Annotated in this window: 52 protein-coding genes, 1 pseudogene and 1 other annotated feature (1 of these 54 running past the window's edge); of the genes and pseudogenes, 26 read left to right on the top strand and 27 right to left on the bottom strand. The window is 47.6% G+C overall.

What is annotated here, in order from left to right:
* Together SHD_RS22320 and SHD_RS16815 are read left to right on the top strand one after the other, a co-directional pair.
* A pseudogene (locus tag SHD_RS22320) lies at positions 1-303 on the top strand (transposase); the annotation flags it as partial.
* Positions 304-737: 434 nt separating this feature from the next.
* Positions 738-1,217 (top strand): hypothetical protein, encoded by a 480-nt coding sequence (locus SHD_RS16815; RefSeq protein ID WP_023268229.1) that lies wholly within the window; start codon positions 738-740, stop codon positions 1,215-1,217.
* Between the two features lie 401 nt (positions 1,218-1,618).
* On the opposite strand, the gene SHD_RS16810 is transcribed toward SHD_RS16815, so the two are convergent.
* Positions 1,619-1,933, bottom strand: coding sequence for a hypothetical protein (locus tag SHD_RS16810; RefSeq protein ID WP_039978585.1), 315 nt, complete (start codon positions 1,931-1,933; stop codon positions 1,619-1,621).
* A gap of 380 nt (positions 1,934-2,313) precedes the next feature.
* Here SHD_RS16810 and SHD_RS16805 point away from each other — a divergent pair, with 380 nt between their 5' ends.
* Positions 2,314-2,769, top strand: a complete 456-nt coding sequence (locus tag SHD_RS16805) for a GNAT family N-acetyltransferase (RefSeq protein ID WP_039978584.1) — start codon at positions 2,314-2,316, stop codon at positions 2,767-2,769.
* A 59-nt stretch (positions 2,770-2,828) separates the two neighbouring features.
* Here the strand turns inward: SHD_RS16805 and SHD_RS16800 are convergent, their stop codons facing one another.
* Positions 2,829-4,016 (bottom strand): benzoate/H(+) symporter BenE family transporter, encoded by a 1,188-nt coding sequence (locus tag SHD_RS16800; protein WP_039978616.1) that lies wholly within the window; start codon positions 4,014-4,016, stop codon positions 2,829-2,831.
* A 127-nt stretch (positions 4,017-4,143) separates the two neighbouring features.
* On the opposite strand from SHD_RS16800, the gene SHD_RS16795 reads away from it, so the two are divergent.
* From SHD_RS16795 to SHD_RS16785, 3 genes are all read left to right on the top strand, one after another.
* Positions 4,144-4,719: a helix-turn-helix domain-containing protein gene (locus SHD_RS16795; RefSeq protein ID WP_023268225.1), complete on the top strand. Its 576-nt coding sequence runs from the start codon at positions 4,144-4,146 to the stop codon at positions 4,717-4,719.
* Between the two features lie 94 nt (positions 4,720-4,813).
* Positions 4,814-5,137 (top strand): rhodanese-like domain-containing protein, encoded by a 324-nt coding sequence (locus tag SHD_RS16790; protein WP_023268224.1) that lies wholly within the window; start codon positions 4,814-4,816, stop codon positions 5,135-5,137.
* A gap of 41 nt (positions 5,138-5,178) precedes the next feature.
* Positions 5,179-5,343, top strand: coding sequence for a hypothetical protein (locus SHD_RS16785; RefSeq protein WP_235056983.1), 165 nt, complete (start codon positions 5,179-5,181; stop codon positions 5,341-5,343).
* Positions 5,344-5,403: 60 nt separating this feature from the next.
* On the opposite strand, the gene azoR is transcribed toward SHD_RS16785, so the two are convergent.
* From azoR to SHD_RS16755, 6 genes are all read right to left on the bottom strand, one after another.
* Complete coding sequence (gene azoR, locus SHD_RS16780; RefSeq protein WP_039978582.1) at positions 5,404-6,000, bottom strand: FMN-dependent NADH-azoreductase; 597 nt, start codon at positions 5,998-6,000, stop codon at positions 5,404-5,406.
* Between the two features lie 133 nt (positions 6,001-6,133).
* The gene (locus SHD_RS16775; RefSeq protein WP_039978581.1) at positions 6,134-6,571 is read right to left on the bottom strand and encodes a thioesterase domain-containing protein; all 438 of its coding nucleotides are present in this window, start codon (positions 6,569-6,571) and stop codon (positions 6,134-6,136) included.
* Between the two features lie 39 nt (positions 6,572-6,610).
* Positions 6,611-7,048 (bottom strand): D-aminoacyl-tRNA deacylase, encoded by a 438-nt coding sequence (gene dtd, locus SHD_RS16770; RefSeq protein ID WP_023268221.1) that lies wholly within the window; start codon positions 7,046-7,048, stop codon positions 6,611-6,613.
* A 15-nt stretch (positions 7,049-7,063) separates the two neighbouring features.
* On the bottom strand, positions 7,064-7,666 hold the full coding sequence (locus SHD_RS16765; RefSeq protein WP_023268220.1) for a hypothetical protein: 603 nt from the start codon (positions 7,664-7,666) through the stop codon (positions 7,064-7,066).
* Complete coding sequence (locus SHD_RS16760) at positions 7,663-8,619, bottom strand: alpha/beta fold hydrolase (protein ID WP_023268219.1); 957 nt, start codon at positions 8,617-8,619, stop codon at positions 7,663-7,665. Before SHD_RS16760 ends, SHD_RS16765 begins: the two co-directional genes overlap by 4 nt.
* A 45-nt stretch (positions 8,620-8,664) precedes the next feature.
* Positions 8,665-9,678, bottom strand: coding sequence for a virulence factor BrkB family protein (locus tag SHD_RS16755; protein ID WP_023268218.1), 1,014 nt, complete (start codon positions 9,676-9,678; stop codon positions 8,665-8,667).
* An 81-nt stretch (positions 9,679-9,759) separates the two neighbouring features.
* On the opposite strand from SHD_RS16755, the gene SHD_RS16750 reads away from it, so the two are divergent.
* From SHD_RS16750 to SHD_RS16740, 3 genes are all read left to right on the top strand, one after another.
* A complete protein-coding gene (locus SHD_RS16750; protein ID WP_023268217.1) occupies positions 9,760-9,981 on the top strand; it encodes a hypothetical protein in 222 nt (73 codons plus the stop codon).
* A 29-nt stretch (positions 9,982-10,010) separates the two neighbouring features.
* Positions 10,011-10,664 carry a DUF2959 domain-containing protein gene (locus tag SHD_RS16745; protein WP_023268216.1) on the top strand — a complete coding sequence of 218 codons (654 nt, stop codon included), beginning with the start codon at positions 10,011-10,013 and terminating at the stop codon, positions 10,662-10,664.
* A 312-nt stretch (positions 10,665-10,976) separates the two neighbouring features.
* Complete coding sequence (locus SHD_RS16740) at positions 10,977-12,191, top strand: 4Fe-4S binding protein (RefSeq protein WP_039978615.1); 1,215 nt, start codon at positions 10,977-10,979, stop codon at positions 12,189-12,191.
* An 86-nt stretch (positions 12,192-12,277) separates the two neighbouring features.
* Here the strand turns inward: SHD_RS16740 and katG are convergent, their stop codons facing one another.
* Positions 12,278-14,464, bottom strand: a complete 2,187-nt coding sequence (gene katG, locus SHD_RS16735; protein ID WP_023268214.1) for a catalase/peroxidase HPI — start codon at positions 14,462-14,464, stop codon at positions 12,278-12,280.
* Between the two features lie 355 nt (positions 14,465-14,819).
* On the opposite strand from katG, the gene SHD_RS16730 reads away from it, so the two are divergent.
* Positions 14,820-15,848 (top strand): diguanylate cyclase domain-containing protein, encoded by a 1,029-nt coding sequence (locus SHD_RS16730; protein WP_039978580.1) that lies wholly within the window; start codon positions 14,820-14,822, stop codon positions 15,846-15,848.
* A gap of 82 nt (positions 15,849-15,930) precedes the next feature.
* Here SHD_RS16730 and typA read toward each other — a convergent pair whose 3' ends face one another.
* On the bottom strand, positions 15,931-17,742 hold the full coding sequence (gene typA, locus SHD_RS16725) for a translational GTPase TypA (RefSeq protein WP_039978579.1): 1,812 nt from the start codon (positions 17,740-17,742) through the stop codon (positions 15,931-15,933).
* 965 nt (positions 17,743-18,707) lie between these two features.
* On the opposite strand from typA, the gene glnA reads away from it, so the two are divergent.
* Both glnA and SHD_RS16715 read left to right on the top strand, forming a co-directional pair.
* Positions 18,708-20,117: a glutamate--ammonia ligase gene (gene glnA, locus SHD_RS16720; protein WP_023268211.1), complete on the top strand. Its 1,410-nt coding sequence runs from the start codon at positions 18,708-18,710 to the stop codon at positions 20,115-20,117.
* Positions 20,118-20,526: 409 nt separating this feature from the next.
* Positions 20,527-22,764, top strand: a complete 2,238-nt coding sequence (locus tag SHD_RS16715) for a TonB-dependent receptor (RefSeq protein WP_052031074.1) — start codon at positions 20,527-20,529, stop codon at positions 22,762-22,764.
* 234 nt (positions 22,765-22,998) lie between these two features.
* Here SHD_RS16715 and SHD_RS16710 read toward each other — a convergent pair whose 3' ends face one another.
* From SHD_RS16710 to SHD_RS16690, 5 genes are all read right to left on the bottom strand, one after another.
* The gene (locus tag SHD_RS16710) at positions 22,999-23,742 is read right to left on the bottom strand and encodes a cupin domain-containing protein (RefSeq protein ID WP_023268209.1); all 744 of its coding nucleotides are present in this window, start codon (positions 23,740-23,742) and stop codon (positions 22,999-23,001) included.
* 170 nt (positions 23,743-23,912) lie between these two features.
* On the bottom strand, positions 23,913-24,995 hold the full coding sequence (locus SHD_RS16705; RefSeq protein ID WP_023268208.1) for a hypothetical protein: 1,083 nt from the start codon (positions 24,993-24,995) through the stop codon (positions 23,913-23,915).
* A 111-nt stretch (positions 24,996-25,106) separates the two neighbouring features.
* The gene (locus SHD_RS16700) at positions 25,107-26,240 is read right to left on the bottom strand and encodes a porin family protein (protein WP_039978578.1); all 1,134 of its coding nucleotides are present in this window, start codon (positions 26,238-26,240) and stop codon (positions 25,107-25,109) included.
* Between the two features lie 37 nt (positions 26,241-26,277).
* Positions 26,278-26,649: a cytochrome c3 family protein gene (locus SHD_RS16695; protein ID WP_023268206.1), complete on the bottom strand. Its 372-nt coding sequence runs from the start codon at positions 26,647-26,649 to the stop codon at positions 26,278-26,280.
* A 3-nt stretch (positions 26,650-26,652) separates the two neighbouring features.
* A complete protein-coding gene (locus tag SHD_RS16690; RefSeq protein ID WP_023268205.1) occupies positions 26,653-28,173 on the bottom strand; it encodes a flavocytochrome c in 1,521 nt (506 codons plus the stop codon).
* A gap of 333 nt (positions 28,174-28,506) precedes the next feature.
* Here SHD_RS16690 and SHD_RS16685 point away from each other — a divergent pair, with 333 nt between their 5' ends.
* The 4 genes from SHD_RS16685 to SHD_RS22315 all read left to right on the top strand — a co-directional run bounded on the left by SHD_RS16685 (position 28,507) and on the right by SHD_RS22315 (position 32,030).
* Entirely contained in the window at positions 28,507-29,301 is a 795-nt protein-coding gene (locus SHD_RS16685; RefSeq protein ID WP_023268204.1) for a TetR/AcrR family transcriptional regulator, read from the top strand.
* A gap of 463 nt (positions 29,302-29,764) precedes the next feature.
* The gene (locus tag SHD_RS16680) at positions 29,765-29,929 is read left to right on the top strand and encodes a hypothetical protein (RefSeq protein WP_235056982.1); all 165 of its coding nucleotides are present in this window, start codon (positions 29,765-29,767) and stop codon (positions 29,927-29,929) included.
* Positions 29,930-30,318: 389 nt separating this feature from the next.
* Positions 30,319-31,521 (top strand): dicarboxylate/amino acid:cation symporter, encoded by a 1,203-nt coding sequence (locus SHD_RS16675; protein ID WP_023268203.1) that lies wholly within the window; start codon positions 30,319-30,321, stop codon positions 31,519-31,521.
* A 185-nt stretch (positions 31,522-31,706) separates the two neighbouring features.
* Complete coding sequence (locus SHD_RS22315) at positions 31,707-32,030, top strand: YceK/YidQ family lipoprotein (RefSeq protein WP_039978577.1); 324 nt, start codon at positions 31,707-31,709, stop codon at positions 32,028-32,030.
* A 125-nt stretch (positions 32,031-32,155) separates the two neighbouring features.
* On the opposite strand, the gene SHD_RS16665 is transcribed toward SHD_RS22315, so the two are convergent.
* Both SHD_RS16665 and SHD_RS16660 read right to left on the bottom strand, forming a co-directional pair.
* Positions 32,156-33,277, bottom strand: coding sequence for an aminotransferase class V-fold PLP-dependent enzyme (locus SHD_RS16665; RefSeq protein ID WP_023268201.1), 1,122 nt, complete (start codon positions 33,275-33,277; stop codon positions 32,156-32,158).
* A gap of 4 nt (positions 33,278-33,281) precedes the next feature.
* Positions 33,282-34,460, bottom strand: a complete 1,179-nt coding sequence (locus SHD_RS16660) for a PrnB family protein (protein ID WP_023268200.1) — start codon at positions 34,458-34,460, stop codon at positions 33,282-33,284.
* A gap of 283 nt (positions 34,461-34,743) precedes the next feature.
* Here SHD_RS16660 and SHD_RS16655 point away from each other — a divergent pair, with 283 nt between their 5' ends.
* From SHD_RS16655 to SHD_RS16645, 3 genes are all read left to right on the top strand, one after another.
* Positions 34,744-36,087 (top strand): anaerobic C4-dicarboxylate transporter, encoded by a 1,344-nt coding sequence (locus SHD_RS16655; RefSeq protein ID WP_023268199.1) that lies wholly within the window; start codon positions 34,744-34,746, stop codon positions 36,085-36,087.
* A gap of 445 nt (positions 36,088-36,532) precedes the next feature.
* Positions 36,533-36,868, top strand: coding sequence for a hypothetical protein (locus tag SHD_RS16650; protein ID WP_011623581.1), 336 nt, complete (start codon positions 36,533-36,535; stop codon positions 36,866-36,868).
* 48 nt (positions 36,869-36,916) lie between these two features.
* Positions 36,917-38,221, top strand: coding sequence for a cation:proton antiporter (locus SHD_RS16645; protein ID WP_039978576.1), 1,305 nt, complete (start codon positions 36,917-36,919; stop codon positions 38,219-38,221).
* Positions 38,222-38,323: 102 nt separating this feature from the next.
* On the opposite strand, the gene SHD_RS16640 is transcribed toward SHD_RS16645, so the two are convergent.
* A complete protein-coding gene (locus tag SHD_RS16640) occupies positions 38,324-40,327 on the bottom strand; it encodes a chorismate mutase (RefSeq protein WP_023268197.1) in 2,004 nt (667 codons plus the stop codon).
* 37 nt (positions 40,328-40,364) lie between these two features.
* Positions 40,365-40,483: a sequence feature (Phe leader region), on the bottom strand.
* A 176-nt stretch (positions 40,484-40,659) separates the two neighbouring features.
* The gene (pepA, locus tag SHD_RS16635) at positions 40,660-42,168 is read right to left on the bottom strand and encodes a leucyl aminopeptidase (protein WP_011717858.1); all 1,509 of its coding nucleotides are present in this window, start codon (positions 42,166-42,168) and stop codon (positions 40,660-40,662) included.
* 255 nt (positions 42,169-42,423) lie between these two features.
* Between pepA and lptF the strand changes: the two genes are divergently transcribed.
* Positions 42,424-43,536 (top strand): LPS export ABC transporter permease LptF, encoded by a 1,113-nt coding sequence (gene lptF, locus SHD_RS16630; RefSeq protein ID WP_023268196.1) that lies wholly within the window; start codon positions 42,424-42,426, stop codon positions 43,534-43,536.
* Entirely contained in the window at positions 43,533-44,591 is a 1,059-nt protein-coding gene (gene lptG, locus SHD_RS16625; RefSeq protein ID WP_023268195.1) for an LPS export ABC transporter permease LptG, read from the top strand. The genes lptF and lptG overlap by 4 nt, the downstream gene beginning before the upstream one ends.
* Positions 44,592-44,683: 92 nt before the next feature.
* On the opposite strand, the gene SHD_RS16620 is transcribed toward lptG, so the two are convergent.
* From SHD_RS16620 to SHD_RS16600, 5 genes are all read right to left on the bottom strand, one after another.
* Entirely contained in the window at positions 44,684-45,193 is a 510-nt protein-coding gene (locus tag SHD_RS16620; protein ID WP_023268194.1) for an RDD family protein, read from the bottom strand.
* 39 nt (positions 45,194-45,232) lie between these two features.
* Positions 45,233-45,490 (bottom strand): DUF2960 domain-containing protein, encoded by a 258-nt coding sequence (locus tag SHD_RS16615; protein ID WP_011626864.1) that lies wholly within the window; start codon positions 45,488-45,490, stop codon positions 45,233-45,235.
* Between the two features lie 37 nt (positions 45,491-45,527).
* Complete coding sequence (locus tag SHD_RS16610) at positions 45,528-45,878, bottom strand: DMT family protein (RefSeq protein WP_039978575.1); 351 nt, start codon at positions 45,876-45,878, stop codon at positions 45,528-45,530.
* Positions 45,878-46,372, bottom strand: coding sequence for a GNAT family N-acetyltransferase (locus SHD_RS16605; protein WP_023268193.1), 495 nt, complete (start codon positions 46,370-46,372; stop codon positions 45,878-45,880). Before SHD_RS16605 ends, SHD_RS16610 begins: the two co-directional genes overlap by 1 nt.
* A 117-nt stretch (positions 46,373-46,489) precedes the next feature.
* The gene (locus SHD_RS16600; RefSeq protein ID WP_023268192.1) at positions 46,490-47,995 is read right to left on the bottom strand and encodes a carboxypeptidase M32; all 1,506 of its coding nucleotides are present in this window, start codon (positions 47,993-47,995) and stop codon (positions 46,490-46,492) included.
* A 69-nt stretch (positions 47,996-48,064) separates the two neighbouring features.
* Here SHD_RS16600 and SHD_RS16595 point away from each other — a divergent pair, with 69 nt between their 5' ends.
* The 5 genes from SHD_RS16595 (at position 48,065) to SHD_RS16575 (ending at position 52,215) form a co-directional block, all read left to right on the top strand.
* Positions 48,065-48,631, top strand: a complete 567-nt coding sequence (locus SHD_RS16595; protein WP_039978574.1) for a DsrE family protein — start codon at positions 48,065-48,067, stop codon at positions 48,629-48,631.
* 105 nt (positions 48,632-48,736) lie between these two features.
* Complete coding sequence (locus tag SHD_RS16590; protein WP_023268190.1) at positions 48,737-49,372, top strand: YqiJ family protein; 636 nt, start codon at positions 48,737-48,739, stop codon at positions 49,370-49,372.
* 33 nt (positions 49,373-49,405) lie between these two features.
* Positions 49,406-51,184, top strand: a complete 1,779-nt coding sequence (locus tag SHD_RS16585) for a flotillin family protein (protein ID WP_023268189.1) — start codon at positions 49,406-49,408, stop codon at positions 51,182-51,184.
* Between the two features lie 156 nt (positions 51,185-51,340).
* The gene (locus tag SHD_RS16580; RefSeq protein WP_023268188.1) at positions 51,341-51,901 is read left to right on the top strand and encodes a DJ-1/PfpI family protein; all 561 of its coding nucleotides are present in this window, start codon (positions 51,341-51,343) and stop codon (positions 51,899-51,901) included.
* A 125-nt stretch (positions 51,902-52,026) separates the two neighbouring features.
* Entirely contained in the window at positions 52,027-52,215 is a 189-nt protein-coding gene (locus SHD_RS16575) for a hypothetical protein (protein WP_235056980.1), read from the top strand.
* Positions 52,216-52,311: 96 nt separating this feature from the next.
* Here the strand turns inward: SHD_RS16575 and SHD_RS16570 are convergent, their stop codons facing one another.
* The 3 genes from SHD_RS16570 to SHD_RS16560 form a co-directional block, all read right to left on the bottom strand.
* Complete coding sequence (locus SHD_RS16570; protein WP_023268187.1) at positions 52,312-53,061, bottom strand: substrate-binding periplasmic protein; 750 nt, start codon at positions 53,059-53,061, stop codon at positions 52,312-52,314.
* A 118-nt stretch (positions 53,062-53,179) separates the two neighbouring features.
* Positions 53,180-53,815 carry a DUF2913 family protein gene (locus tag SHD_RS16565; protein WP_023268186.1) on the bottom strand — a complete coding sequence of 212 codons (636 nt, stop codon included), beginning with the start codon at positions 53,813-53,815 and terminating at the stop codon, positions 53,180-53,182.
* 128 nt (positions 53,816-53,943) lie between these two features.
* Positions 53,944-54,078, bottom strand: the end of a protein-coding gene (locus SHD_RS16560) for a peroxiredoxin-like family protein (RefSeq protein ID WP_023268185.1). 513 nt of this gene lie beyond the right edge of the window; the window shows 135 of its 648 coding nt (coding positions 514-648); its start codon lies off the right edge, out of view; its stop codon occupies positions 53,944-53,946.

Genomic DNA, 54,078 nt, shown 5'->3' with positions numbered 1-54,078 from the left:
GGTAACGAGTGCGACAATCAACCCAATGGCATTGCGTTTTCATTAACGGACTACCTTAAATTGGTAGATGATACAGGCCGAATTATTCGCAACGATAAACGTGGATACATCAGTGAAAGTAGCGCCAAGATACTGAACAGATTAAATATCCCCCATGACAATTGGCTCAAGCTGACAACCGAATTTGGCAAGTTATTTCATGGCCCTGTAGGCACATTGCAAGAGCTGACCGATTACTGCGAACACTTAGAAAAGCGACGACGGCATTTTGCTAAATGCTGTCAGCACTTTTACAGTAACTGACAACGGCTTATATCACTTCAAAAGCCCCCATCCAGAACACTTCCCAAGCGCTATGGGACAATTTACCTCGTCTGAAATACCCGATTTTTAAAGGAATTAGCGCAATTTATTGCCTTAGATGCTCTCCCCGCGATTGTTGATTACTCCCACTCAAGTCATTTTAGCTCACACAAGTTGTAGGCAAACCGAAAGTGCATTATGTTGTTGATTTAAAATGGGTGGCTAGATTTATTCTTCAACGAGGTAAACGCGCATGCGCACGAATAAAATAATGAAATGGATACCCCTCCTATACTGAGAAAGTCGGTTTAAAAGGAGACCGCCATGAGTGATATTTATACAATCGGAATTGAGCTACACTCATCTGGGTCGTCCAATAGCTGCGCTATTAGCCACCCCTTAGCCAAACATTATACGTTTAGGGAAGACCGAGCATGAATCACGTAAAGCTATTTTTATTCAGCCTTTGCATCGCTGCCAGTTATTATGCGTTGACAATCTCTGCAATCGGTATTGCTGCGGCGGGAAAAATATTCTGGTGGTTTTACCCTTCAGAAAACTTTCACCTCTACCACATATCACAAAATTTTGTTGGAATCGGTATCGCTGCACTAATTCCTGCTTATGTTGTTTTCTGCTATGAACCTAGGCGGCTTTGGACAAGTGTTACGATTGTGATCCTAAGTTCAATACTATTCCAAGGTAATATTAATTACATGCCATTTGACCCTATGGGGCTAGTGCGTTTTTTCACAACCACATTTATATATGGTGATATTGGTTCAGTCGGTGTAGCACTGGAGATAGTATTAATGCCAATATTGTGGTTGCTGACACTTTATTATGCAAATAGCGGATTGAGAATGTGTACTGGCGAAGGTCTTATTTTCAAAGAGACTTTTATGCAGACATGACCCGCCCTTAGCGAACGCGCTAATGTTTTTATCACTTGTTCATAATAAGATCGGACAGGCATAACTTTTTTCAGTTCCCGAAGATACAGAGGCGGTAGCCTCGCCAATCACCATCCAATTCTGTCCGTCCTATTTTGCCAATGATGCAACTATTTCTGTGCAGTTATTGATTTAACTAAAGGGTCTGAATTAAATGATATCCTATACTCATTTCCCCCTTTAGCATTGTTTGTAACCATTAAATAGTTTACATAACCAGACTTATTCATAGGACTATTATTACTAAGACTAAACTCCTTGTAGAAATTAGCAAAAGCATCTGGCTCTGAAAATACAAAATATCCAAAACAAATTTAATTATCACATGAAACACGGTACTCATTTAAAATAGAACTATATTTTTACTTATTTAAAAACTCACTAATACTGTTTTCAAAAACTATTATTTCAAATGACTTGTCTGGCATTTTCGAGAAAGCATCTATAATTTCGTAAAAGTTAGCTGAAGCCAAAATTGAATTTAGCTTAGTACTATCAACAACATTGTCATCACTAACTATCCCTGTATCATAACCTCCATTAAGCTCCATTTTATGCTCAGTCAAAGAGTGCAAAGAACTATCACTTGCTCGAGGCTCTTTTATATTTGTTGACACATCAAAATTAACATTAGCAGAGTTAAAATCATCGACCAAAACGATATGACTATCTTTCATAAAGGATGTATCGTTAACACTAACTTCATTGTTATTTTCAAAAAAATACAATGTAATAAAAATTTAAACGAGTAGAAAAAACAAAAAGAAAACGCTCTTCCTTAACATAACAATCCCTGTAGTTTTAGTAAAAATTAAAACGCTTAATATAAGACAATAACATAATATGTTTTTGCCTTGCCCTCAAACAAAAGTAAGCACAAGCTTTCTTGCTTGCCTCTCGATAAAACTTAAGGAATGAAGCATCATCCCTTTTAGCAAAGACTCTTGGCCTACCCTTTGCTTAGTCACCGCGGCGTTTTAACCCTAAAAACAACCAAACGCGATAACGCTATGATGGATAAGCGACAACACAGGGAATTTTAATCTTGAGAGCAATGATGAAAATAATACTAGATGATCTAAAAGGGCCTGAAATTGCAGCACTTTTAACTGAACACCTTGAAGATATGCGAGCAACCTCGCCGCCGGAAAGTGTGCACGCATTAGACCTTGACGGCCTGCGCCAACCCAATATTCGCTTTTGGACACTGTGGGATGGCCGAAATCTGGCGGGCTGCGGTGCACTAAAATGGTTAGATGCCGAACACGCCGAGATCAAATCGATGCGTACCGCCGCCACCTACAAACAACAGGGGATTGCTTCTAAGGTATTGCAGCATTTGATCAATGATGCCAAAGCCGCAGGTGTGCAGCGCCTCAGTTTAGAAACTGGCTCAATGGCCTTTTTCCAGCCCGCCCGTAACCTGTATACGAAATTTGGCTTCGAGCTGTGTGGCCCCTTTGCCGATTACGTGCTCGACCCCAATAGCCTATTTATGACCAAAAAACTCTAGGCCTCTGCACTCACATCAATCCACTTACGTGGCGAACCGCAATCTAGACCTAACCACAGCTAAGCTTTTGCTTGTTTAGCTGTGGTTAAGACGCGATGCTTGTGCCAGTAATGCATTAAAAATCCGAGTAATAATCCCCAGAATGCACTGCCGATCCCCAATATACTCACGCCTGAGGCGGTGACGAGAAACGTAATCACAGCCACCTCTCGCTCGTCGTTATCCGCGAGCGCAGCGGTTAGACTGTTACCTATGGTGCCAAGCAGGGCCAATCCTGCAATCGCGAGCACCAGTTCCTTCGGAAATGCGGCGAAGAGCCCCACCACAGTTGCGCCGAGTAGGCCTGTTATCAAATAAAATACTCCGCCCCACACAGCCGCCCAATAACGAGTTGCGGGGTTAGGGTCCGCCTCTTTACCCATACAAATTGCCGCAGTAATCGCCGAGAGATTAAAAGCAAAGCCACCAAAGGGTGCAAACAGTACGCCCATCAGACCCGTCACGGTAATTAATGGCGAGATAGGCGGGCGATAACCATGGCCGTGGAGTGCGGCCACTCCAGGCATATTCTGCGAAGCCATAGTCACTACAAATAAGGGTAGCGCCACTCCCACCACGCTGGCGATAGAAAACGTAGGCGCTATCCATACTGGGGCGGCGAATTGCAGCTCAAGCTTATCGAGTTGCAATAAATCCAATTGATAGCTCATCCCTATCCCCGCAACGAGGGTGAGCAACATAATGTAGCGCGCCGCAAAAGGCTTAAGCACAATAAAGACTAGTAACATCAAGAGGATTAAACTCAGCTGAGTTTGCATGGCTTGAAACAGCCCTAAGCCAAACTGCAATAAAACCCCCGCTAACATGGCCGCCGCCACCGAGGGTGGCATGATACGAATAAGCTTATCCATCCAGCCTGCCAAGCCGCAGAGGGTGATCAACAAAGAGCTAATAAGAAAGGCACCAACGGCCTCGTGGATACTCAATCCCGCAAGGCTGCTGACCATCAGCGCCGCCCCGGGTGTTGACCATGCCGTAAGCACCGGATTTTTATAGTAGAGAGACAGGCCAATACTGGTGAGTCCCATGCCGACACCTAAGGCCCACAGCCATGAACTCATCTGTGCCGATGTCGCGCCCACAGCGTCCGCCGCCTGCAGGATAATCACCGCCGAACTGCTGTAGCCCACCAGCACGGCAATAAAGCCCGCCGATATTTTTGATAGTCCTAAAGCTTCGCGCCACATCATCCCTACACCTACCTTTGCCTTGATCATCCATCGCACCATTACTCGTACGCTATAACGCACAAGATGGACAAGATAGCACTTGTGCGTTATAACGTACAAATAATTTTTTAAGCGTCAGAACCTAATGCAGACCATCAACAGTTATCTTGCCGCGACCCTAAAACAACTGCGCAGCCAAAAGGGTTGGAGCCTAGATAAAGCGGCACTCGAGACAGGCGTAAGCAAGGCCATGATAGGCCAGATTGAGCGCGGCGAATCTAGCCCCACCATTGCTACCCTGTGGAAAATCGCCAGCGGTTTTAATACCTCACTCTCAACCTTTTTGGAGCCAACGCCCGAGAGCCAAGGCGCGGTCTTTCGTAACGCCGATGCATTACGCCAAAAGCCAGCGACCGACGGCATGTTAGTGGCGTCACTATTTCCCTTTGAGCCTCGCTTTGGTTTTGAAATGTTTGAACTTACCCTATTGCCGCACTATGAGCGTCTCTCCGAGCCCCATGAGGCGGGTGTGACCGAGCATGTGATCGTGCTGAGCGGCACTATGGAAGTGTTAGTCGATGGTCAGTGGCAGCCATTACAGCAGGGTGAAGCCGTGCGCTTTGCTGCCGATAAACCCCATGGTTACCGTAACTTAAGCGATCAACCCGTGGTGTTTCATGATCTAATCCACTACCACAGAGCAGCGCCAGCCACCGAGTAACGCCGACAAGCCAAGCGCCAACAGATTGCGGCTTGCGCCCGCCAATCCATTAGAATAAACTTATTGAAAATTTTCTAATCATAGAGGCAAAGCTATGTTTCAATCTTTACTGGCTAAATTATCTGGTAGCAGCAACGGTGAAAAATGTTGGCAATTGATTGATCAAGGTGCGCGCGTTATCGATGTGCGCTCACCGGAGGAGTTTGCCTCGGGTCATTTGCCTCAGGCCATCAACGTGCCACTGCCAACGCTCGACCAATGGTTACATCAGGTTGACAATAAACAGCATCCCTTTGTGCTTTACTGCGGCGCAGGCATTCGTGCCCAAAAGGGCTGCGATATTTTAAGGGCCAATGGTTTTGAATGTGTGGTCAACGGTGGCTCGCTAAAAGATTTAGTCTGTTGCCAGCCAAGCTAAAACCTAAGCCAAGCAGATCAACTATGCGTGAGGAGGTGCGGATGACAACAAAGTGCCCACGCCCAACTAGCGGCGAACAACTGCCTAAGCCCAAAGTGGTTCGCGAAACCCGCTACAGCGTGAGCCGTAACCGTGGCCAAGCAAGTACTAAGGTGCGTTATATCGAAACCAGCGCTATGTCCCTTGGCTGCAAGCTTTGCGAATAATCGCATTCTGCGCAAACAAAAATGCCAGCTTTTAAGCTGGCATTTTTATGCTTTCTACAATTAAACCGCTAACTTATCGATACTGACTTTAGCTTCGCTGATCCCTTTTTGGTTAGCTTCTGGACCCATGTTCAGCGCTTCGCCATAAACCACTTCCACGTCGGTGATACCGATAAAACCGAGGAAAGTTTTTAAGAAAGGTACAATGTGATCCGTTGGACCATCTTTATGAGCACCACCACGGGTGGTGATCAACACGGCGCGTTTACCTTCCACTAAGCCTTTAGGACCGTTTTCGGTATAAGTGAAAGTCACACCTGCACGGGCCACAAAATCAATCCAGTTTTTCAGCTGAGTTGGAATGTTGAAGTTGTACATAGGCGCAGTGATCACGATAGTGTCGTTTGCTTTTAACTCTTCAACTAAGGCGTTAGACAGGTCGAGCATCTCTTGCTGACGTGCGGTTAACTCAGCGCCGCCACGTAGGCCAGAGGCAATTTCACCATCAACCATTGGCAACACATCTTTACCCGCTAAATCGCGAACTGTGATGGTCGCGCCTTGGTCTTCCCATTTACCGATCAGGTGGTCAACTAACAAGGCAGATTGTGAATAACCGCCAAGAATACTGGATTTTAACACTAGGACTTTAGACATAATCTGCTCCGAAAATTGAAATTCTTGAGAGTCTTTCAACTTGCTCTCGACTCTATGGGCTTAGTTTATTAGCCCATAAAAAAGAAAAAAAGCGGATAAAATTTGAGATTAATTTCGATTTTTTAGAAAGGTTTTACATTTTAGGCACACTGACATACAAACCATCGAATTGTGCGCAGAGTTTGTCGTCACAAAAAAGTTGTACTTCGAGTTTGACTTTGGCTTTACGCCCCCGTTGCAGCGGGCTTAAATCCGTTTCAGGCCAACGCACTTTGACCTCGGGCGCACAGGTCACGGGCGCCATGTAACGGATATGGGCATCGGCTAACACTATGTCGCCATCCACCCGTTGAAGCTGCTGTTGCAGCCACACCATGCCCCAGCCAGTGAGGGTCATAAGGGTATAAATACTGCCCGCAAACATAGTGTTGTGCAGGTTGATATTCGGCGCCAGTGGCGCACTCACACGCAGCTCCCCTTCGACAAAGGAAACTGGCGCTATCTGCATAAACTCGCTAACGGGAATGGTGCTGTGCCAGGTTTGGCGCAATTGGTTTAATAATTCATCCATGTTCATATTCTTACTGCCGTTGGCACACTGTCCTGTAGGTTAAACCTGTAAATGGAAGGTAACTGGGCCATCGTTGACTAGCTCGACCTTCATGTCGGCGCCAAATTGTCCCGTTTCTGTGGTCACGCCCTGCGCACGGCAAAAGGCGACAAAGTCTTCATACAGGCCAAGCGCTTGCTCAGGCGTACCCGCCCCCGAAAAGCTCGGACGCAGGCCACGGCCAGTGTCGGCGGCCAAGGTAAATTGCGACACCACTAAAAGCGAGCCACCCGCCTGAGTTAAGTTGAGGTTCATCTTGCCATTTTCATCGGAAAACACTCGATAACTCATCACCTTAGTGGCTAATTTTTCCATCTTCTCGCGGTTATCTTCCCGCTCAACCCCAAGTAAAACTAACAAGCCCTTATCGATTGCACCTATGGTTTGATTGTCCACCACCACGCTGGCGCGGCTCACTCTTTGAATTAACGCGATCACAACTTTTCCTTTAAATTACGACTTAACGAGGGGCATCAAGGGGATAGGACGCAGATACTGCTCCACACCTTCGGGTAATGACTGGGCAATTTCCGCTAAACCGCCATCGGTCCACAGCATAAAGCGGCGAAGTTCCTCGATTTCGACCTTATCAGCAAAGGTCACAGTGCCTTGGATTTGGATCACCGCGCCCTGCTCACGTAGCACGAATTTAGCAAAATTGAGCTTGGCATTCAGCTCACCAATCACCGCGGGTAGTTCAGGATTAGCCTGCAACTGCGGATGCACCGCATAAAAACGGTTCATCAGAATACGGTCAATCCCCGCTGCATTCATGCTGGGTTCGAGCATAAAGTCATTATTGCCAAATTGCACCGCAACCTTATCCGCCCCGACTTTGGTGGCTAAATAGTTGGCATTGAGCAAGGCCTGATACAAGGTATCGGCGGCGGCCTCGTTGGTCATACCCGCCAATTGCACCACTTTAGGTGCCACAGGAGCGCGCACCTCAGAGGACTCGACCACTGAAGATGAGGATTGAGACTCTGGGGTGGAGGATGAGGTGGCCGCGCAGGCAGTTAATCCCAAAATGGCGGCAATGATAACGGCTAATTTCATGCTAGCTCCTGTCGCTTTATCCAAGTCCACATGGCTTGGATCTCGAGTGTGACGGCAAGTGAGAGTATGTCACTATTCAGCGAATGCCCACCATCGACAATGGTATGAATTTGTATCCTAGGGTTGTCGATTTTTGCCAAAAATGCGGCTAATAAACGTGCCGGACAGACAGCATCCTGCGTGCCTTGTAATAGCAGGGTACGCGCTGTGACTTGTGATGTCACCCGCTGTAATATGCTGAACATATTGAAGTAATCATTTTTTGCATAGTGCAACTCAATTTGAGCTAAGGCTAGCAAAGGCGTCGCAAGCCGCTTAGGTAGGCCTGTTAGTATGCCCGCTAAGGTTAATTCCCATTGGATCCAACGGCGGGCAAATTCATGACGTGTTGCTTCATCTTGGGCGTTAAACCCTAGCTGATAGTGCGTAAATAAATCCGCCAATCCAACAGAAGGTGCAGCAAATTCACGGTATGCCTGTGGATATAACTGCGCTGCGCCCAAGGATGCATAGAGCCATTCAAGACCCGCCTTTGAGGGAATAAACACCGCCCACAGCACTTGGGCACTCACTCGATGGGGAAATAACCCACTGTAAATTAAGGCTAAGGTGGCGCCAAATGAGCCCCCCGCGAGGCACCAACGCTCTATGCCTAAATGAATGCGAATCGCCTCAATATCGCTGATAAGTCCATTTAAATGATTATGTTCTAACTCGCCAGCAGGCAGCGATTGCCCCGCACCACGTTGATCTAGCAGTAAAATCCAGTAGTGCTCGGGGTTAAATAAACTCAGTTCACTTGTACTAGCGCCTGCGCCAGGGCCGCCATGCAAATACAGCAGTGGGATCCCCTGCGGATTACCATATTGGGCAAGATGCAACTGCTGCCCATTGCCCATCATCAACCAATCACGGCGGATAAAAGGAGCAAGCTGATGGGCGTCAGTGATCATAGGCGGGATAAGGCTCGTTGAATGTCTTGGTGGATGACAACTTAGCTACGGCTTATCCAGTGTAGTCGATTGCGGCGCGTTTGCGGCAAGTTCACTCGTCGTATCAACCTCTTGGCTTGATTGGGCAGATGGAGTTTCGGGCTCCACGGCCGGTGTATCCTGCGACGCTAAGGGCTCACCATCGAGATTGGTTTCATTAACATCGCTGCTGGACTCATAGTCCAAATACTCAGGCATGGCCGCGGTAATTTCGGCGCCCAGCAGCACTATCATCCAAGATAAATAGACCCAAACGAACAAAATAGGGATGGTCGCCAATGCGCCGTAAATGGCCTCATAACTTGGGAATTTCGTCACATACAAGGCAAAAGCTTTTTTCCCCAACTCGAATAGCAAGGCCGCCACCACTGCACCGAGTAGTGCGTGCCAAAACTTCACCTTCTGATTCGGCACCACCATATAGAGCAGTAAAAACGCAGCCACCGAAAACAGCATAGGCAAACGCTCGATAAAAAGCGGCATAACCCCAGATAAGGTATCGCCCTCAAACAGTTTTAACGACACAACATAGGAGGTAGCTACTAGACTCGCGCCCACCAGCACTGGACCTAAGGTAATCACCATCCAATACATGGAAAAGGCCACGACCACAGAACGTTTTTCCTTAGTTCGCCAGATATTATTCAGCGACTTATCGATGGCAGAGATCAGCATAATCGCCACCACCACGAGAGCCGCGATCCCCACGGCAGTTCCCTTAGAGGCATTGCCAACAAATTCATTGATATAGACTTGTACCGTATCGCCCGCCGCGGGCAAAAAATTCTCGTAAACGAAGGCTTCGATTTGGCCACGGATCCCCTTAAACACAGGGAAAGCCGACAGCATGGACATAGTCACCGCCACCATAGGCACAAGGGATAACAGGGTGACATAGGCCAAGTGGCCGGCGCGAATATTGATTTGATCTTCCACTAAACGCTGACGTAAATGCAGCAGGAAGCGCCAGATCCCGAGGAATAAGACTTGAATTTGTGCCAGATCTATCTTCTTAGTCACGGGTTTCTCTTGATTCTGTTGGTGTAGACTCGTTATCTTCGTACAATAAACACTTAATTTACAAGTCTAAGGAGTGAATTGATGTCACAACAAGGATCTGCGGGCAATGTTATCGCCGCTATCGCTAGTCTATTCTTTCCCGGCCTAGGTCAACTGGTTCAGGGACGAATTTTGGCTGCATTGCTGTTTTTCGTAGTTACAGTGGTTGGCTATGCCCTTTGGTGGTTAATTGTGCCTGCGGTAATAGGTGCTATCTTTCACCTCTGGAGCATTATCGATGCGGCGCGTTTTAAGGCCGACTAACTTCATTTGACTCAGTGACGGAATACCCAATGAAAAGATTGTTTACCTCTGGCCTGATGGCGGCAACGCTATTGCTGACGGGCTGCCAGAGCGCCTATTACGGTGCCATGGAAAAAGTGGGCTACCACAAGCGCGACATCATGGTCGACAGAGTGAAGGCCGCAAAAGAATCCCAAGAGGATGCCCAAAAAGAGTTCAGCTCAGCACTTGAGGAGATGCAAGCCCTGCTCAACCACAATGGTGGCAACCTCGAAAAGGCCTACAACAAGGCCAAAGATGAATACGAGTCAGCCCAAAGTGCCGCCGATGACGTAAGTAATCGCATCAATAAAGTCGAAGATGTCGCCGAGGCGCTATTCGATGAATGGCAAGCCGAAATCAGCGAGATCAGCAAAGCCAGCCTGCGCCGCAACAGTGAAACTAAGCTCAAGGAAACCCGCCGCTCCTACGAGCAACTGATGAAAACCATGCGCCGTGCCGAATCTAAAATGCCGCCCATCCTCACCGCCATGAAAGACAACATGCTGTATTTAAAGCATAACTTGAATGCTCAAGCAATTGGCGCAATTAAAGGGGAATTTGCGAGCCTACAGACGGATATTTCAGGCCTAATCAAAGAGATGAACAAATCGATCAACGAGTCGAGCAAGTTTATCGAGGCCCTTGAGAACGCAAAAGGGTAGACAATTTAGCTTGCTCAAATTGGCCATTAATTGCGCCAAGCCTATCTGAATTAACAGCTTAGCACTGCATTTAACCCTCTCCTCTAAACACTTCGGCAAACTGCGATGGCAGTTTGCTGTTGATTTTATCCTCCCTGCATTCTCAGTTTCGTTTGTGCAAGGCTAAGATTTTTAGCTTTGTGAGCCATGACGCGCTTTAGCCTGACAGCACAATCAATATTGGATCTGCCGCACAATTTCGCTTTAGGCTCAAAAACTTATCCAACGAAAGCCACTCAGATGGAATACGTGTATTCTATTTGCAGTATTAACATGACTTTTATTGAATCTCTTACCCTGATGTTGGCCCTGATGTATATCGCATCCTTAAGTTATTGGAGCGGTAAAAAATGGGGCGCCGTTGCCACCTTACTCTTAAGTGTTGGCGCCGTGGCGATCAGCCTCTACTGGCCTTTGGCGATCGCCCTAGCCATTGCCTTACCGCTGTGCCTGATTGCCAACAAGTTCGCACCTGAGGAATTAAAGGGTGAGATAAAAATCAACACCCTGCGCGAAGGCTGCCAACACCTGCTCGCGCTCTCGCTGTTTATCGTCGCAATCCAATACAGCATCAATGCTATCCAGCTTAAACAAGGAATTATGCCTTGGTTGATGCGCCCCGATGTCGCTGACGCCTTCTTGCCTATCGCGGGTGGCATTGAGCTAAAAGCCATAGTGACGCTCAACCTGTGGGACCAAACGCACCCAGCCGCAGCCGTCATGCTCGCCGCCGTGCTACTCACAGGCTTACTCTGCAAACGCGCCTTTTGTGGTTGGGCCTGCCCATTAGGGCTTGCTGGCGAATACCTCTACGCCTTGCGCAAACGCTTTATCAAAGCAGAACTTGCGCCACCCGCATGGTTAGACTGGCCACTACGTATGCTTAAATACCTATTATTACTTGCGCTTTTTTACATCGTCATCGGTATGCCTAGCGAGTCGATTCCCTATTATCTGCAAGGCAATTACCACAAGATTGCCGACCTTAAGATGGCGCTGTTTTTTGTCACGCCAGGGCTCATTACCTTAGCCTGCTTTGCTCTTATCCTCGCCTTAGCCGCATGGCGTCGCCAGGGATTTTGCCGCTACTTGTGTCCCTATGGCGCCATGCTCGGGATCTTAAGTTTTGCCAGCCCACTCAAGATCCGTCGCGATACTCAGCATTGCCTGATCGAAGCTAAAGGCATGAAATGCGACAAATGTACCCGCGCCTGCCCAGCCAACATCATAGTGCACACCAAAACCACGGTGCGCAGCGACGAATGCCAAGCCTGTATGCGCTGTGTGGCCGCTTGCCCTAAATCGGCGGCGCTCGGTTTTGGCCTAAAGTCGGGCCACAGAGTTAGCCATAAGGGCTTGTTAGTCCTGTTATTATTGGCACTCTTTGCCCTACCGCTGGGCGCCTATTTAGCCGAGTTCTGGCATAGCCAAACACCGGACAGTATCCGCATGGAGCTTATCCAAGTGATTGATCGAGTTGGCCATTAACGATTTGATTTGTTGGTAAGTAGACATAAAAAAAGTGCAGCCCAAGCTGCACCTTTTATGTTCACGCTGAGCTTAAGCGCTAAAGATTAGGCAAGGTCAAATCTATCGGCATTCATCACCTTAGTCCAAGCGGCCACAAAGTCATGTACAAACTTCTCTTTGGCATCATCCTGCGCATATACCTCGGCATAGGAGCGTAAAATCGAGTTAGAGCCAAACACCAGATCGACGCGGGTTGCGGTCCACTTCACCGCACCAGTTTTACGCTCAACTATCTCATAAAGATTGCTACCCGCAGGCTTCCAGTTGTAGGCCATGTCGGTGAGATTGACAAAGAAATCATTGCTTAACACACCCACTTTGTCGGTAAACACACCGTGACGTGTACCTCCATAGTTAGTGCCTAACACCCGCATTCCCCCAATCAACACAGTCATCTCATGGGCGGTTAATCCCATCAATTGAGTGCGATCGAGCATCATCTCCTCGGGCTGAACTACATAATCCTTTTTCTGCCAGTTACGATACGCATCGTGCAAAGGCTCAAGTACGGCAAAGGATTCCACATCTGTCATTTCCTGCGTGGCATCACCACGGCCAGGCATGAAAGGTACTGTGATATTGACTCCCGCTGCGTGGGCGGCCTTTTCAATTGCCGCTGCGCCACCGAGGACAATCAAGTCGGCAATACTGACTTTTTTGCTCAGGCCTGCCTGCAACTCAGTTAATACTTTAAGCACTTTTTGCAACCGCTCCGGTTCGTTGGCCTGCCAATCCTTTTGCGGTGCTAAGCGGATCCGCGCGCCATTGGCGCCACCACGGAAATCCGAGCCACGGAAGGTGCGGGCACTGTCCCACGCGGTTGCCACTAACTCGGATACGCTGAGCCCCGAGGCTAATAATTTAGCCTTAAGTTCGACAATCTCACTGGCATCTAAACGGTAATCGACCGTTGGGATTGGGTCTTGCCAAATCAGCTCTTCACTCGGAACTTCTGGACCTAAATAACGGCTCTTAGGCCCAAGATCACGGTGAGTTAACTTAAACCAAGCACGGGCAAACACCTCGGAGAAATAGGCGGGATCTTGATAAAACTTCTCGGAGATTTTGCGATATTCGGGGTCCATCTTCATCGCCATATCGGCATCGGTCATTATGGGGTTATAGCGAATGGAAGGATCTTCAACATCAACGGGTTTATCTTCTTCCTTAATATTAATCGGTTCCCATTGCCACGCCCCTGCCGGGCTCTTTTTCAGCTCCCAGTCATAACTGAGTAACAATTTGAAATAGCCGTTATCCCATTGGGTCGGATGGGTAGTCCAAGCCCCTTCAATACCGCTAGTAACGGTATTTCGGCCAACCCCTCTACCGTGCTTATTAAGCCAGCCCAACCCTTGCGCTTCAACATCCTCCCCCTCAGGCTCGGGACCAAGATCCTGCGCCTTGCCATTACCGTGGCACTTACCCACAGTGTGGCCACCCGCGGTTAAGGCCACGGTTTCCTCATCATTCATTGCCATTCGCGCAAAGGTGACACGCACATCTTGAGCGGTTCGCAGGGGATCGGGTTTGCCATCGACCCCTTCAGGATTCACATAAATCAGCCCCATCATTACGGCGGCTAAGGGATTTTCAAGGTCACGCGCGCCCGAATAACGGCTGTTAGGATTATCACTTGGCGCAAGCCATTGTTTTTCAGAGCCCCAATAAATGTCCTTCTCTGGGTGCCAAATATCCTCTCGACCGCCGGCGAATCCATAGGTTTTTAAGCCCATAGACTCATAGGCCACATTGCCCGCGAGGATCATTAAATCCGCCCACGAGAGTTTGTTGCCGTATTTTTTCTTGATCGGCCAGAGTAAACGGCGCGCCTTGTCCAAGTTGGCGTTATCAGGCCAGCTATTGAGTGGTGCAAAGCGTTGATTGCCCGTTCCCGCGCCGCCACGGCCATCGGCAACTCTATAGGTCCCGGCTGAGTGCCATGCCATACGGATCATCAGGCCGCCATAGTGTCCCCAATCGGCGGGCCACCAATCTTGGCTGTCGGTCATTAAAGCATTGAGGTCGCGCTTCACCGCGGCGAGATCTAAGCTGTTGAAGGCATCGCGATAGTTAAACTTAGGATCCATAGGATCCGTCTTCTTATCGTGCTGGTGCAAAATATCGAGATTAAGTGCCTTAGGCCACCAGTCCATATTGTTGCTGGCGACCGCTGAATTCGCCCCATGCATCACGGGGCATTTACCTTGGGAGCTTTGCGTCTTGTCCATTGAATATTCCTTTACTTATGGCTAACGAAGGAAATGACACTTTACGGTGTCATTAGGCTAATCTGGTTGAGCGTTTTACCGTTGGCATTAATCCATTCTACATTGCTCCAAAATGACGATTAATGCACTTTTCAATCTGTATGCTAAATGAACAACATTTCAGACTTAAGCAATTAAAGCGAGAAGACAGTAACGAGAACATCAAACCATAGCTCAAAAAGCGGGCACAGATCACACTATTGGTGGTTTTTACATCACTATCTTGATTTTAATCAGAACGGAAGATGGTTTTATCACTAATACTCATCTCAAATAAGAACAATAAAACGCTTATATTCTTACTTGAGGTGAATCTATGCGGCAGAGACGCTTGCAACTTATGCAGTCACTTTTTGATGAATATATTGAGATGTACGCTGCCCGGGATGACAAGCTCACAGCCCGCTTTAGTGATAATTTTAGTGGTTATGCAGGTAGCAGCGATATCCTTGTCACCAGTAAAGATGAATGGATAAAAATAACCCGTCAGGACTTCGCCCAAATCCCCGAACGGATCCGTATTGAGGTGTTAGATTTATCACTACAGGATCTTGCTGAAGATATTATTGTTATTACCGCATTTTTCCATATTCATCTCCCTATTCCAGACTCGATACTCAGCCAAGAAACCGCAAGATTAGTGCTGGTTTTCCAACAAGAAAGCCAAGATTGGAAAATCGTCCATAGTGGCATTTCGATTCCCTACGGCATAGCCAAAAAAGGCGAAATTTATCCAATGACAAGTTTAGAAGAGCGTAATCGAGAGCTCGAGTCCATTATCCAAGCGCGAACCTATGAACTTGCCGAAGCGAACAACAGACTCGAAAAACTCAGCAATACCGATGGGTTAACCAATATTGGCAACCGTAGATTGTTTGATCAAATGCTGCAAAAGGAATGGAGTCGTGGGCAACGCAACAACACGCCACTCTCGCTTATCATGCTAGATATTGACCACTTTAAATTATTTAATGATTTTTATGGCCATCTCGCAGGAGATGACTGTCTCAAGATGCTGGCGAACAGCTTATCTCAATCAGGTCGTCGGGCAGGTGAATTGGTTGCACGCTATGGCGGCGAAGAATTTGTTATTTTACTCCCCAATACGGATCACCAAAGCGCACTCGACACCGCCAAGCACGTACATCAACTTATTCAATCGCTTGCTATACCCCATATTAAAACAGACATAGGAATTGTCACGGTCAGCGTGGGTGTTGCGTGTTTACTCCCCTCAGATAAACATAATGCCTTAGAATTAGTCCACCAAGCAGATACCGCCCTTTACTTGGCGAAGTCCGCAGGTCGTAACTGCATACGCTTAGTACATGAACCCGAAATATAGCCATTAAAAAGCCCCGCTAAGTTGCCTTAGCGGGGCCTTATTCACTGTGTGGTAGTCACTTTACTCGACTACACAACCACCATTAGCCGCGGCTAGCGCGCTTACGGTCGTTTTCAGTTAAGTGTTTCTTACGAACACGGATGCTCTTAGGTGTTACTTCAACTAATTCGTCATCATCGATAAACTCAAGGGCTTGCTCGAGTGTTAAGGTGATTGGCGTAGTCAGTACTTGAGCTTCGTCAGTGCCTGAAGCACGCATGTTAGTCAGCTGCTTACCTTTCAGACAGTTCACGGTCAGGTCGTTAGAACGTGAGTGGATACCCACAACTTGACCTTCGTAAACTTCGGCAGCGTGGCCGATAAACAGACGACCGCGGTCCTGCAAACCGAACAGTGCGAATGTCAGCGCCTTACCAGTCGCGTTAGAGATCAATACGCCGTTAGCGCGTTGACCGATATCGCCACCTTTGTGCGGACCGTAGTGATCGAATGAGTGGTAAATCAAACCAGTACCTGAAGTTGCAGTTAAGAACTCAGTTTGGAAACCGATTAAGCCACGACTTGGGATGATAAAGTCAACGCGCACGCGGCCTTTACCGTCAAGCTGCATGTCTTTCATCTCAGCCTTACGGATACCCAGCTTCTCGATGACTGTACCTTGATGTTCTTCTTCAACGTCAACAGTCAGGGTCTCGTATGGCTCACACAGTTCGCCATCGATGGTTTTTAAGATAACTTCTGGGCGAGAAACCGCTAATTCGTAACCTTCACGACGCATGTTTTCGATCAGGATGGATAAGTGTAATTCACCACGGCCAGATACTGCGAAACGGTCTGGGCTGTCGGTTTCTTCAACACGCAGTGCCACGTTGTGCACTAATTCCTGTTGCAGACGCTCAAGAATGTTACGTGAAGTCACGTACTTACCTTCTTTACCCGCGAAAGGTGAAGTGTTGACTTGGAACGTCATGGTCAGTGTTGGTTCGTCAACTGACAATGGCGGCAGCGCTTCAACATTACCTGCGGCACATACTGTGTCAGAGATTTTCAGCTCGCCTAAACCAGTAATCGCCACGATGTCGCCAGCGTTTGCTACGTCAACTTCGGTACGCTCTAAGCCCATGTAACCTAATACTTGGCCCATTTTACCGTTGCGCACTTTACCGTCAGCACCGATCACACTTACCTGCTGGTTAGTCTTGATGCTACCACGCTTGATGCGACCAACACCGATAACACCCACGTATGAGTTGTAATCGAGTTGAGAAATTTGCATCTGGAATGGACCTTCAGCGTCAGCTGCAGGTGGAGAAACTTTTTCAACGATAGTCTGGAACAGCGGCGTCATATCTGCGCTTACTTCGTCCGGATCTAAAGTCGCAAAACCGTTTAATGCAGAGGCATAAACGATTGGGAAATCTAATTGCTCGTCAGTCGCACCTAAGTTGTCGAACAGGTCGAATACTTGGTCGATAACCCAATCAGGGCGAGCACCAGGACGGTCAATCTTGTTGATAACAACGATTGGCTTTAAGCCTTGGGCGAACGCTTTCTTGGTTACGAAGCGAGTCTGTGGCATTGGACCGTCAACAGCGTCAACCAGCAGTAATACTGAGTCAACCATAGACAGAACACGCTCAACCTCACCACCGAAGTCGGCGTGGCCTGGGGTGTCTACGATGTTAATGCGGTAGTCGTTCCACTTGATGGCAGTATTCTTTGCCAGAATCGTGATCCCACGTTCCTTTTCAAGATCGTTGGAGTCCATCACCCGCTCAGTAGCTTCTCCCCGGGTTGCAAGGGTTCCTGATTGCGACAGCAGCTTGTCAACCAGGGTCGTTTTGCCATGGTCAACGTGCGCAATAATGGCGATGTTACGTAAATTCTCTAGCACGGATAAACCTCTTACCATCAAACAAAAATAGGGATATTTCAATATTCGTTATAGCAATCTACGTTGAGTCGCCATAAAAAAGCGTGACATTCTACTCCAGAGCGGCCCTGCCGCACAGGATTATTTTTGAACACTTATAAAACAATTTATTGAGCACTGTACTCAAAAGGCACTCTTTTGCCTGAGTCAAATAGCCTAAATGCACCGTTAATATGCAGACAATTCGCCAGTTTATCTTGTCATCGACTAAGCTAAGCAGCTGAATTCACTGTTTTTCACTCTGCGCTTCCTTTGCCGCACAGCACAAAGCAGCCATAAGTATAGTCAATCCACGCCATCAAGCCGTAACGTGCCAGATTAAGCCATAAAAATATGCGTGACTGGCATCAGTTAACGGTTTCTGCGGATGACTTTGGCGTCAGTTTCAACAAACTCTATTCCCCATTGCGAACAACGATTTTAATGGATTGATAATTAAGCATTATTCAATATATCCATCCATAACCGCCCCGCGAAAAATAGCTTAGGTTGCCACGGTTTTGTGACATTATTGCGAGCGATTGAAATAGTGAACTTAAGCGATTCTCAAGCATAACTAATGTGCTAGATTCATTGTGCTTTGTTTGGTTCAAGCAAAGTCAAAAAGCCTAGTTCATGAGCTTAATCGGCCGACGAGAATCGGGAGAAATAAGCGTGGCAAGATTGCCACCAAATCCCTTGCACTAAAATGGTATTGTGACGGTGCGCACCAAAATGGATTAATGCACCAAAATGCCACATACAAACGCACCAATATAGTGCAACGCTGAGCAAATTGCTGTGCACTAAAATATATAGCCTTTGATTATCAACATCTTAAATTGTTGGCATAGATATCGCTATATAGCTTGTAAGTTTGGCTCAAGCGCGACTTGAGTTAAAAGATTATAGAAGGGACATCCCTTTACCCTACCGGAGACTTGAGAATGTCAGTTGAATCAGTTTTAAAGCAACTTGAAGAATTAGAAGTTAAGTTTGTTGATTTACGTTTTACCGACACCAAAGGTAAAGAGCAGCACGTATCTATCCCTGCTCATCAGGTAGACGCTGATTTCTTCGAAGACGGCAAAATGTTTGACGGTTCGTCAATCGCTGGCTGGAAAGGCATTAACGAATCAGACATGGTGCTGATGCCAGACCCAACCACGTTTGTATTAGACCCATTCACCGAAGAAACCACAGCACTGATCCGTTGTGACATTCTCGAGCCAGGCACAATGACTGGTTATGATCGCGACCCACGTTCTATCGCGAAAAAAGCGGAAGAATACTTACGCTCTACCGGTATCGCTGACACTGTATTAGTTGGACCAGAACCAGAATTCTTCCTGTTCGACGACGTACGTTTCGGTACTGATATGTCTGGTTGTTTCGTGAAAATCGACGCTAAAGAAGCGGCATGGAACTCAGGCACTAGCTACGAAGGCGGTAACACTGGTCACCGTCCATTCGTGAAAGGCGGTTACTTCCCAGTAGCTCCTGTTGACTCTTCACAAGACTTACGTAGCGCTATGTGTTTAGTGCTCGAAGAAATGGGTCAAGTCGTTGAAGCTCACCACCACGAAGTGGCGACTGCGGGTCAAAACGAAATCGCAACTCGCTTCAACACTCTGACTAAGAAAGCGGACGAAATCCAAATTCTGAAGTACGTAGTACACAACATGGCTCACGCCTACGGTAAGACTGCGACTTTCATGCCTAAGCCAATCGTTGGCGACAACGGTAGCGGTATGCACGTTCACCAATCTTTAGCTAAAGACGGTGTGAACCTGTTCGCTGGCGACAAATACGCTGGTTTAAGTGAAACTGCACTGTACTACATCGGTGGTATCATCAAGCACGCTCGCGCGCTTAACGCTTTCACTAACCCAAGCACTAACTCTTACAAGCGTTTAGTACCACACTTTGAAGCACCAGTGATGTTAGCTTACTCAGCACGTAACCGCTCTGCTTCAATCCGTATTCCAGTGGTACCAAGTCCAAAAGCGCGTCGTATCGAAACTCGCTTCCCAGATCCACATGCAAACCCATACTTAGGTTTCGCAGCGCTGCTGATGGCAGGTATCGACGGTATCCAAAACAAGATCCATCCAGGCGAAGCGATGGATAAAGACTTGTACGATCTGCCAGCGGAAGAAGCGGCTGAAATCCCACAAGTAGCGACTTCATTAGAAAACGCACTTGAGAACCTGCAAGCTGACCACGAGTTCTTAACTCGCGGCGGTGTATTCAGCGAAGATTTCATCCAATCTTACATTGCACTGAAATCTGCAGAAGCTGAGCGTGTAAGCCGTACAACTCACCCATTAGAGTTCGAGATGTACTACAGCCTGTAATGGCTAACGGCATCGATTAGCTGCACAACATCTAGCAGCCCCGACAGTCTTCTGTCGGGGCTTTTTTTGTCTCTAATCTCCTGCGGATTTTATGCCTACCCGACATAGCTCTACCCACCATCAACACACATAAATCCTGACCTCTCGTTGTTATCTGTCCATTTGTTGTCGCCTAGTGATTTTGGAGGCGTAAAAAAGTAAAGGCTTTGTAAATTCAATTAAGAACGATTCTCGATTACAACTATAATAATGCGTCTTTTTTGGAGCCAAACACGGAATACTCTCCATTCATATTCAGTTAGCGCATTGAATTCAAACCATTAAAAATGCTTTCTGGGTCGCGAGAAAATGTCACCACAGTCTGTCCTTTTGGCTTCTCATGTACCTGTTGTTTTTGATGGAGAATGCTATGCCTAAGTCTATGGGGCCGATGAGCCTAGTCGCCGCCGCAGTTATCTGCCAACTGGGGCTTATTAATATGGCGACAGCCGCTGAAAACGAGATGGAGCGTATGGTGGTCTCCGCCACCCGCTCACCGACCCAAATCAGCGATCTCTCCAGCACTGTGTGGATCATTGATGAAGCCAGCATTCGCGAGCAAACCGATAGCGGCAAAGGGATTAAGGAAATGCTCGCCACCTTGGTGCCGTCGATGGATGTGTCCAGCCAAGGACGCACCAACTTTGGCCAGAATATTCGCGGTCGCGCCATGGTGGTATTAATCGATGGCGTGTCGATGAACACCTCCCGCAGCATTAGCCGTCAGCTCGACAGTATCGATCCATTCAATATTGCCCGCATCGAGGTGCTGGCTGGCGCGTCGGCTATCTATGGTGGTGGCGCACTGGGCGGTGCCATTAATATCGTCACTAAAAAAGCGGCTGACAGCAGTGATACCTTCGAGGCCGAAGCAGGATTTAAGTCCGGCTTTAATAGCAGTGATGATTTAGATTATCGCACAGCGCTAGCGGTTACCGGGGGCAGTGATTCGCTTAAGGGACGCTTTAGTGCCGCTTGGCAGGAAAACGGCCAGTGGTTTGATGGCAGTAGCAATCCTGTAATGCTGGACATCTCCCAAACCGGAATGCAGTACACCCAAGGTTATGATTTGATGGCGAATATGGATTGGCAGCTTGCCAATGACGCAAATCTGAGCGCCATGGCGCAATACTATCGCAATGGTTCAGACGAAGAACATGGCCTGTATATGGGTGAGAACTTCTCCGGTGTCACGGGCGATGCCTCAGTGCTGGAAACCCGTAAAGGATTGGACGCTGACCGCAGCCCCGCCACCGAGCGTACTTTACTGAATCTGTCCTACTCCCAGGATGAGTTTCTGGGTCAAACCCTGTATTTACAAGGCTTTTATCGCAAAGAGAATCTGGATTTCCACCCGTTCCCCTACGTCAATGAAACCAGCGGCGTCTACAACTTCTCAGCATCGGCCCAAAACACCAGCATCTATGGTTTGAAGGCGGTCGTAGAATCCAAACCCGTCGATAGCCTCACACTCACTTGGGGACTGGATTGGGATAAAGAAAGTTTTGATTCGAACCAAATGAGCTTCGACCTCGATGCCGCCAACCAACACGGCGGCTTAGTGATGCGCGAGCTGTTCACTACCGGGCGTTATGTCGACTTTTCGGTCGAGTCTATTGCGGCATTTATCCAAAGCAGTTGGGAAATGAATAGTTTCTTGGTGCTAAACGCAGGCTACCGTTATCAACACATGGAAAACAGTGTTAATGATTTTATCGGTTATAACCAACAGGTAGCGATTGCCTCTGGCAAGGCCAAGGGAGCCGACGCCATTAAAGGCGGCAGCACCGACTATAACATAGGCTTAGTCAACCTTGGCTTGGTGGCCAAGTTGAGCCAAGACCAACAACTCTGGCTTGCCTATTCCCAAGGTTTTGAACTGCCAGACCTGTCGAAATACTATGGTCGCGGCACCTACAAGGCCGATGCCGACGGTTACTTAAAGCTGCAAAATAGCATCAATATCAATGATACCCGCCTTGACGGGATCAAGACCGACTCCATGGAGCTGGGATGGCGTTATCTTGCAGAGCGTTGGCAGGCGCAAGCCAGCGTCTACTATGCAGTGTCTGACAAGGTCATTGAGGTCAACAGCAAAGATCTGACCATCAATGTCAAAGACCAAGATAAACGCAGCTATGGCCTAGAGGCACAGCTTAACTTTGATATCACCTCGGACTGGCAAGTCGGCACCAACCTGCATTTGGTGCGCAGTGAAGTGAAGGATGAGAATAATTGGGTCGATGAAACCGTCACTTACGCCTCACCCTCTAAGGCCACCGCCTTTATTGGCTGGCGCGGCGAGACACAGAAGATACGTTTACAGGCAGAGCACAGTTTTAGCGCCGAGTCCGACTATCGCTTCAAAACCAATGATGGCCTAGCGAGTGAGCTTGATAGCTACACGACACTGGATTTACTGGGCTCTATCGATTTACCCGTCGGTACCCTGAGCTACGGCATCGAAAACCTGCTCGATAAAGACTACAGCACCCTATGGGGCCAACGAGCGGTGTACTTCTACAGCCCGACCTACGGTCCTGAGTCTATGTTCGACTACCATGGCCGTGGCCGCACCTTTGCCCTCAATTATCAACTGAGTTGGTGATAACAGGCTAAAAGGAATCACTTGTGTCAGCCTTCCATTAGGTAGGGTTGACCAAGTGTTACAAACCCAAAAAAACGGTCCTACAGTGGACCGTTTTTTTATTCTGATAAATCAATCAGGCTTTAGATATAAATACCACAATAGCCAGCTAACAACGATTGAACAATAACACCTACAAAACAATTAGTTAAATCAATTTCGAACTTTATCGGTGTTTAGTTTCAATAACCCTAACTAGTTTTTGAAAAATTGTTCGTTGGTACCGTATGGGCCTAGGTTTAAATCGCGTTTACGGATCGCATCTACGCGGTCAAAGGCTTCTTCGGCTACGCGTAGGTTTTTAACATCTTTACGCCAGTAGTATTTAAATCCATCAAAGTGCGCGTTGTTCGGATACCAGTAAAACACACCTAAACCTTCTTTATTGAGGATTGGGGTGTTGTGGATATGGGCACCAGGAATATAGAAGTATTGACCTTTGGCCAGTGTTTCAAATTTATTGTTTGCCAGTGTTTTACTGGTGCCGTTGACCACGTAGTAACACTCTGGTTGGCCGTGGAAATGTGGCTCATGGTCTGATTTCAAGCCATTGGTGATACCAATTACGACAGGGCTATCTGATAGCTCTTTCCAGATATAACCCACAGGTGAGTTTTTTGGATCGCAGTTTTTGGCTTCGAGCACGTTACCGTGGTCATCCAAGGTTTTACAAAAACGTTGGTCAGCGGCAATGCTGTCATTGGGTTTGATGGTGTTAAAGTCGATTTTGCCAGCTTCCCAATCGGCAATATAAGCCTCGATTTCAGGGTTGCGGCACTGCTCTGGCATAGAGTTTTGCGGCACATAGGGTGTGCTGTCGTACGGCACTGGCGTCATTTGTTGATACGGCAGTTGCGCATGGTTACATTGTGGGCCTTGAGCCATAACCGCTGTTGAAGTCAGTGCGGCTAATCCGAAAAGCATTTTTAATTTCATCATTCCAATCCTATTTCTACATCGCTTAATGGCGATATTCTGTTAGTTATGTTGTTACGTGACTAACAATAAAATGATTGGTTGATGGTAAAGGTGAATTGGATCACGGCATGTTTTGAGTGGCAAACTTATTCGTGACTTTACTCGCGAATAATCTTACCGTCTGAGCCGCTTTACAGCTGCAATTGTATGCTTAACTGCGCGTAGTTGGACTTTCCCTTCTGCGCATTGGGATGAGCAGAGCTGTTGTTATCCTCAATTTGATAGCGGCCCACTTCAATACCTAGGGTGAGTGCTTGAGTCAAGTTGGTAAACAAATTCACACCAACGTGGCTGCGATCCGTTTGTTCTCTCTCTGTGCTGGTGTGCCCAAAAAATACGCTCGAACGGGTGTAGTCAGTCCAAAAATGTCGATAGGCAAACATAGCCGATGCAGAAGTCTCTAATTCTCCCTCAATAATATCGCGCGCAGCATCGGTGCCGACATAACGACCTAGGTGGCCGTAATGCAATTGCAGACGCAGATCATCTTGGCCAAAGGTAAAGAGTTTGGCGGCAAGGGAGAGCCCGCCAGCCCATTGCGATATGCCCGCTGGATCTAAATAACGCACTAAGCCAGAGAGAGACACATTGCCCCATTCGCCGGATTGGTTGTAGCGGGCAATCATGTCTGGGATGTAATCATGACTGGTATCAATCCAGTCAGGTTTGGCTGCTGTAGCCTTGGTTATCCCATCCGTTTCGGCTTGGGTGCCATAGGTGTAGGGATTTTCGAGCGCGAATTGCCATTGTTCGGTGCTATAGCGGATAAGTGCTTGTCTTACCATGGCTTGTCCAACTAATGGCCCGCCTAAATCGGCAGTTTCGGCAAAGGTACTGGTATTGACTAAGGTTGACCAAGTTTGTCCGGCGGTGATGCCTTGATAACTGATATAGGCATGCCTAAGCCGTGGACTGTAGGAGTTGGAGATAATCGGATTCCCTTGGCTGGAGCCGACAAAATCGATTTCGGCAAAGGCTTTGGCTTCATCGGTGTTGAGCGACAGGTTAAAGCGGCTTTCTTGGGCGCCAAATTGGGTGCGTTTGCTGTGTTCGACAACCTTGCCTCCGCCAGTCCAACTGTCTTGAAAGGCCAGCGTGCCTTCAACAAAGCGGGTGTTGGCCTTAATAAATCCGCCTAACTGTACATCGGCAGCATACAGGGAGGATGAACAGATAAAATAAACGGCAAGTGTAGGTAAAGATTGTAGTTTCATCGTTCACTCTATGGGGAAAACGTAAAAAAAAGCCCTAACGAATAGGGCCAAAAAGCTATAGCAGTCTAAAACGGCAGGGAGGGAGGATGGACGTCCTAAACTGCGCAAATATTAGAAATAGTAACCAAAGTTGATGTTGATACGTTTATCCCAATCGTTACCGACTTCTGGTAGGCCAACGTGGTCGTTATTGGCGGTTGAGAAGGTCATGTTTTTACCCATGACAAAGTCAATCATGGTGTACGTTGGGCCAGCTGAAATAGCCATACCGGTGACGTTTTGCATGCTGTTGTCGTAGCTATCGTCATCAACATCAGGCGTCATTAAACCAAAGTCGTTATAAAACTTAATGCTGCCCCAATCCGTGTTAACGGTTTTGGCTATGTTGATGTTATAGGCTTGGCCTTTTGAGGCGATTTCATATTGCCAGCTCACCACCGATACGCCAATTTTGTTGTCGTCGATAGCATCTGCAGCATTGTATTCATACTGCATGGCTTGCATTTGTAGGTTCCAGCCGTTGTAGCTGCTGTCTAAATGCAGGGCTACAGCATAGCGGTCGCCATTATTGCCGGTTTTGCTGTTATAGATTTGGCCGACCTGTACTGAGCCACCAAAGGTGGTTGCGCCACCTTCGTATTCAGCGGTGTAGGTTTGGCGCACGTTGAGTTGGTTGGTTTCTTCGTTATTGTATTCCGTGCCGTTGATGGTGCCGGTATACAAGTCAGTTGAATAACGCTTGTTTTCAGTTGGGCCATATTCGGCATTTTTATAAAACGCTAAATCGGTGTGCCAGCCGTTTTTCTCATAGGTCGCTTTTAAGCCGATGTCGTGGTCATCTTCAAAGCCTAAATAGTAAGGCAGACCAAACCACCAACTGTTAGAGATAAACTCGCGGTTACCAAAGGGCACTTTGTTGATACCAAATTGCAGTTGCCAGTCTGGGTCAATGTTGTAGTAGCCATAACCATACTTGATGTAGTTAGTGCCTGAGGTAAAACGGTATTCCGCCGCTAAACCGAAATCGCCTTTTTTTCCATCGAATTTAATTGCCGCCATGTCGAAGTTAAAGTCGCCACCTTTATCCTTCGATTTTTCATCATAATCACGATAGCCATAGTTAACGCGCACTGCGCCGCCAATATTGATGCCATCTTCTTGCTCTGCGGCAAAGGCGTTAGTTTGAGATAGTGCGATAGCGGTTGCCACCATGGACAACATAAACCGGGTGGATTTTTTCATCATCATTACCTTTTTAAGCTTTTGTATTATAAAAATTAAATTACATTTCTTTGAACCAAGTACGGTGACACTCTGCGCACACTGGTGCCTTTTTCTCATGCTCGCCGTGACAGGCTAAGCAGCTGGCACCTTGGTTGTAGTGCAGCGATTTGTGTGGATGAGCTTCAGGGATGGCAAGTTTGGACTCATCAACCGGAATACTGGTGATTTCGCCATGACATTCAACGCAGGCCGCATCGGTCGCATTTTGTTTACCCGAGCCTTGGTGGCATCCTTTACAGCCATCTTGATAGATAAACTCGTGGTTGCTGCGACCTTGGGTGCTGCCTTTCATCTTGACGAGGTCTCCGGCATTGGCTGCGCCAGTGAACAGGGTTGCAACAACCAGTGTGAGTAGTAATGTTTTCATCATGATTTAGGCCTGCATGTCAGATTTGATGGTTTCAGCAACAATAATCCCCATCGTTAAGCACTCCAGACAAGCTGTTGAACTTAAACGGGTTCCACCGTGAGTGCCGCCAGTTGCTTCGCCAACGGCATAGAGATTTTTCATCGGAGCTAGGGTTTGACTATGCAGCACTCTCGCGCCTAAATCGGTTTTTAAACCGCCCATGCAGTAGTGCACCTTGGGCCAAATCCGCGACACAATAAACGGTGGTTTAAGCTCGACTGCCGTATCCATCATGCGGCCAAACAAGGGGTCAATGCGCTGTGGCACTTGCTTGTTGTACTCGGCAACGGTTTGTTTGAGCGGTGCAAGTGGAATATTGAATTGCTTGGCTAATTGCTCAAGGCTATCGACTTTCCAAGCGATTTGGTCACGTACCGCGCGAGTGACTTCTTCTGCACCAATATGATCGTCATGGTTAAAAAACACCACAGGATAGGCGGGTGAGCCATCAGGATGACGGTTTTTCATAATGGCGTCGGAGCAGGTTTTTCTATCGGCGCGTTCGTTCATAAAACGCTTACCGTCTAACACATTGACTGAAATCCCTTTATGAAAACCAATCGAGAGCAGAGCATTTGACCAGCCAAAGCCGCCTTCATCGGGCGAGCCCCAGTGACCTGTTTGAATAAAGCTCATATGAACCGGGAAAGCACCGTGGGCCATAGCCGTTAGTGTGACTTCGCCCGTTGCGCCTAGGGCATTGGTACAATCTAAGGTTTTATCTAACGCAGGGTCGACCAGTTCACGTAGTACTAAGTTACGTGAGAAACCACCGTGGGCAAGGATAACGGCCTTATTGGCTTTGATGTAGATTGTTTTACCGGTTTTGAGATCTGGGAAACGATAATTTTGGCGTACTTTCAAGCCAACAATCTCTTGGCCATCCATGATGAAGTCTTCAACATAATGCTGCAGACGGTACTCAACGCCTTCTTTTTTACCAGCTTCATAGAGTTTTGTGGTGATATCGCCACCGACGCCATGCAGAGTACGGATAGCTCGCGCTTTATTGTGGCCTCCCACTTGTTGATTAAAGCCCTCACGGAATTTAACCCCAGTATCAATACACAGCTGATAAGCATCCAGGGCACGATTAGCGATTTGTCGTAGCATGTCGGTATTTTGCATACCGCGGCCGGAGATAATTTGATCTTTCACTAGCTCTTCGGGTGAATCATCGTTGATGCCTTGAGCTAATTGGATTGGGTTTTTAGGGATAGCTAACCAGCCCCCGTTGATCGCTGAGTTGCCACCGATCACCTGCATTTTTTCTAATACCAGTATCGAGCCTAAACCTTGACGCTTAGCATTTAGTGCGGATGACAGACCCGCAAAACCTGACCCCACGACAATAACATCACGAGTTTCATCCCATTTAATATTTGAGGCGCATTCAGTGGCTGATACTGCACTTGGCAATGCCGCTGCGATACCGCCTACCGCAGCGCCAGCACCTAGCTTTAAAAAACTTCTTCTATCATGCATTTTGTTAACCCTCTATGTCTGTTGCAAGCAAGATAGAGGTTATGAACGACGCCTAAGGAGAAGTGAGTCACGACTTTTTTTCAGTGACAATTTTATTCGTGAGTCATCTCGTGAATATCTTTTCTTTGAGTGAGATTGGCGATGAAGGATTAAATGAACACAATTTAATTTATGACAAATTACTGTTGATTAAATGTGTGTTTGAGGTAAATCACAAAGGTTGAAATTTAAGGCTTCTATGATGTGAGCTCAATCCCGATTAGCTGCTTATTGGCTATGCCTCGTATTTGCAAGCAATCCATAATGCACTTTTAGGTATATTGGAATAAATAAATGAAATGCCCCACTGACTCACTATCTATTTTGCGTTGTAATCAAATATTGGATGCAGCTGAAAAGCTGATTGAGTCACAAGGTGTTGTGTCTTTTAAATTTTCTCAGCTTGCGCATGAGGTTGGATGCTCTACAGGAACTTTATATAAGTTTTTTGAACGCAAAGAAGATGTGTTGGTTTGCTTATTCTTAAGAAGTGCCACATCAAATCACTTACCCATTTTTATCCATAATAATCCAGAGTTAACTGCACAAGAGAAAGTACTCTTACCCATTTTATTTACCTTTGAAACCATTAAGCGTAGTAGTAGCTTTTTTACACTGCGTTCGGTGTCAGTGAATACCATGGTTTGGAAACTCGCGAGTGATGAAAAAGTGGAGCGGTTTAAAAAACGCATTAATGCCTTCTGGGGTTGGTTTACAGACGCATTAAATTTAGCAGTTGAAAATGGTGAATTAGTAGCAACCCCATTAGAAATACAAGAGCTAGTTCAAGGAATTACCTTTTACCTAACAGGATCTTTGACACAATTTGAAAGTCAGCTCATAGCCCCAGAGTATTTATCTAATCGCCGTGACACCTGTTATCGACATTTAGCAAACCTAATGGAAAGATATAAATGGAAAAAGCCATTAACCCTCGCGCTTTTTGATTCGCTGGAGTCGAGAACAGTTAAGTTTTTTGACCAGCACTATCGTGACCATATGACCTGTGCGGCTTGTAGTGCACTATCGAATAAAAGTACTCGTGAATTATCAAAATGTACACGCAACAGCTTAACCTTCGACATATGAAAACAACTAACACGAATATTAACAGATTATTTAAACAGCGTAATTCATAAAAATACAAGCAAATTTATCTCGTATTAAAAATATTACAAAAAGCTATTCATTTAAAACTTGGCAACATGATATTTATTAAAAACCAACTGAAAAAGCAGCGAACGAATAATTATTGAACATTTCAAAATTTCGCGATTAGATTTAATACACTAAATTCAATCAGCAATATCTCTTAACCAATCCCAATCACGCTAAAAAACCTATGAACTCTAGGATCCACTATGGTTATTTATAGGCTTTGGCTTGTTACAAAAATGAAAATAAAAAGTGAACAAAATATAGAAAGCACCTTGTTTAGCACTTTCTATCGTACTGTGTATAATGCTCTCTAATCATTAAAAATGAATAATGAATACAATCCTATACTGCATTGATAAACAGTAATTATCTGCAACGACCAAGGCGCGAACCCGTGGTCGTGACTTTGTCGCAATCTTTCTTGGTGACTTTCTTCTCGGCGCTGCTTGCTACCGTCGAATCGGTATCTGTGTCACTGACCGATGCGCAGCCACTCAAGCCTAGTACGGCAACGGGTAACAGTATCGCAATCCATTTTTTAGCATTTTATTCATCCTGATTAACGGGTAATTTTGGCCTTGGGTATTTGTATTCAACCCAGAGAGCGTAAGCTAATCAATAAAGTCATGTGACACAACGCTACAGGCGAGCCAACCAAGGTAAATAATCCTTTCTACTGACGAGCACTCGCCATTTGGCTAATCTTTCTAAACAGAAACTATCGTGTTAACAAGAGCCGCATCGTCCGAAATTAGATGAAAAAAAACTCTAGTACGCTTGTCACCCATTACCCCAAAACCAAGCCCAGAAACAGTTTATTTCCAATCCCTTCTTGCACTTATTTATATGACTCGCTAGCTTGAGCATGTCCATGCTGCATGATTGATCCCTTTCATTTGGGCGTTCTTAATGACACACCAAAACAAAAATAATAATAGGCGCTTAGCTATGTGGCAAAAACTCAAACCCTATCAAGACTCTATTGTGCTGCTCAGCGCATTATTACTTGGCGGCATGATCGGCATCTATTGGCCATCCTTGGCACTCAAGCTCAAGCCCCTAGGGCAAATCTTTTTAAATCTGTTGTTTATGATTATCGTGCCCTTGGTGGCGATCAGCGTGACCTCATCGATAGCCCGGATGACGGACTTAAAAAAGCTCGGGGCAATTCTAGTGTCGATTATGGGCGTCTCGATTATGATGGCGATTATTCCCGCCGTCGGCATCACCTTGCTAGCATTGATGTTTGATCCAGCCCAAGGCGTGACCCTCGATCTTAATCAAACCGTTAGCGACACCTCAGGGAAGATGGATTTTGTGGCGCTGCTGACCACTAATGACTTTTCTGGATTACTCTCCAAATCCAATATCTTGGCGCTTATCATCATGTCGGTGATTGCCGGAATCGCCATAGGTCAATCGGGGGAAGATGGCCGTAAAGTCTCGGCACTGCTCGACAGTTTTAATACCGTGATCATGAAGATTGTCAGCATTATTATGCTGGCGGCCCCCGTCGGCCTTGGTGCTTACTTTGCCTCCACCATGGCGAGTCAAGATCCACAGCTTGTGGTGACCTTTGCCCGCGCCGTGGGATTATTTTTAGTAGCCTGTTTTATATACCTTACTGTCGGCTCCACCTTTTATGCCTGGCTTGGCGGTGGCATGCACGGGATTAGACAATTTTGGCGCCACGCCCTCGAACCCGCAGTGACCGCATTAGGCACCACTTCCTCCCTCGCGACCCTGCCCGTCACCTTAAAGGCGGCGCTGAAGATGGGGATAAAACCCGAAATCGCCGATATCAGCCTGCCGCTGCTGGTGAATTTGAATAAGGGCGGCGCGTCCATTATCACCGCCTTGAAGATTGTATTTATTTACTCTCTGCTCGGTTTAGATTTCACGGTCGATGTGTTTATGGTGACCATACTCATCTCTGTCCTGTCCGCCTTCATCATCGGCGGCGTGCCGGGCGGCGCCTTCCTCGGGGAGATTTTTATTGTCACCACCTTAGGGTTACCGATGGAAACCATCCCCATTCTGGTGGTGATAGGCGCCATTACCGACGCGCCTTCCACCGTTATTAACGTCGTCCACGATCTAAATGCCAGCCAGATTGTTGAACGCCTCAACCGAAAACGAATTGAGTCATAGAATGGAAATTGCCGAATAATTGACAGCGAAAATCATCTGATTAGAATGCCAAACCATTGAAACAGAGCACATTAGTGCCGAGTAAAATCCGTTATGCTGCCACATAAGTAGTACGCTTAGTCGATCAAGCAAATCGATCAAATCTAAGCGATGCGGTTTTTTTAAACATAAACAATGGAGTGGTTATGCGTTGGTTGGCTTGGTTAGTTGTATGCGGGTCTCTCACCGGATGCGCCGCGGTAACGTCAAGAATGGGAGCAGATTCAACTTGGGGTCACTCTTTTTCGAGTGTGCAGACTGCTGTCGATAATGGCGAGGAGTGTGTAGTGATATACGCGATATCCGCTCCGCCATTGCTGCTATTTACTATCCCCCTGACACTGGTGGATATGGGCAGCTCACTGGTAGTCGATGCTGTGATGCTACCCGTCGATTTGGCGATCACCCCAAGCAATCCTGAGCTTCGCACCCCGCGTTCTATGTTCTGCCACTATACCTACAGCATTTAAACCCATAAATTACCTTAGCCCCAACCAGTGAGGCTAAGGGTTAATGCTATATCGGCATTTGGGATAACTAGGTCACCTTAGCGCACCCCATTCATAGCCGCTTGGAGCAAGCCCAGTAAGATCCGTTAACGATGGGCTTTTATCACCTCCAGCAACTTCGCGATATCGGCTTCATCGTTATAAATATGTGGCGATACGCGTATCCCTAAACTGCGGGCATCGACACTGATATTCGCCTCAGCCAATGCCGCCATGATCGGCGCTTGCCGCTCGCCAAATTGCAGGATCAAGGTACCGCTGCGCTTATCGACTTCCCGCGGCGAGACCAACTCTCGATCTAATGTCTGTACAACAGTTTCCATCAACTGCAAGTTATGCTCACGCATCGCCTGTGAGCCAATATTGGCCAAATATTCAATGCTGTGGGCAGCAATCGCATAGGGCGTGATAGAAGGTGTACCGCCCCAAAACCGTAGCGCAGTTGGGTGATAACGGAAATCATGGATATCAAACTCGAAGGGATTTTCATGGCTAAACCAACCCACATCCTGCGGCTGACACTGGGGCAAAATCGCCGGATTGACCCACAGATACGCGGCACCTGGGCCAGAGCATAACCATTTCACACTCGAACCAATCATAAAATCTGGCTGTAGCTTGGCTAAATCCAGCGGCAAAATCCCAGCCGATTGCGCTACATCCACTAGGCTCAAGCAGCCGCGCTCACGGGTAAGGGGAATTATCTGCGCCAATGGCGCCTGCTGACCCGTATTGGAATAGGCATGGCTAACAAAGACTAAATCGACATCGGCACAAATATGCGCGTCCCACACGTTGGGGTCAGTGACATCTAAGCCCTTGGGAATAAAGCGCAGTTCACAGCTTGCGGGCAATGCCTTTTTAAGGGCAAACCCCATGCTGGGAAAATCAATCTCGCTCATCAGCACCACGGCGCCATCACGATTTAATCTATCCAGTGACATCACCAACTTGGTCAATGCGCTCGATAGGTTTACCTGCGGGCAAAAGTCCTGCGGCTGACCATTGAATAGACTCGCCAGCGCCGCGGTAAAGTTATCGATGACGCCCAACCATTGGCCCCATGGCTCGCGGCCAGACTCTTGCCATGGCGCAAAAAACGCCTGCTTAAAGGCCTGTTCGGTCGATTTTAGTGGTCGTCCCACCGAATGGTTAAGCAGATAACCAGGGCCTGCGAGGCAAAAGTCCTGTTTTACATTTAGCAGCATGGCCTTACCTTAAACTGTCTTTGAGTTTTTTCAGATCGTAATAACGGGTGCGAATATCGTTGCGCAATACCGCGGCGCGTCTGTCCCTTAAACGCTCGAGGGAGCCAAGCAGTACATGCAATGGTGGACCACTGGCGGTCACTTTGGCTAAATGTTGTTGCTCCATATTTACCGAAGGCTCGGCAATGTATTTAGTCACTAACTCATTGTGGTGTTGAATGGCGGTTTCGCCATGTAATTCACAAACTTCGATAAACAGCTTGAGGTTTTCCTGATACCAATCCTGCTGCACGCAGGCCTTTGACTGTAAAAAGTCATCCATCAGATTCGGGCGACGCATGCATTCCCGGAGGATTTGTTGATCCTCTGGCATCATGTATAAAAACTTATCCACCAGCATTTGCGAATAGGACGATTCGTTGGCAAAACATAAACCTAGGGTTAAATCGATGACATTAATCCCTGCAAAGTCGCCAGCATTGGCGCCGCGATACACCACAGAGCCAACTCGATAGGGTTTGTAATAGGGGCGCACACAATAGAAAAAGCGGTCGGTATCTAAACGTTTGAATAATTGCTGATTTGACTCAATCACATCCTGCAATGCCTGCTTGGCGACCCGCAGCAAATCGTGGCAAATAGGATGGGAGATCCCCAAGGGCTGAATTTTTAATAACGCATCTGCGGCGCGCTTGTAGGCCAAGATGCCCTTAGTGTTGTAATCCACAAACAGCTTCTCATCAGGCAGATCGGTAAAGCGTTTGTAGGTACCATTGTGGGCACGGTTATGGGTAGTTAAATGCGCGGTGGCAAAACGTGGCGTCACGCCGATAGAGGCGCCGATATGCATTGCGAGCGCCGAAGCCTCAACCAGTGGCGAAGTGGTTTCCCGCGTCGGCTCGGTAATCTCATGGCGACGGCAGGCGGCCATATACAGGCCGACATTCCCCAGCAGATCGAAGGCACTGTCGAACCCTTCATCGGTATTGCCTTCATCGAGCAGCGCCTTAATCAGTTCGCGCCCTTCGCTTTCTAGTGTTTGCTTAAGCTCGGTGCCGATATCTTGCACATTGGCACGGTCGGTCTGCTGGTAATAAAGCTGTTCGAGCTGGGAGTTGAGTTCCACAAAGCGACTGCGGATCCACTCATCGAAAGCTTCAGTGTTATAGGTGGCAGGTTTCACTTGGACATCCTTGGAAATTGTTATGGCTATTTTTACCGGAGCAAGTACTGATAGACGCGTTTTTATTTGGCGACAGGCGTCTTTAGCGTATACGAGTTAACCAGAATGCAACTTCTGCTCGCGCGTTTCTAGCGCTAGCTCAAATTTATGAAAAATCTAATGCCACTTTTTATTTACACCTTGCGCCAGCGCAAGTTCTCAAATCCATTCCCCTCGCACAATAGCGCCCAATACAGCTAGCTCTAATACAAATCGTGCGGCAGGTTCCGCAGGGGTGAATCAAATGATTTTAATGGAATTTATCGTCGTCCTCGGCTGCTTGCTGCTTGGTACCCGTTATGGTGGTATGGGGCTCGGGCTAATTAGTGGTATTGGCTTATTTTTACTGACCTTTGTGTTTGGTCTTGCCCCAGGACAACCGCCAGTACAAGTGATGCTTACCATTCTTGCGGTGATCGGCTGCGCCTCAGTACTGCAAACCGCGGGCGGTTTAAATGTGATGATGCAGTTTGCCGAGCGTTTACTGCGCCGCCACCCACAATACATCACCATTCTAGCGCCGCTAACCACTTGGACCTTAACCTTTTTATGCGGAACCGGCCACGTGGTTTACACCATGTTCCCAATCATCTCCGATATCGCCCTGAAGAAAAACATTCGTCCAGAGCGCCCAATGGCAGTGGCCTCAGTCGCTTCGCAAATGGCAATCTGCGCCTCTCCGGTGTCTGTTGCCGTGGTTTCTATGGTATCGATTTTGGCGGCGCAGCACGGCGTTGGTCATGCCTATAGCATGCTAGAAATTTTAATGGTGTCTGTACCCGCTTCCCTTTGCGGCGTGTTAGTGGCGGCACTCTGGAGCCTGCGTCGTGGTAAAGATCTAGATAAGGACGAAGAGTTTCAGGCGCGGATTAAAGATCCCGAACAAAGGGCGTTTATCTACGACAAGAGCGAAACGTTGCTGGATCAAACCTTTCCGAAGGAAGCCTATTGGGCAACGGGGATTTTCTTTGCCGCTATCGCTGCCGTGGTGTTACTCGGCTCCTTTAGCGAACTGCGCCCAGTGTTCGAGGTAAAGGGCAAAATGGCGCCGCTGTCGATGAACTTAGTGATCCAGATGATGATGTTGATCGCCGGGGCTTTTATCTTAATGAGCTGCAAAGTTAAACCCACAGAAATCTCCAATGGTCCAGTGTTTAAAGCTGGCATGGTGGCGATTTTCTCGGTATTTGGCGTGGCTTGGATGAGTGATACTTACTTTATCAGCCATATGGATGTACTGAAGGAAAACCTCTCCCATGTGGTGCAAAACCAACCTTGGACCTATGCCTTAGTACTGTTTTTAATCTCAAAATTGGTCAATAGCCAAGCGGCGGCGCTCACGGCTATCGCGCCCATGGGCTTGGCTTTAGGCGTCGATCCTAAGCTATTGATTGCCTTTTTACCCGCTAGCTATGGTTACTTTGTGCTACCCACTTATCCAAGCGATTTAGCCTGTATAGGCTTCGACCGCTCAGGTACCACAAAAATTGGTAAGTTCATCATTAACCACAGCTTTATTATCCCGGGATTGATAGGAGTGGGCACTGCATCGACCGTAGGTTATCTGTTGGCTACTACCTTGTTGTAAACAGAACAGAGCCAAAAACTAGGGCGTGTTGACGTTTCAGGGGGATTTTTGCAGCAATTTGGCTGGCTTTTATGCAAGGCAAAGTCCGTGCTGTGTAGTTATTCTACATAAACGGACGATAACGCGGCAGAAAAGCCAGCCAAATGCTGCCCGAAGGGTTCGTCTGGCAAGCCCTTGCTCTTTGTCACTCGTCATTTGAGTAGAATAACTACACATCATTCCTCGTTTCGCGAGCACGTGCTTGCCAGAACGAACAAAATCTAATCTCGAAACGTCAACACGCCCTAGCCTTTGAAGGGCATAGGTTGATCCAAAATATCGGTGGTTTAAAAGATCTCGCGTGGAAATATTTTTGCGCCTTAGTTGCGATTATGTCTACGAGAACGTAAGGTTAAAGACGAGGGCGGAGTAAAGCCCTGTCCCATCGTCTGGCTGGAGTCTCTCAATGACAACGACAACCACATATGCCGCAAAAATTGAAGATCGCAGCTTAGGCCATTTGCTTTACGCCTTAATGTCAGGCTTTCCGCTGTTACTGCTGCCGGTATTGTTGAGCCTATTTATCAACTTGTCTCAACGACATACGCAAGGTAATGCCTTGCTGGCATCACATCTACGCTGGCAACGTCACTCCAATGTGATATTTCTTGGTCTGTTAGTGTTGGGCTATTGTCTGCCCATCACTTGGCTCAGTCTTTCGATTTATCTCTTTGGTATTATTTGGTTTTGCCATCGGATTATTAAAGGCTGGCTAAGCCTGTTGGATGGTTTAGAAGTCTAAAACTTGTGCTAGAGTCTCTTCATCTTATTAGGGTGATTAGAGACTCTTATGACTAGTTATCAAATTCTCTGTATTCTCTGTGCGTTAGCCTTAGTCACGTCTGTGGCATCTTCGCGTTTGCATAAGCTGCAAGAAACCGTCGCCATTACCGCATTAGCCTTGGGAATGAGCCTGTTGCTTTTACTGGGTGGTAAAGCGCTTGGCGGCCATGTTTATGGTTACTTTGTGGCGGGGCTGGAGAAGCTCGACTTTCAGGCGCTATTGCTCAATGGCATGTTAGGTTTTCTCTTATTTGCCGGGGCATTGCAGATCCGCTTAAAAATCTTAAGGCATCAGAAATGGGAAATTCTCATTCTTGCCTTTGTCAGTACCTTACTCTCGACTTTTATCGTCGGTGGTTTGTTTTATTACATCGCTCCCATGCTGGGATTACCCTTGGCCTTAAGCCATTGTTTGCTCTTTGGTGCCTTGATTTCACCCACAGATCCGATTGCCGTGTTAGCCATTCTGAAGAAGATGGGCGCGCCCGAAGATATTGCTATTCAGGTAGAAGGGGAGTCGCTCTTTAACTATGGTATAGGGCTAGTGATTTTTGTGGCCATTTCCCATCTGGCTTTTTCAACCGAGCCGCTGACCTTCTCGCAAATTTCGCTATTGTTTGTTCAAGAGGCGCTCGGTGGCGTCGTTTATGGTGCGGTCCTCGGCGTATTGCTGCACCATTTCTTTCGCTACTGTGAGGAAGAAACCCAGTTGATGCTGGTCACTTTGCTGATCCCGACGGCGGGTTATGTCATAGCAGAAGTGTTAGGTGTGTCGGGGCCGCTGGCGATGGTCAGTGCGGGAATGATTATCGGCAACTTCAGCGTGCCTAAGTATTTTGTGCGCCATGAGCGGGTGAAACTCTACACTTTTTGGTCACTGATTGAGTCCTTCTTTAATGCGTTGCTGTTCCTTCTGCTGGGATTATTACTCCTGCTTGTCACCTTTAAGGCGCCATTATGGTGGTTTATGTTAGTGGCTATTCCATTGGTGTTAACGGCGCGGGCGGTGAGTGTATTTTTGCCCTATATCGGGTTTAGGTTGGTGAAGTCTTACAATCCCTATGCCGAGTCGATACTCATTTGGGGTGGGCTCAGAGGCGGTTTAGCCTTGGCCATGGCGATGAGTTTACCCGAGGGGGTGATTATCGATTCACAAAGCGGTGTCGAGCTGCGAGAGCTACTGCTCGTGATGACCTATGCCGTGGTGGTGTTTTCCATCCTAGTGCAGGGCTCGAGTATGACGGGGTTAATTCGCCGCAGTAATGCGGTGGCAACAGATACCAATAGCCAGATTGCGCCCGACCGAACCTAACCCTGCTGCGTTTAAGCTCGAGACCTAAAATCCTAAAAGCCCTAAACAATACAGCCACGATGTCCGTGGCTGTATGTTCCTTAGTATCCTTATACGCTCAAATTAACGATACAACTCCCTCACGACGTCGGCCATCAATGCTAATGAATCATGTTCTTTATCTTCTTCGAGGGGGCAATTCAGCACTAGGCCATCGGCTTTCAGCTGTTTAATCCCTTGAGTTTGCAGTAGCAGCGCATCTTCGCTGATGGCATAACAAGGGTTAATCACTATGGGGAGATGACTATTGGCCTTAATTTGAATAAGGCTTGCTAAATCCAAGGTGGGTATGTTGGCATTGTTATAGGTACGAATGCCAGAGTCACATAGGATAAGCTGTTGGTTACCTTGACTTAAAATCGTCTCCGTTGCTGCCATAAACTCCTCATAACTGGCCATATCGTTGCGTTCGAGGAATAGCGGGATCGGCAAGGTGCCTGCCTGAGTCAGCAAAGCCTGATTAAACATTTGTTTGCCCGTTAAGAACAGCATGTCGGCATTATCAGTCGCCAATGGCATATCCGTCGCCTGTTCGATGGCAATAACACAAAGCAAATCATACTGATGCAGGGTTTGGCGCAGTTTAGGGATGATAGCTTCGGCCGAGGCAAGTGAGTGGCATCCGTCTAAAATTACCGCTTGGAAACCCGCTTCTTTTAGCTGTTTTACTCTACGCTCAAAGGCGGATAAGGCGGTCTGTGACGACTCTTGCTGCAGCAGGCTTTTGCTCAGAGTGACCTTGGCAATAGCACCAATATGGCCTGCGCCAATGGTAAAGGGGCCGCAGTGAATTTCACTCGCCTGCGCCTTGTACGCCTTACTGAAGCGATAGGGAGACGGGTCAAGGCTCACCGTACTTATCACCTCCGCTTTTGAGGTGCTCGGCTCGATAAGTAATTGGCTATTACTGAGTTGTGTCGGTTTGACGGTTTCACAGGGGTAACATCCTAATACTTTGATAAAACGCGTGATCCTCTCGAGCTGCTTGAGCCCTTGCTGCATGGCTTCGCTGGAGATATTGGCGTCGATATCCAGATAGAACATTTCTTCCCACGGCGTACCAGGAATAGGGCGAGATTCGAGTTTGCTCATATTCAGCTGATGCGCCTTAAGCACCAATAGGGCTTCAACCAAGGCCCCTGCCTTTTGGCCAGTAGCCATGATCAGGGTGGTTTTAGCGGGTAATTGCTCGGGTACGGCTACGGCTTTTCGAGCCACCACGATAAAGCGGCTCTGGTTAATTTTTTGGTTTGCAAGACCCGACTCAATCGACTCAAGTTGGTACAGCGCGCCACCTTCTGTGCTACCAATTGCAGCGGCGCTATTGTCGGCAGATTGATTGACCTTCTCCATTGCTTCAGCGCTGCTAGAGCAATATTCTAGTCTTAAGTCTTTGTGCTGGCTCAGATAACGGCTGCACTGACTGATTGGCTGCGGATGGGCATAGACGGTTTTGATATCACTCAGTTTGCAGCCTGGTTTGCCCAACAGGCAATGGCTGACTTCGATTGTCGTCTCGCCAACGATGGACAGACTCGTATGTTGCAGCACGTCATATACTTCGTTGATCGAGCCGGACGAAGTGTTTTCAATCGGCAAAAAGCCATAGTCAGCGTGGCCTGACTCAACGGCTTGGACAATCTCATCGAAACTTTGGCAGCCTAAGTCGAGCATCTCAACCTGACGACGTTGGCAATAGCGTGAGGCGGCCAGGTAAGAGTAGGAGCCGCGGGCACCGAGGTAGGCGATGCAGTATTGTTGTTTTTGCGTTTCTGGATTCGCGCGGCCGTGGAGATAAGCCTGTTGATTAAGGACTGAATCTTCGATAATGCTTTGATAAAGTGAAATCACGTAATGGGCATCTAAGCCTTTTTCTCGGCCAGCTGTGACTAATCTTGCCAGCAGTTCTTTTTCCCTTTGGGTGTCGCGAATGGGTCTCACATCTACTTCTTTACTGCGGGCCACTTCAAGGCTTAGGCGTCGACGTTCGGCGAGTAACGAGAGAAGCTCATTGTCGAGGTGAGTAATTTGTTCTCGCGTTTGATTTAAAGGCTGTGGTTTTTGCATTCTGACCTCATTTGCCACCGTATTATCGAGCGTTTAAGACGAAAAAGCCTCCCAGTGGGAGGCTTTGGATTTTTACTTTCGTTTTTACACAGTAAATCCGCCTCCTAGAGTGGGGGTGTAAAAAAGAAAGTAAAAAAAGCTGCGGTATTTGTTTTCATAGGAAGTAAAACTAAAGGGCGAGGGCGTGACTGTCAATCAAAAATTATTCAATCGCGATTTTCTTTCCTCTTCTCGTTGCTAGGTTGCAATTATTCCTGAGCCAATCATCATTTCGCCTTCGAGCCCAATAAAAAAGGCGAAGAAATTCTTCGCCTTTTCAGTGCTATTAGCGATTATTCGCCTAATTCTACGCCAGCACGATTGATCAAGAACTGAGTCAAAATTGGCACAGGGCGACCGGTTGAACCTTTATTCGCGCCGCTGTTCCACGCAGTACCCGCCACGTCTAAGTGAGCCCAGTTGTACTTCTTGGCGAAACGAGACAGGAAACAAGCCGCGGTAATCGCGCCCGCTGGACGACCACCGAGGTTGGTCATATCGGCAAATGGGCTATCGAGCATATCTTGGTACTCATCCCAAAGTGGCATGCGCCATGCGCGGTCACCACTTTGCTCACCTGCATTGAGCAGCTCGTGTGCCAGAGGGTTGTGTGATGAGAACAGGCCAGAGGCATGCTTGCCTAAGGCAATCACACAGGCGCCCGTCAGTGTTGCCGTGTCGATCACCAGCTCTGGATCGAAACGCTCAACATAGGTTAATACGTCACACAGTACCAGACGGCCTTCGGCGTCGGTGTTGAGGACTTCAACGGTCTGACCCGACATTGTGGTTAAAATGTCACCTGGGCGGTAAGCATTGCCCGATGGCATGTTTTCGCAGCCTGCGAGAATACCTACGACGTTGATGGGTAGCTTCATATCACAGATGGCTTTCATGGTGCCGATAACACCAGCTGCGCCGCCCATGTCGTATTTCATTTCATCCATGGCTTCGCCTGGTTTTAATGAAATACCGCCTGAGTCGAAGGTTAAGCCTTTACCAATCAATACGATAGGTTTCTCAGTGCTATCGACTGCCCCCTTGTATTCCATCACTGTCATAATGGATTCATTGGCACTAGCGCGGCCCACAGCAAGGTAAGAGTTCATGCCGAGTTTTGCCATTTGCTCTTCGCCCACAGTCGTGACATGCAGGTTTTCGTGAACTTCAGCCAATTGGCGAGCTTGAGAGGCTAAATAGGCTGGATTACAGATATTTGGCGGCATGTTAGCCACATCGCGGCATAAATGCATACCGGCAGAAACGGCCATGCCGTGCTCAATCGCACGCTCACCTAAGGTCAGTTCGCGACGAGTTGGGACATTAAACACTAACTTGCGCAGCGGACGACGGGTCTCACCTTTACGGGTTTTGAGCGCATCGAAGCTATATAAACTGCTATTGGTCGTTTCGACTGCTTGGCGAACTTTCCAATAGGTATCGCGACCTTTCACGTGTAACTCGGTCAAGAAGCACACAGCTTCCATTGAACCCGTTTCATTTAAGGTGTTGATGGTTTTAGTGATGATCTGCTTGTACTGGCGTTCGTCTAGTTCTCGTTCTTTGCCGCAACCGACTAACAGCACTCGTTCACTCAATACGTTAGGAACGTGGTGCAGTAATAACATTTGGCCTGGCTTACCTTCTAAATCGCCGCGACGCAGTAGATTACTGATATAACCTTCGCTAATCTTGTCTAATTGCTCGGCGATGCCGGATAGACGGCGGGGTTCATAAACACCGACAACGATGCAGGCTGAGCGTTGTTTTTCGGGGCTACCGCTCTTTACGCTAAACTCCATGAGCACTCCTAGATTCTTAAAGACAAATTTTTATATTTATTGGATAATGTCTGCTTGTCCCGAAAAGGGCCTAAGTTATTACTCCAAAGGTGATTTATTCTCGGCACTTGAGTCACGTTTTTGTGAAATATCCGTGACATTTATCGTTTGCCAGGAACCCCTGAAGCTGGTCAGAAAACTACCAAAAGTAAACAGTTTACATGAAAGTTAGTCTGTTACCAGCAAAAAGATAAGTTTAGAGACCGGATCCTACCTGTGATTGTATTTAGATACCTTATTCGAGAAGTTTTAAAGGCGCAAATTGCAGTACTTTTCGTACTGTTAACTATTTTTATTAGCCAGCATTTCGTGCGCATATTGGCCGACGCCTCAGACGGTGAATTTCCAGCTTCTCTTATCGCCACCTTGATAGGCCTCAACTTACCCTATCTGGTTGTTCTCGTTTTACCTTTAAGTTTGTTCCTTGGGATCCTTATGGCCCACGGCCGCATGTATGCCGAGAATGAAATGGTCATTCTCCACGGTGTTGGTGTAAGTGAATGGTATGTTACCCGAGTAACTTTGATCCTTGCCGTTATCAACATGTTGTTTACTGGCTATTTATCCCTCTATGTCGCGCCTTGGGCCGAGGAGCAACAAAACCAAGTGCTCGAAAAAGCCCAATCCGAGGCGGGCCTTGCCGCGTTAGTGCAAGGGCGTTTTCAGGCGAGTCCTAACGGCCGTGCTGTGCTGTTTGTTGAGCGTATCGGCAAGGATAACGACTTGGATAAAGTGTTTGTTGCCCAGTTACCCGACCCAAATGACGAAATTGGCTTAACCAATGTGGTTGTAGCTAAAGGTGGGCGTGTCATTGAAGATCAAAACGGCTCGCAGCAATTACAGCTCAATGATGGGGTACGCTATCAGGGCAGCCCACAACAGAAAGACTACCAAATGATTGAATTTGGTGGCTATAAGATGCAAATCAAAGAGCAACAGGTCGATGAGCGTCGCCGCAAACTCTCAGCCTTACCGCTCACTGAATTGATGAAAGTCGAAGGACCAGAAGCCGTGGCCGAGTTCCATTGGCGTTTAGCGATTCCGCTGGCGATTCCTATCATGACACTCATTGCCGTGCCGCTGGCGCGAGTCAATGTGCGCCAAGGAAAATTTGCCAAAATGCTTCCCGCGGTGCTGTTATATCTTGGCTATTTTGGCCTGATGGTCGCGGGGCGGAAAGCGTTGCAAGATGGTGTTATTCCACAGTATTTGGGTATGTGGTGGATCCATTTATCGGCACTGATTATGGGGATTTTGCTCCTCGGTAAAGACAGACCTTTATTTGCCCGTTTATCGGCGGTAATGGCGCGTAAAAAGGTGGCCGCATGAAGATTTTAGACCTTTATATCGCCAGAGTTTTATTGAGCACCTCGGCGTTATGTTTACTGGTGCTGACAGGTTTGTCGGGCATTATTAAGTGGGTGGACCAACTGCGACTAGTAGGTCGTGGTACTTACACTATGATGGATGCGGGGATTTATGTGTTATTCCTCGTGCCCCGCGATATTGAAATGTTTTTCCCGATGGCGGTACTGTTAGGTGCCTTGATCGGTATGGGGATGCTGGCCTCTAATTCGGAGCTTGTCGTCATGCAAGCATCGGGAATGTCGCGGTTGCAAATCACCTTATCAGCGATGAAAACCGCTGTACCGTTGATGTTGCTGGTGATGGCATTGGGAGAGTGGGGCGCGCCAGTGGCCGAGCAAAAGGCCAATGAACTCCAAGCCATTAAACTCTCCGGCGGCAGTTTGATTAAATCCCACCGAGGCATTTGGGCCAAGGACGGCGATTTGTTTGTCAATATTGGCGAAGTCGCCGATATTGATAAGCTAAACAATATTACTTTATATAAGTTTAACAGTGAGTTAAAACTAACCAATGTGGTGCATGCTAAAAGCGCATTTTTTAGCAAAGACAGTTGGCATCTCACAGATGTAAAACGCACAGATCTTAGTTATGACGAGGTTAAGCTCGAACATTTAGATGAAGATATTTGGCGTTCAAGCTTGACGCCCGACAAACTCAGCGTGGTATCGGTCAAGCCCGAGGCATTATCGATCCGCGGCTTAATGGGGTACTTAGAGTATCTTAACAGCAATAGCCAAGACCCAAGCCGCTACGAATTAGCCCTTTGGCGTAAGGTGATGCAGCCTGTTACCGTTGGGGTGATGATGCTGGTGGCCTTATCCTTTGTGTTTGGGCCGCTACGGACCGTGACCATGGGCGCCCGGGTGTTACTCGGTGTGGTCGCTGGATTTAGCTTCTATATCAGTAATGAGATCTTTGGCCCTATGAGTATGGTATATGAGTTGCCTGCCTATATTGGTGCTATGGCTCCGAGTCTGTTATTTACTGGTATTGCCTTTTACTTTATCCGGCGGTGATATAACGCTGGGAATAAAAAAACGACGCCATGGCGTCGTTTTTTATTGGGGCAATTTTACTAGGGATCAGTAGTGAGATTTAACTGCACAATTTAAGCACCATGCCAGTTGCGCATTTGGTTTGCTTCCTTAGACAGAACAACCACTTCTGAGCGGGTCATCATATCCTGTAATGCGAGTTTATCGTCGTTGATCAGCACCCACAAATTACCAATGCCGAGTAATGACCAGACGATGCGTGCATAGGCGGTGATCATGCTTAGGTTTTGGCCGTTTGGATGTTGGATCTTAAGGCGCCAGGCGCGCATCCCAAGGGTTTGACCGCCCTTACTCCAAAAAAGCGCATAGAAAGTGCCTACGCAGAGCACTAACCAGAGTTGATAAATCCCATGGTAAATCGGTGTGCCATTGAGGGCGTCGGACACATGTTCAAAGCCATTCATGCTAATCAGGCCCGAGGCTGTGAGTCCGAAGAAAATACCAAAGCCGATGGCGCCAGCAAACATATACACGGCTACTGCGAGCAGCAGGTCATAGATCATTGCCCCTAAACGGCGGAAGAATCCTGCACGGGGAAAGTTAGCATGTTCAGCGTTTAACATCTGCAATCCTAATTCTAAATGGATAAATGACGATAAGGCTTAGGCCTCGGGTTCTTCATCACGTACAAAGTGGATATTGCTAAAACCAAAGCGCGCAAATTCGACCTTGCGATAGTCTTTTTCAGCCTTGGCACCTTTGCGTGAGGTCATGGCAATTTGTTGTTCCATCGCGAGAAACTTGGTTAAGTCAATGCCTTCGGCCTCGGCCACAGCTTCGTATAAATCGCGGTGTTTATCATAACTAAAGGCGATGGTTTTCGTCTCACCTTTGAAGGTGTAAGTCACTTGACGCGCCATGGTTTTCTCCTGAAAAAGTCCTGAAATAAGTCTGGAATTAGTTAAATTCGCTTCTAAAAATAAAATACACCGCACCGAGGATACACAGGCCCGCCCAGAGATAGTCGAGTTTGAGTGGCTCCTTCATATAGAAATAGGCGAAGGGCACAAACAAGCTTAAGGTGATGACTTCCTGCAGGATTTTTAATTGGCCGACATTCATCACCGTGTAGCCGATACGGTTAGCAGGCACTTGCAGCAGATATTCAAACAGGGCGATGCCCCAGCTGACTAAGGCGGCAATAATCCAAGGCTTTGAGCCTAAGGATTTTAAATGCCCGTACCATGCGAAGGTCATAAAAATATTGCTAAGACAGAGTAAACCGATAGTCGTTAGGGTGGGGGTCATCATTCTTCTCGATGATTAAGCTTATAAATCATATACATTGCATCGTCGGTATAGCTGCCAAGGCATTTCTCTATGGCCTTAGGTTTAAAGCCCATTTTACGCCAGTAGCTATCGGCACCCTGTACCGCGACCAGAGAGAGGGAGCTCAAGTTAAAGCGATCCGCAAGCTGCTTTAAGCGCATTAAGGCTTTGGAGCCAGCGCCTAAACCTTGAGCCCTTACCGAGATGGCAATATCGTGCAGATACAAGGTATCGGCCTTAGGTAACTGAGTGATGGGCTCATACAGTGCGGGAGGCATATTGGTGGTCCAAGGGTGGGCGAGGCAATAGCCCACCACCGACTCATTCACCTCAAATACAAAGCAGGATTGAGGTGAGACGTGCCACTTGCTTTGCAATACATGCAGGGGTTCAGGATCCAATTGGGAGTAACATTCTTCCTGGATCTGTAAAATAGCATCCCAATCCTGTGGGGTGATTGCACGCAGTAACATGGTCGACCTTTTCCGTCCAAAACAGTGTGAATAAATAAGTTGGGGATTATATACCCAAATCGCAGCAAAAGCTTTGAAACTCGCCAGTGCTGCGATTATCTAGGCGGTTTACCGCGTTTATCCCAAATAACGTTGCTTCAAATGTTCAGCAAGATATTGGCTATTTAGCGGCTCGCCAGTGGCTTGAATGATGAGCTCATCCGTTGTCAGTAATGATCCTTTGGACCAAATGTGGCTGCCAAGCCAGTCAAATACTTGGGATAACTGGCCGTTATCGATGAGATTTTCAATCGGGCCTAAGCTTCGCTCCAGCGCAAAACGGCATTGGGCGGCATACATGGCGCCTAAGGTATAACTTGGGAAATATCCCAATTCACCCACGGCCCAATGGATATCCTGCATACAACCATCGCGATAGCTACCATCGGTATTGATCCCAAGCAGTTGTTGCATCTGGCTTGACCAAAAATCGGGAAGGTCATCCACACTCAGGCTACCGTCGATAAAGGCTTTTTCTGCCTCAAAGCGCAGTAGAATATGGCAAGGGTAAGTGACTTCATCGGCATCGACACGGATAAGCCCCGGATTGACGCGGGTATAGTGTCTTGCCAAGTCTTGGGCGCTGTACTCGCGGTCCAAATGCTGTTTAATCAGTGGTTGCAGTTGGCGTAAAAACGCGGGATTGGCACCGAGTTGCATTTCACAAAATAAGCTTTGGCTCTCATGGACGCCCATCGAGCGAGCCAATCCTGCGGGCTGACCGCGCCATGGTTTTGGTAAGCCCTGTTCATAACGGGCGTGGCCAGTTTCATGCACTATGCCCATGATAGCGCTGCTAAAATCGGCTTCATTATAACGCGTCGTGATGCGTACATCGCTAGGCACTCCACCACAAAATGGGTGACTGCTGATATCGAGCCTGCCATGGTTAAAATCAAACCCTAAATAGGCCATCACCGCTTGGCCGAGGGCTTGCTGTGCCTTGATTTCGAAGGGGCCATTAAGGGAAAGCTTGGGTTCACTGGCTTGTTTTGCCAGCACATCTTGAATAAGAGAGGGTAACCAAGTCTTCAAGTCGCCAAAGGTTTGTTCGAGCTTGGCCGTGGTCATGCCGGGCTCAAATTTATCGAGCAGGGCATCGTAGGGGGAGATGTTAAGGGCCTGCGCGCGAATTAAGGCTTCTTCCCTCGCGAGGGAAATCACCGCTTTTAGATTCGGTTTAAAACCTTGCCAATCATTGTTTTTGCGTTGCTCGCGCCAAGCATTTTCACACTGGTAGGCCATTTTCGTTTTGGCCTGTACCAGCTCGCCGGGCACTAAGGTCGCCTGTTGATACTGATATTGCATTTCCCTCAGATTGGCCTGTTGCTCTGGACTCAGCGCCTCTTGTGAGGCTTGTGCTAGGTTATCACCAAGCTCTGGCGCCGTTTTAAGGCTATGGATATGTAATGCCAGCTCTGCCATCGCATCACCACGTTCACTGCCGCCACCGAGGGGCATCATGGCGGCCTGATCCCAATCACCTAGCGCACTAAAATGTTCAAAATGTGAAATTTTCTGGAAATGGGCCGTGAGTTTATCGTAACTTGGCGTAGGTTCTCTGGTGTTCATAGCGGTATCCATAGACTCAATCTTAAGGTGCTGTCGTTATCTATTAGCACGAAAAAATAACAATAACAGGATGATAATATCATGCAGCCAAAATCACATCACACTAAACCCCTAAAAGTCATAAGCATGCCGTTGTTGGTCGGTTTATCCAGTGCCGCCCATGCCGGAGCCGAGAGCTTTGCGCCTGGAACCGCCATCCCCGAATTTGGTCAAGTGGCTAAGGTCGAAAGTACTCTTGCGATCCCTGCTGGGATGAAGTTTAAGGTGGCCTTCGATATGAGCAAGGCGGCCGATGTCGGTCAAGTGAATCGTCAGCTCGACAGCCTTGCCCGTTTTATCAATATGCACGTGGCGGCTGGCGTTAAAGAAAGCGATATTGAGCTAGCGATGGTGGTGCATGGCAGTGCCGTTGGCGATTTAGCCGATGATAGTTTTTATGCCAAGCAGCGCAACGGGGCGCAAAACCCCAATAAAGCCTTAGTGAAAACCTTAGTGGCCCATGGAGTAAAATTTTATATCTGTGGTCAGAGCGCCGCTTATTTTGACTTACACAACGCCTCTTTGTTACCGGGTGTCGATATGGCTCTGTCTGCGATGACGGCCCATGCGATTCTGGCGCAGCAGGGATTTAGTCAAAATCCGTTTTAGGGTAAATTTTTGTTTGGAAACTAGGCTCACCTTGCTATTCTGTCACTCGTAAGTTGATAATTACAGTGAAGTAAATGGAATGCTGTATCGTTCAAGGAGATGACTATGTGGGCGTTTTTAGTTGAACAGCCTAACCTACCTTACACTATTGCCTTCGCCTGCGTGCTTGTCCTTGGTGTGTTTGAAGCCTTAGCCCTAGTCATAGGGCTAAGCATGATGAGTGCGCTCGACCAATGGGTTCCCGCCGATGTGGATTATGATGCCGAGATTGGCGGCACTGGCCTGACGGGGATAGCGGGCTGGTTGTGTCTAAATCGATTACCCTTGCTTATCTGGTTTGTGCTGGCACTGACTAGCTTTGCGCTTGTCGGTTATATTGCAAATTACCTGAGCTTGCTATTCACGGGCGTCTTGTTACCCCAACTCTTTACCTTACCGATTGCCGTGGTTGGTAGTGCGTTTGCCTGTCGCTATCTCGGGCGGATATTGGCCGATCTACTCCCTAAGAATGAGTCTACTGCCATATCCCTTGATGATTTAAGTGGTTATGTCGGCACTATCACCCTAGGCTGCGCTATGAAGGGCATGCCATCGGAAGCCGTGGTGCGCGATAAACATCAACAAAAACATTATGTATTAGTCGAACCCGAAACCTCGGGGATCGAGTTTGCCAGTGGCACGCAAGTGGTGCTGCTGAAACGAGAAGGAAGAGTCTGGTCTGCGACTCGCTTTGATAATTAATTTTCCAAAGCCATTAACGAAAAAGGAAAGCAAATGGATGTGTTAAACGATGTAACCAGTTCGAGCAACTTCGTGTTGTTAGTTGCCGGAATGGTATTGATTGGCCTGATTGTGATTGGTCTGATTTTCGCCAAATTATATAAACGTGCAACGAAGGAAATGGCCTTTGTACGTACGGGTTTTGGCGGCGAAAAAATTATTAAGGATGGCGGCGCAATAGTCCTGCCCGTGCTGCATGAAACCATCGCAGTAAATATGAATACCCTGCGTATCGAAGTGGAGAAAACCCAAAAAGATGCGCTGATCACTAAGGATAGAATGCGCGTCGATGTGAAGGCCGACTTCTATCTGCGTGTGGCGCCTAATGCGGAAGGCATTTCGATGGCGGCACAAACCTTAGGTACCCGTACCACGCGCGTGGAAGAGCTGAAAAAGCTGATGGAATCTAAGTTTGTTGACGTGTTACGTGCGGTCGCGGCGGAAATGACCATGACCGAGATGCACGAGCAGCGCGCCGATTTTGTCCAGAGGGTACAGAATAACGTTGCTAACGATCTCGAGAAAAACGGGCTAGAGCTCGAATCCGTTTCGTTGACGGGTTTTGACCAAACTGACCTGCAATTCTTCAATGAGAATAACGCGTTTGACGCCGAAGGTCGTGCGCGTTTAGCTAAGATCATCGAAGAAAAACGTAAAGAGACCAACGATATTCAGCAGGAAAACCGCATCAAGATCGAGCAGCGTAACCTCGAGGCTGAAAAAGAATCGCTGGAGATTGAAAAGGCCGAAGAAGAAGCACGCCTCATTCAGCAGCAGTCGCTCGAATTTAAGCGTGCTGAGCAAAAAGCGGAAATTATTAAGCAAAAAGAAAACAAGGCCCGTGAAGAACGCGAAGCTGAAATTGCCAAAGAGCGCGCAATCGAAACTGCGGAAATCGAAAAGACTAAAGACATCGAAACCCGCGAGATTGAAAAGCGCAAATCTATCGAACAGGCACGTATTCAACAGCAACGTGATATCGAAGTTGCCGAGCAAGAAAAACACATCGCGGTAGCCGCGAAGTCGGAAGAAGAGTCTGCCGCCCGTGCCCGCGCCGCCGAAGCTGAAAAAACCAAGGTAGAGAAAGAAGAAGCGGTTATTACGGTGCGCCAAGTGGCTGAGGCGAATCGTCGTAAAGAGATTGAAGTGATCGACGCTCGCAAAGAAGCGGAGCGAGATGCGGTAGGCGTGACAGTGCAAGCCGAGGCGGAAAAACGTGCCGCCGAAGACAGATCGAGCGCGATTCTGATTGAAGCCCGCGCCAGTGCCGATGCCAAGAAACTGCAAGCCGAGGCCGACGAGAAGGTCTATGCGGTTGAAGCGGCGGGTAAACAAGCGCTGTATGAAGCCGAAAACGTGCTGCGTGATGAGCAAATTGCGCTGCAAAAATCCCTCGCTATCTTAAAAGCACTGCCTGAGATTGTCGCGCAGGCGGTTAAACCACTGGAAAACATTGAAGGCATTAAAATCCTTCAAGGTTATGGCGCTGGTAATCAATTGGCATCGGGAGCTGATGGCGCGGTCGCGCATCAAGGCGGTATCGCCGAGCAAGTGACTAGCGCAGCGTTAAACTACCGCGCCAATGCGCCAGTGGTCGATGCCATGCTGCGGGAGTTAGGCTTAGTGCAATCGGAATCAGGCACTTTAAATGACTTACTCAATGGCAATAATGCCTTAACCACCGAAGCCTTAAATGTCGTCAAGTCGGCAAATAGCGGATTAAATGGTTATAGCCAGCAACATACTGTGATAGAGCCTAAGATAAGTAATTGATATTGATAGTTTAGTGTAAAGCGCCTGCGGGCGCTTTTTTTATGCCAGTAACCGCAGCGCCAATATGTAGTATTCCACTATTACCCTAAATTTAATGGTCGGAGTAGAGTGAGATCCGATGTTGCGTTTTCCCATATCGAATAAAAGGAGTTTCTCATGGCCAATATTTTGATCATTGCTGGTGATTTTGTGGAAGATTATGAGTTAATGGTACCGTTCCAAGCCCTGCAAATGGTGGGGCACAGCGTAACGGTTGTTTGCCCTGATAAAGTGGCTGGGCAAACCATTAAAACGGCTATCCATGATTTTGAAGGCGACCAAACCTATACCGAAAAACCAGGGCACTTATTTGCCCTAAATGGCAACTTTGCCGGTACCAACGCCAGTGATTACGATGCGTTGCTGCTTCCCGGTGGCCGTGCGCCTGAGTATTTACGCCTAAACCCTGCGGTGATTGACTTAGTGGCGGGATTTGCAGCCCAAGACAAACCTATAGCTGCCATTTGCCATGGCGCGCAGTTACTGACTGCGGCCGATGTGGTACGCGGTAAGAAAGTGTCAGCTTATCCCGCTTGTGCGCCAGAGGTGAAACAAGCGGGCGCCGAGTATTGCGAGATTGAGGTGACGGCGGCAATCACCGATGGCAAGTTAGTGACGGCCCCCGCTTGGCCAGCGCATCCTGCATGGTTGGCGCAGTTTAACAAGTTATTGAATTAACGATATTCATCTAACGTTATTTATGGCATAACAGTTCGGGTAGGGCTTAAGTTGAGTATCCGCTGGGGACTTAAGCTAAGCGCAATACTAGTGCAAAGCGCAATACTTGGTTAGGGAGTGATACTGTGTGTGAAATCTATTCCGGTGCCGAACCTGAACTGTTTTTAACCCGTATTTACCGAGAGGTGTTAACTCGCCACGGAGAGGTGGCTAACTTTGCTTCCTTATTGCGGGTGGCCTGCACTACCCATCTTAATCAGGGGCAGCGTTTGGTGTTAAAGCCTAAGGTTGCGCTAAACGCCAAATCCTCTTGAATATCCATTTCATCTATGCGATTTGAAAAGACCAAGCTTGCTACGTTAGTACAGAGCTAGTTTCTTGTGAGCATCTAAAAATATGAGCTTTTCGATTTAGCTCGCAAAGGCTTGGGTATATTTCTGGATAATCTGTTCCACTTTCCCATTGGCTTTTAGCTGCGCTATCGCGTGATTGAGGGCGGGCAGTAAATCGGCATGTTCTTTACGTAGCCTTAGCACCAGTACACCATCGGAATGCACTGCGGCTAATCCTACGGGGATCTTAAGCTTATTCGACCAATATAAGGCGGGATAGTTACCCGAGATAATCGCCGTGATGCGGTGTTTATCTAACGCCTTAATCAGCTCTTGCTCCGAGGTAAAATCGACACGGATAAACTCCTTGTCGTCATGGTACAAATATCCCCTGACTGTACCGATTTGCTTGCCTTTAATCTCACTGATTTCTTTATAGGATTCAACATTTTCGGGTCTGGTCACCACGTATTCTGTGATCGGCATGATGGGATCGGATTTCACGAATAAGGGACCCAAATCTTGGTTTTCAAACCAACTGGGGCTGACCACATCAAAATCTAATTGACCCGTTTCAAGGGCGTTGTTTGTCCGTTTGGGCGGCAAGGAAAGGTTTTCGCCCTCAATATTCGCTAAGGATAAAATCTGCGGGATTAATTCAGTAATCATTCCCGGAGCATCGGGTTGATTGGCAATAAAATACGGATACCAAGAATACGAACCAGTAATGTTGTACTTGAGTTGTTCTGCATAGGACTGAGGGATAAACAAAATCAGTAACAAAACGCCTTTAACGAGCCAACGATAGAGAATACTTCCTTTACCCATCTAGTCCATCACTCCTTGGTTGATCGAGCTTAGTGATTACTACGCTACATTGTATTCTTTCGTTGTGAAAAAATTGTTATCTGTAGCGCAGTTTTCCTATTCAAGCAGTTTTCAGTCCTTAAACCAAGAGCTGGCACAATGCAGGTAGCTGATTTTGAGGGTAAATTTGATAGGTCTTATGGTGTTTAATCAGGCTAGTTTTCTTATTGCCCTGACTTATCAACAAACCATGGGAGAGGGCGACTTGAGTCAACAGCTGCTCATCGGCGCGAACATACAAGTTGATGGGCTTGATAAGCTGATTGTCTTGAATATGTTGAGTAAACTCTTTTACATCAATGACTAAGCTCGATTGGCCATCGGCATCCAGCTTGAGTTTGGTGTTAATGTCAGTGTCGGTAAACACTAGCCATTCGAGCTGGGTTAACTCGGCAATCATAGCGTTTAATGCCGTACCTAACTCCACGTGTGAGTTTTCAACACTCTGATATTGATGGACAATTCTCTCCAATAATCGCTTAAGTTCGGCGCCAGCACCTTGACTGCGAGCCATACGGATCCATGCCGTGAGATCGTCGGCCACCAGTTTCGAGAAACGCTTTTCTTTGAGCGCCTCAACCATCCAGTTACACAGAAAATGACTCTCCTGCGCGGCAGTTCGTTGGGCTTTTTTAGCTTGGGCTGAGGCGGTTAAATCGGCAAGACCCGCGCGGGCGAGTTCGAGTATGGCTTGGTTATAGGTTTGAGAATTCATTGTGGCTCCGCCGCGGGCTAAAGGATTGATCTAATGGAACGTGTGGTATCGATTGCGGCCAAGCTAGTTTAGCAAAGCAGCCGCTAAATCGATAACGATTCTTAGCGACTGCTTGGATGAGGGATAGATTATTCTGGCGAACCCACGAGGCTGGCGGCGGTCAGAATCAACTTAGGTGCGGGTCTCACCTTATAGTTGGGATTCACATATTGGAAATGGATTAATCCTTGGGTATCAGCGATATAAATTGCTGGCACTGGTAG

The sequence above is a fragment of the Shewanella decolorationis S12 genome (genome assembly GCF_000485795.1).
GTDB lineage: Bacteria > Pseudomonadota > Gammaproteobacteria > Enterobacterales > Shewanellaceae > Shewanella > Shewanella decolorationis.
This window is presented reverse-complemented; position numbering and strand designations above follow the sequence as displayed.

Excerpts from the sequence above, each read along its gene's own strand:
- SHD_RS16650 (WP_011623581.1), top strand. The coding sequence starts at position 36,533 with ATGACAACGACAACCACATATGCCGCAAAAATTGAAGATCGCAGCTTA.
- SHD_RS16730 (WP_039978580.1), top strand. The coding sequence starts at position 14,820 with ATGCGGCAGAGACGCTTGCAACTTATGCAGTCACTTTTTGATGAATAT.
- SHD_RS16750 (WP_023268217.1), top strand. The coding sequence starts at position 9,760 with ATGTCACAACAAGGATCTGCGGGCAATGTTATCGCCGCTATCGCTAGT.
- SHD_RS16810 (WP_039978585.1), bottom strand. The coding sequence starts at position 1,933 with ATGAAAGATAGTCATATCGTTTTGGTCGATGATTTTAACTCTGCTAAT.
- glnA (WP_023268211.1), top strand. The coding sequence starts at position 18,708 with ATGTCAGTTGAATCAGTTTTAAAGCAACTTGAAGAATTAGAAGTTAAG.
- SHD_RS16710 (WP_023268209.1), bottom strand. The coding sequence starts at position 23,742 with ATGATGAAATTAAAAATGCTTTTCGGATTAGCCGCACTGACTTCAACA.
- SHD_RS16695 (WP_023268206.1), bottom strand. The coding sequence starts at position 26,649 with ATGATGAAAACATTACTACTCACACTGGTTGTTGCAACCCTGTTCACT.
- SHD_RS16610 (WP_039978575.1), bottom strand. The coding sequence starts at position 45,878 with ATGACCCCCACCCTAACGACTATCGGTTTACTCTGTCTTAGCAATATT.
- SHD_RS16620 (WP_023268194.1), bottom strand. The coding sequence starts at position 45,193 with ATGTTAAACGCTGAACATGCTAACTTTCCCCGTGCAGGATTCTTCCGC.
- lptG (WP_023268195.1), top strand. The coding sequence starts at position 43,533 with ATGAAGATTTTAGACCTTTATATCGCCAGAGTTTTATTGAGCACCTCG.
- SHD_RS16745 (WP_023268216.1), top strand. The coding sequence starts at position 10,011 with ATGAAAAGATTGTTTACCTCTGGCCTGATGGCGGCAACGCTATTGCTG.
- SHD_RS16640 (WP_023268197.1), bottom strand. The coding sequence starts at position 40,327 with ATGCAAAAACCACAGCCTTTAAATCAAACGCGAGAACAAATTACTCAC.
- SHD_RS16655 (WP_023268199.1), top strand. The coding sequence starts at position 34,744 with ATGATTTTAATGGAATTTATCGTCGTCCTCGGCTGCTTGCTGCTTGGT.
- SHD_RS16570 (WP_023268187.1), bottom strand. The coding sequence starts at position 53,061 with ATGGGTAAAGGAAGTATTCTCTATCGTTGGCTCGTTAAAGGCGTTTTG.
- SHD_RS16590 (WP_023268190.1), top strand. The coding sequence starts at position 48,737 with ATGTGGGCGTTTTTAGTTGAACAGCCTAACCTACCTTACACTATTGCC.
- SHD_RS16740 (WP_039978615.1), top strand. The coding sequence starts at position 10,977 with ATGACTTTTATTGAATCTCTTACCCTGATGTTGGCCCTGATGTATATC.
- katG (WP_023268214.1), bottom strand. The coding sequence starts at position 14,464 with ATGGACAAGACGCAAAGCTCCCAAGGTAAATGCCCCGTGATGCATGGG.
- pepA (WP_011717858.1), bottom strand. The coding sequence starts at position 42,168 with ATGGAGTTTAGCGTAAAGAGCGGTAGCCCCGAAAAACAACGCTCAGCC.
- SHD_RS16645 (WP_039978576.1), top strand. The coding sequence starts at position 36,917 with ATGACTAGTTATCAAATTCTCTGTATTCTCTGTGCGTTAGCCTTAGTC.
- SHD_RS16815 (WP_023268229.1), top strand. The coding sequence starts at position 738 with ATGAATCACGTAAAGCTATTTTTATTCAGCCTTTGCATCGCTGCCAGT.
- azoR (WP_039978582.1), bottom strand. The coding sequence starts at position 6,000 with ATGTCTAAAGTCCTAGTGTTAAAATCCAGTATTCTTGGCGGTTATTCA.
- SHD_RS16605 (WP_023268193.1), bottom strand. The coding sequence starts at position 46,372 with ATGTTACTGCGTGCAATCACCCCACAGGATTGGGATGCTATTTTACAG.
- SHD_RS16685 (WP_023268204.1), top strand. The coding sequence starts at position 28,507 with ATGAAATGCCCCACTGACTCACTATCTATTTTGCGTTGTAATCAAATA.
- SHD_RS16765 (WP_023268220.1), bottom strand. The coding sequence starts at position 7,666 with ATGAAATTAGCCGTTATCATTGCCGCCATTTTGGGATTAACTGCCTGC.
- SHD_RS16595 (WP_039978574.1), top strand. The coding sequence starts at position 48,065 with ATGCAGCCAAAATCACATCACACTAAACCCCTAAAAGTCATAAGCATG.
- SHD_RS16705 (WP_023268208.1), bottom strand. The coding sequence starts at position 24,995 with ATGAAACTACAATCTTTACCTACACTTGCCGTTTATTTTATCTGTTCA.
- SHD_RS16665 (WP_023268201.1), bottom strand. The coding sequence starts at position 33,277 with ATGCTGCTAAATGTAAAACAGGACTTTTGCCTCGCAGGCCCTGGTTAT.
- SHD_RS16805 (WP_039978584.1), top strand. The coding sequence starts at position 2,314 with ATGAAAATAATACTAGATGATCTAAAAGGGCCTGAAATTGCAGCACTT.
- SHD_RS16615 (WP_011626864.1), bottom strand. The coding sequence starts at position 45,490 with ATGGCGCGTCAAGTGACTTACACCTTCAAAGGTGAGACGAAAACCATC.
- SHD_RS16790 (WP_023268224.1), top strand. The coding sequence starts at position 4,814 with ATGTTTCAATCTTTACTGGCTAAATTATCTGGTAGCAGCAACGGTGAA.
- SHD_RS16565 (WP_023268186.1), bottom strand. The coding sequence starts at position 53,815 with ATGAATTCTCAAACCTATAACCAAGCCATACTCGAACTCGCCCGCGCG.
- SHD_RS16600 (WP_023268192.1), bottom strand. The coding sequence starts at position 47,995 with ATGGATACCGCTATGAACACCAGAGAACCTACGCCAAGTTACGATAAA.
- SHD_RS16585 (WP_023268189.1), top strand. The coding sequence starts at position 49,406 with ATGGATGTGTTAAACGATGTAACCAGTTCGAGCAACTTCGTGTTGTTA.
- SHD_RS16700 (WP_039978578.1), bottom strand. The coding sequence starts at position 26,240 with ATGATGAAAAAATCCACCCGGTTTATGTTGTCCATGGTGGCAACCGCT.
- SHD_RS16760 (WP_023268219.1), bottom strand. The coding sequence starts at position 8,619 with ATGATCACTGACGCCCATCAGCTTGCTCCTTTTATCCGCCGTGATTGG.
- SHD_RS16675 (WP_023268203.1), top strand. The coding sequence starts at position 30,319 with ATGTGGCAAAAACTCAAACCCTATCAAGACTCTATTGTGCTGCTCAGC.
- SHD_RS16795 (WP_023268225.1), top strand. The coding sequence starts at position 4,144 with ATGCAGACCATCAACAGTTATCTTGCCGCGACCCTAAAACAACTGCGC.
- SHD_RS16690 (WP_023268205.1), bottom strand. The coding sequence starts at position 28,173 with ATGCATGATAGAAGAAGTTTTTTAAAGCTAGGTGCTGGCGCTGCGGTA.
- SHD_RS22315 (WP_039978577.1), top strand. The coding sequence starts at position 31,707 with ATGCGTTGGTTGGCTTGGTTAGTTGTATGCGGGTCTCTCACCGGATGC.
- SHD_RS16715 (WP_052031074.1), top strand. The coding sequence starts at position 20,527 with ATGCCTAAGTCTATGGGGCCGATGAGCCTAGTCGCCGCCGCAGTTATC.
- SHD_RS16775 (WP_039978581.1), bottom strand. The coding sequence starts at position 6,571 with ATGGATGAATTATTAAACCAATTGCGCCAAACCTGGCACAGCACCATT.
- SHD_RS16580 (WP_023268188.1), top strand. The coding sequence starts at position 51,341 with ATGGCCAATATTTTGATCATTGCTGGTGATTTTGTGGAAGATTATGAG.
- SHD_RS16785 (WP_235056983.1), top strand. The coding sequence starts at position 5,179 with ATGACAACAAAGTGCCCACGCCCAACTAGCGGCGAACAACTGCCTAAG.
- SHD_RS16800 (WP_039978616.1), bottom strand. The coding sequence starts at position 4,016 with ATGTGGCGCGAAGCTTTAGGACTATCAAAAATATCGGCGGGCTTTATT.